Origin of the sequence: Mesorhizobium sp. M0815 (assembly GCF_040319995.1) — a bacterium.
Classification (GTDB): domain Bacteria; phylum Pseudomonadota; class Alphaproteobacteria; order Rhizobiales; family Rhizobiaceae; genus Mesorhizobium.
Map to the genome: position 1 here is coordinate 1 of NZ_JAMYOU010000001.1, position 57,671 is coordinate 57,671.

General features: G+C 61.2%; 48 protein-coding genes and 1 pseudogene (1 of these 49 running past the window's edge). 18 read left to right on the forward strand and 31 right to left on the reverse strand.

The window, feature by feature from the left end; all coding sequences use genetic code 11:
* Nucleotides 1-386: 386 nt before the first annotated feature.
* The 5 genes from NKI01_RS00005 to NKI01_RS00025 form a co-directional block, all read right to left on the reverse strand.
* On the reverse strand, nucleotides 387-1,424 hold the full coding sequence (locus NKI01_RS00005; RefSeq protein ID WP_023717678.1) for a phosphatidylglycerol lysyltransferase domain-containing protein: 1,038 nt from the start codon (nucleotides 1,422-1,424) through the stop codon (nucleotides 387-389).
* A 264-nt stretch (nucleotides 1,425-1,688) separates the two neighbouring features.
* A complete protein-coding gene (locus NKI01_RS00010; RefSeq protein WP_023717679.1) occupies nucleotides 1,689-2,411 on the reverse strand; it encodes an LPS glycosyltransferase in 723 nt (240 codons plus the stop codon).
* Nucleotides 2,412-2,500: 89 nt separating this feature from the next.
* The gene (locus tag NKI01_RS00015; RefSeq protein ID WP_352961447.1) at nucleotides 2,501-3,292 is read right to left on the reverse strand and encodes a glycosyltransferase family 2 protein; all 792 of its coding nucleotides are present in this window, start codon (nucleotides 3,290-3,292) and stop codon (nucleotides 2,501-2,503) included.
* A 113-nt stretch (nucleotides 3,293-3,405) separates the two neighbouring features.
* Entirely contained in the window at nucleotides 3,406-4,575 is a 1,170-nt protein-coding gene (locus NKI01_RS00020; RefSeq protein ID WP_051409615.1) for a glycosyltransferase family 4 protein, read from the reverse strand.
* Between the two features lie 98 nt (nucleotides 4,576-4,673).
* Nucleotides 4,674-5,315 carry a sulfotransferase family protein gene (locus tag NKI01_RS00025; RefSeq protein WP_023717682.1) on the reverse strand — a complete coding sequence of 214 codons (642 nt, stop codon included), beginning with the start codon at nucleotides 5,313-5,315 and terminating at the stop codon, nucleotides 4,674-4,676.
* 509 nt (nucleotides 5,316-5,824) lie between these two features.
* Here NKI01_RS00025 and NKI01_RS00030 point away from each other — a divergent pair.
* Entirely contained in the window at nucleotides 5,825-6,739 is a 915-nt protein-coding gene (locus NKI01_RS00030; RefSeq protein WP_023717683.1) for a sulfotransferase family protein, read from the forward strand.
* A gap of 18 nt (nucleotides 6,740-6,757) precedes the next feature.
* Here NKI01_RS00030 and NKI01_RS00035 read toward each other — a convergent pair whose 3' ends face one another.
* The 8 genes from NKI01_RS00035 to NKI01_RS00070 all read right to left on the reverse strand — a co-directional run bounded on the left by NKI01_RS00035 (nucleotide 6,758) and on the right by NKI01_RS00070 (nucleotide 17,034).
* Nucleotides 6,758-7,453 carry a sulfotransferase family protein gene (locus tag NKI01_RS00035; RefSeq protein ID WP_023717684.1) on the reverse strand — a complete coding sequence of 232 codons (696 nt, stop codon included), beginning with the start codon at nucleotides 7,451-7,453 and terminating at the stop codon, nucleotides 6,758-6,760.
* A 72-nt stretch (nucleotides 7,454-7,525) separates the two neighbouring features.
* Nucleotides 7,526-9,268 carry an asparagine synthase (glutamine-hydrolyzing) gene (gene asnB / locus NKI01_RS00040; RefSeq protein ID WP_352961450.1) on the reverse strand — a complete coding sequence of 581 codons (1,743 nt, stop codon included), beginning with the start codon at nucleotides 9,266-9,268 and terminating at the stop codon, nucleotides 7,526-7,528.
* 349 nt (nucleotides 9,269-9,617) lie between these two features.
* Nucleotides 9,618-10,472, reverse strand: a complete 855-nt coding sequence (locus NKI01_RS00045) for a sulfotransferase domain-containing protein (RefSeq protein ID WP_353040565.1) — start codon at nucleotides 10,470-10,472, stop codon at nucleotides 9,618-9,620.
* A 2-nt stretch (nucleotides 10,473-10,474) separates the two neighbouring features.
* A complete protein-coding gene (locus tag NKI01_RS00050) occupies nucleotides 10,475-11,509 on the reverse strand; it encodes a hypothetical protein (RefSeq protein WP_352855923.1) in 1,035 nt (344 codons plus the stop codon).
* A 183-nt stretch (nucleotides 11,510-11,692) separates the two neighbouring features.
* Nucleotides 11,693-12,865: a glycosyltransferase family 9 protein gene (locus tag NKI01_RS00055; RefSeq protein WP_352494620.1), complete on the reverse strand. Its 1,173-nt coding sequence runs from the start codon at nucleotides 12,863-12,865 to the stop codon at nucleotides 11,693-11,695.
* Nucleotides 12,855-13,889 carry a glycosyltransferase family 9 protein gene (locus NKI01_RS00060; RefSeq protein WP_352494619.1) on the reverse strand — a complete coding sequence of 345 codons (1,035 nt, stop codon included), beginning with the start codon at nucleotides 13,887-13,889 and terminating at the stop codon, nucleotides 12,855-12,857. The genes NKI01_RS00055 and NKI01_RS00060 overlap by 11 nt, the downstream gene beginning before the upstream one ends.
* Before the next feature lie 161 nt (nucleotides 13,890-14,050).
* Nucleotides 14,051-15,163, reverse strand: coding sequence for a glycosyltransferase family 9 protein (locus tag NKI01_RS00065; RefSeq protein WP_156948029.1), 1,113 nt, complete (start codon nucleotides 15,161-15,163; stop codon nucleotides 14,051-14,053).
* 65 nt (nucleotides 15,164-15,228) lie between these two features.
* Complete coding sequence (locus NKI01_RS00070; protein WP_051409617.1) at nucleotides 15,229-17,034, reverse strand: ABC transporter ATP-binding protein; 1,806 nt, start codon at nucleotides 17,032-17,034, stop codon at nucleotides 15,229-15,231.
* Nucleotides 17,035-17,559: 525 nt separating this feature from the next.
* On the opposite strand from NKI01_RS00070, the gene NKI01_RS00075 reads away from it, so the two are divergent.
* From NKI01_RS00075 to NKI01_RS00085, 3 genes are all read left to right on the forward strand, one after another.
* A complete protein-coding gene (locus tag NKI01_RS00075) occupies nucleotides 17,560-19,398 on the forward strand; it encodes a carbamoyltransferase family protein (protein WP_352494617.1) in 1,839 nt (612 codons plus the stop codon).
* A 282-nt stretch (nucleotides 19,399-19,680) separates the two neighbouring features.
* Entirely contained in the window at nucleotides 19,681-20,493 is an 813-nt protein-coding gene (locus NKI01_RS00080) for an SGNH/GDSL hydrolase family protein (RefSeq protein ID WP_352908373.1), read from the forward strand.
* Between the two features lie 679 nt (nucleotides 20,494-21,172).
* The gene (locus tag NKI01_RS00085; protein ID WP_352816243.1) at nucleotides 21,173-22,018 is read left to right on the forward strand and encodes a GSCFA domain-containing protein; all 846 of its coding nucleotides are present in this window, start codon (nucleotides 21,173-21,175) and stop codon (nucleotides 22,016-22,018) included.
* Between the two features lie 83 nt (nucleotides 22,019-22,101).
* Here the strand turns inward: NKI01_RS00085 and NKI01_RS00090 are convergent, their stop codons facing one another.
* From NKI01_RS00090 to NKI01_RS00110, 5 genes are all read right to left on the reverse strand, one after another.
* Nucleotides 22,102-22,839: a TylF/MycF/NovP-related O-methyltransferase gene (locus NKI01_RS00090; protein WP_051409619.1), complete on the reverse strand. Its 738-nt coding sequence runs from the start codon at nucleotides 22,837-22,839 to the stop codon at nucleotides 22,102-22,104.
* Between the two features lie 678 nt (nucleotides 22,840-23,517).
* Nucleotides 23,518-23,772 carry a DUF6894 family protein gene (locus NKI01_RS30840; protein ID WP_023717696.1) on the reverse strand — a complete coding sequence of 85 codons (255 nt, stop codon included), beginning with the start codon at nucleotides 23,770-23,772 and terminating at the stop codon, nucleotides 23,518-23,520.
* Nucleotides 23,773-23,809: 37 nt separating this feature from the next.
* Nucleotides 23,810-24,034 (reverse strand): hypothetical protein, encoded by a 225-nt coding sequence (locus NKI01_RS00100; protein WP_023717697.1) that lies wholly within the window; start codon nucleotides 24,032-24,034, stop codon nucleotides 23,810-23,812.
* A gap of 266 nt (nucleotides 24,035-24,300) precedes the next feature.
* Nucleotides 24,301-24,462 carry a hypothetical protein gene (locus tag NKI01_RS00105; protein WP_023717698.1) on the reverse strand — a complete coding sequence of 54 codons (162 nt, stop codon included), beginning with the start codon at nucleotides 24,460-24,462 and terminating at the stop codon, nucleotides 24,301-24,303.
* Between the two features lie 435 nt (nucleotides 24,463-24,897).
* Complete coding sequence (locus NKI01_RS00110; protein WP_352961455.1) at nucleotides 24,898-25,206, reverse strand: hypothetical protein; 309 nt, start codon at nucleotides 25,204-25,206, stop codon at nucleotides 24,898-24,900.
* On the opposite strand from NKI01_RS00110, the gene NKI01_RS00115 reads away from it, so the two are divergent.
* Entirely contained in the window at nucleotides 25,206-26,609 is a 1,404-nt protein-coding gene (locus NKI01_RS00115) for a methyltransferase family protein (RefSeq protein ID WP_352961458.1), read from the forward strand. The genes NKI01_RS00110 and NKI01_RS00115 overlap by 1 nt on opposite strands.
* A 36-nt stretch (nucleotides 26,610-26,645) precedes the next feature.
* Here NKI01_RS00115 and NKI01_RS30845 read toward each other — a convergent pair whose 3' ends face one another.
* Entirely contained in the window at nucleotides 26,646-27,137 is a 492-nt protein-coding gene (locus NKI01_RS30845) for a DUF982 domain-containing protein (protein WP_502899415.1), read from the reverse strand.
* Nucleotides 27,138-27,167: 30 nt separating this feature from the next.
* Here NKI01_RS30845 and NKI01_RS00125 point away from each other — a divergent pair, with 30 nt between their 5' ends.
* From NKI01_RS00125 to NKI01_RS00145, 5 genes are all read left to right on the forward strand, one after another.
* Nucleotides 27,168-28,229: a glycosyltransferase family 4 protein gene (locus NKI01_RS00125; RefSeq protein ID WP_352961461.1), complete on the forward strand. Its 1,062-nt coding sequence runs from the start codon at nucleotides 27,168-27,170 to the stop codon at nucleotides 28,227-28,229.
* A 48-nt stretch (nucleotides 28,230-28,277) separates the two neighbouring features.
* Entirely contained in the window at nucleotides 28,278-30,440 is a 2,163-nt protein-coding gene (locus tag NKI01_RS00130; protein ID WP_352494610.1) for an amylo-alpha-1,6-glucosidase, read from the forward strand.
* A 175-nt stretch (nucleotides 30,441-30,615) separates the two neighbouring features.
* Nucleotides 30,616-32,397, forward strand: a complete 1,782-nt coding sequence (locus NKI01_RS00135; RefSeq protein ID WP_352482652.1) for an alpha,alpha-trehalose-phosphate synthase (UDP-forming) — start codon at nucleotides 30,616-30,618, stop codon at nucleotides 32,395-32,397.
* On the forward strand, nucleotides 32,394-33,236 hold the full coding sequence (gene otsB, locus NKI01_RS00140) for a trehalose-phosphatase (protein WP_023717704.1): 843 nt from the start codon (nucleotides 32,394-32,396) through the stop codon (nucleotides 33,234-33,236). Before NKI01_RS00135 ends, otsB begins: the two co-directional genes overlap by 4 nt.
* A 128-nt stretch (nucleotides 33,237-33,364) precedes the next feature.
* Nucleotides 33,365-34,822: an NCS1 family nucleobase:cation symporter-1 gene (locus NKI01_RS00145; protein WP_352961464.1), complete on the forward strand. Its 1,458-nt coding sequence runs from the start codon at nucleotides 33,365-33,367 to the stop codon at nucleotides 34,820-34,822.
* Between the two features lie 30 nt (nucleotides 34,823-34,852).
* Here NKI01_RS00145 and NKI01_RS00150 read toward each other — a convergent pair whose 3' ends face one another.
* The 5 genes from NKI01_RS00150 to tpiA all read right to left on the reverse strand — a co-directional run bounded on the left by NKI01_RS00150 (nucleotide 34,853) and on the right by tpiA (nucleotide 39,878).
* Entirely contained in the window at nucleotides 34,853-35,392 is a 540-nt protein-coding gene (locus NKI01_RS00150) for a DUF1697 domain-containing protein (protein ID WP_023717705.1), read from the reverse strand.
* A gap of 11 nt (nucleotides 35,393-35,403) precedes the next feature.
* Complete coding sequence (pyrG, locus tag NKI01_RS00155) at nucleotides 35,404-37,032, reverse strand: CTP synthase (protein ID WP_352448839.1); 1,629 nt, start codon at nucleotides 37,030-37,032, stop codon at nucleotides 35,404-35,406.
* 147 nt (nucleotides 37,033-37,179) lie between these two features.
* Nucleotides 37,180-38,301 (reverse strand): L,D-transpeptidase, encoded by a 1,122-nt coding sequence (locus NKI01_RS00160; RefSeq protein WP_352844067.1) that lies wholly within the window; start codon nucleotides 38,299-38,301, stop codon nucleotides 37,180-37,182.
* Between the two features lie 199 nt (nucleotides 38,302-38,500).
* Complete coding sequence (secG, locus tag NKI01_RS00165; RefSeq protein ID WP_352494606.1) at nucleotides 38,501-38,947, reverse strand: preprotein translocase subunit SecG; 447 nt, start codon at nucleotides 38,945-38,947, stop codon at nucleotides 38,501-38,503.
* A gap of 163 nt (nucleotides 38,948-39,110) precedes the next feature.
* On the reverse strand, nucleotides 39,111-39,878 hold the full coding sequence (tpiA, locus tag NKI01_RS00170) for a triose-phosphate isomerase (RefSeq protein ID WP_352961470.1): 768 nt from the start codon (nucleotides 39,876-39,878) through the stop codon (nucleotides 39,111-39,113).
* 142 nt (nucleotides 39,879-40,020) lie between these two features.
* Between tpiA and NKI01_RS00175 the strand changes: the two genes are divergently transcribed.
* Genes NKI01_RS00175 through NKI01_RS00195 form a run of 5 tightly spaced genes read left to right on the forward strand, consistent with a single transcriptional unit; the run spans nucleotide 40,021 to nucleotide 45,451 of the window.
* Nucleotides 40,021-41,913, forward strand: coding sequence for a SurA N-terminal domain-containing protein (locus NKI01_RS00175; protein WP_352961473.1), 1,893 nt, complete (start codon nucleotides 40,021-40,023; stop codon nucleotides 41,911-41,913).
* Complete coding sequence (gene trpD, locus NKI01_RS00180) at nucleotides 41,910-42,920, forward strand: anthranilate phosphoribosyltransferase (protein WP_352482657.1); 1,011 nt, start codon at nucleotides 41,910-41,912, stop codon at nucleotides 42,918-42,920. Before NKI01_RS00175 ends, trpD begins: the two co-directional genes overlap by 4 nt.
* A gap of 4 nt (nucleotides 42,921-42,924) precedes the next feature.
* Entirely contained in the window at nucleotides 42,925-43,737 is an 813-nt protein-coding gene (gene trpC, locus NKI01_RS00185) for an indole-3-glycerol phosphate synthase TrpC (RefSeq protein WP_023717711.1), read from the forward strand.
* Between the two features lie 2 nt (nucleotides 43,738-43,739).
* On the forward strand, nucleotides 43,740-44,246 hold the full coding sequence (gene moaC, locus NKI01_RS00190; protein WP_023717712.1) for a cyclic pyranopterin monophosphate synthase MoaC: 507 nt from the start codon (nucleotides 43,740-43,742) through the stop codon (nucleotides 44,244-44,246).
* Nucleotides 44,246-45,451 (forward strand): molybdopterin molybdotransferase MoeA, encoded by a 1,206-nt coding sequence (locus tag NKI01_RS00195; RefSeq protein ID WP_352961477.1) that lies wholly within the window; start codon nucleotides 44,246-44,248, stop codon nucleotides 45,449-45,451. Before moaC ends, NKI01_RS00195 begins: the two co-directional genes overlap by 1 nt.
* Before the next feature lie 7 nt (nucleotides 45,452-45,458).
* On the opposite strand, the gene NKI01_RS00200 is transcribed toward NKI01_RS00195, so the two are convergent.
* Together NKI01_RS00200 and kynU are read right to left on the reverse strand one after the other, a co-directional pair.
* Nucleotides 45,459-46,289, reverse strand: coding sequence for a hormone-sensitive lipase (locus NKI01_RS00200; protein ID WP_352961480.1), 831 nt, complete (start codon nucleotides 46,287-46,289; stop codon nucleotides 45,459-45,461).
* A gap of 98 nt (nucleotides 46,290-46,387) precedes the next feature.
* A complete protein-coding gene (gene kynU / locus NKI01_RS00205) occupies nucleotides 46,388-47,635 on the reverse strand; it encodes a kynureninase (protein ID WP_352961483.1) in 1,248 nt (415 codons plus the stop codon).
* Between the two features lie 471 nt (nucleotides 47,636-48,106).
* Between kynU and lexA the strand changes: the two genes are divergently transcribed.
* Nucleotides 48,107-48,838, forward strand: a complete 732-nt coding sequence (gene lexA / locus NKI01_RS00210) for a transcriptional repressor LexA (protein ID WP_084642503.1) — start codon at nucleotides 48,107-48,109, stop codon at nucleotides 48,836-48,838.
* On the opposite strand, the pseudogene NKI01_RS00215 reads toward lexA, so the two are convergent.
* Nucleotides 48,832-51,295: pseudogene (locus NKI01_RS00215) on the reverse strand (ComEC/Rec2 family competence protein). The gene lexA and the pseudogene NKI01_RS00215 sit on opposite strands and share 7 nt — an antisense overlap.
* A 96-nt stretch (nucleotides 51,296-51,391) precedes the next feature.
* Between NKI01_RS00215 and gltX the strand changes: the two are divergent.
* Complete coding sequence (gene gltX, locus NKI01_RS00220; protein WP_023717717.1) at nucleotides 51,392-52,813, forward strand: glutamate--tRNA ligase; 1,422 nt, start codon at nucleotides 51,392-51,394, stop codon at nucleotides 52,811-52,813.
* A gap of 178 nt (nucleotides 52,814-52,991) precedes the next feature.
* On the forward strand, nucleotides 52,992-54,320 hold the full coding sequence (gltA, locus tag NKI01_RS00225; RefSeq protein ID WP_023717718.1) for a citrate synthase: 1,329 nt from the start codon (nucleotides 52,992-52,994) through the stop codon (nucleotides 54,318-54,320).
* Nucleotides 54,321-54,415: 95 nt separating this feature from the next.
* Here the strand turns inward: gltA and lpxB are convergent, their stop codons facing one another.
* The 4 genes in view from lpxB to fabZ are tightly spaced (at most 13 nt apart) and all read right to left on the reverse strand, a layout consistent with a single transcriptional unit that may run on beyond the window.
* A complete protein-coding gene (gene lpxB / locus NKI01_RS00230) occupies nucleotides 54,416-55,582 on the reverse strand; it encodes a lipid-A-disaccharide synthase (protein ID WP_352716615.1) in 1,167 nt (388 codons plus the stop codon).
* Nucleotides 55,572-56,474 carry an LpxI family protein gene (locus NKI01_RS00235; RefSeq protein ID WP_352961487.1) on the reverse strand — a complete coding sequence of 301 codons (903 nt, stop codon included), beginning with the start codon at nucleotides 56,472-56,474 and terminating at the stop codon, nucleotides 55,572-55,574. Before NKI01_RS00235 ends, lpxB begins: the two co-directional genes overlap by 11 nt.
* Before the next feature lie 6 nt (nucleotides 56,475-56,480).
* Nucleotides 56,481-57,314 carry an acyl-ACP--UDP-N-acetylglucosamine O-acyltransferase gene (gene lpxA / locus NKI01_RS00240; protein ID WP_023717721.1) on the reverse strand — a complete coding sequence of 278 codons (834 nt, stop codon included), beginning with the start codon at nucleotides 57,312-57,314 and terminating at the stop codon, nucleotides 56,481-56,483.
* Nucleotides 57,315-57,327: 13 nt separating this feature from the next.
* Nucleotides 57,328-57,671: the 3' portion of a 3-hydroxyacyl-ACP dehydratase FabZ gene (fabZ, locus tag NKI01_RS00245; protein ID WP_023717722.1), read on the reverse strand. Its footprint extends 121 nt past the window's final position; the window shows 344 of its 465 coding nt (coding positions 122-465); the start codon falls outside the window, past its right edge — the gene reads right to left on this strand; the stop codon is at nucleotides 57,328-57,330.

Here is a 57,671-nt window from a genome sequence, read left to right on the forward strand (position 1 = left end):
CCGCTAAACACGGGGGCTGCGCGGCGGACACGCCGACGTCACAGCTACTGCCACGCCATTTTTGCAGAACTTGACGCACACAACTTTTGATCATCGTCGCTTTGTTCTTCATAGGCTTCAGATACTCAAGGCCAGGCCAAGGTACCCTCGTTATTCCTGGCGGTACGCTGCAGCAACCGTGAATCCGACCCCTTGGCGCTGATGCGGAGCCGTTCTCGGGCTACCAAAAGTGCCCCGGCGGGACTGGGGACGACAGCAAGAACCGTCCGGCGCTTCGCGGCCGGTCTTTTGCATCCCGCCGCGGCCTTCCTTTCCCACCTAAACAACCAAGCCTGGCCGGTGTGAGGTCGACATACTGGGAGACGACGAGCCCCATCCACCAGGCACTAGACGGCCCTGATCAGCCGGAGCAGAGAAAGCGCCTCGAAAAAGGTCCCCTTGCGAAAGGCGAGATAGGTCGGCTCTTCGACACCGTGGAACCGGCGCTTGAAGGCCGCCTGCCCCTGCAGGTTGAAGCGGGTGCGATTGACCCACGGCGATTCATAGGCGCGCTGGAAAGCGCACCGCCAGAAATCGCTTTCGACAAAACCGCTGGGTCCGATTTCGACCAGCGGCGACAGGCCGAGGGTAACGACGGAAACACCTTCGTTGCGAAAGCGGTCGACCGCAAATTTGGTCAGGCCGATCTCGGCATGCGCCGAGGCATCGATGTGCTTGCGCTTGAACGAGGTGGTGTAGCCGATGACCTTGCCGTCACTGAACAGCGGATCGAAATCCAGCAAGGCCACGAGCTCTCCATCCGGACCGTGCAGGACGAAGCGGCGCATGTCGATGCCAAGGTGATCGGCAAAGGGCCTGTTGAGAAACCTCATCTCCCAGCGCTTGACGATGCGGTCTGCCCGCCAGTTCTGGGAGAGCCTGGCAATCTCGTCGAGGAAGACGGTCCCGTTGTCCTCCGCAAAGGAAAACCCCTTCCTCAAGAGCCAACGTTCGGAATAGCGCACTGTCTCATTGCGCCTTCCGGAAAAGTCGTGGCCGGGCAGGACAAGCCTGGTGTCGACGCCAAGGCGGTTGACCTGATAGCCAAGCCCGGCAAGCACGCGCGCCGTCTGTTCGCCGATCTGCACGAACCACGGGCTGCCTGCAACCTCGACGAAACGTTTGATATAGTCGCGCCGATCGGCCGGGGCAGCCATTGGGTCACCGAGCGCGAAATGATGTCGCGTTTTGCTGCCGTAAGCGATGTAGCCCTGGGCATCGCCGAAGTAATGAAGCCCCTTCTGCACGGCGGCCGAATAGGCAAGGGAAAAATCACCATGGCGACGGACCAGCGCCAGGCGCTCGACATGGTTCAGCTGCAGCCGCGGTATTTTAGGCCCGCGGTTTTCCAAAAAACGATCGAGGCGTCTTCGCAATGACGGCATGGTCGACTTTCGCGTGCCGGCTAGGCCGATGAAAGAGCTGACGGACCCCAGACCGATCATATTGCCGCGAGCTGATCCTTACCTGGTGCGGCATCTTATCCGGCCGGAACCGCCAGATTTAGGCACAATCCGCCCCCGGTCCCGCCCCAAGGCGGCACCACGCATTGTTGTCGACGCCCAGCGTCTGACGGCTGGTTGCTGCGCTCTTCGCGACACGAAATCGATTCCACTTCGGAAGCGCTCACCTGCCAAACACGATGGCGCTTATCGAACTGCGCTCTGAGAAGATTGTGCTTGATCTGAAGCCAGGAATTCGTCGCGTTCTGCTATCCACAAATCGGCATAGTCGACATTCTGCCACTCGGCAAACCACGGGCCGCCGCTCGTATAGTGGACCGCCTTAGGTGTGCCGACAGCAGGCTTTTCGTTCCAGCCTTCGAGCCAATTCCACTCTACCGGCAATGAGCCCAGATCTTCGTCGGCAACCCACTGCATTCGGTGAAGATAGGCGCCACTTTCCTGGTTCACGACCTCTGGCGTGAGCGATTTGACCGAGGGATGCGCGCAATTGAACAGCATCAACGACGACCAGTTTTTCCGAGGATAGGATGTCTGGACCACGCCATCCATCTTGGTCGTGGCCTTCGGCGTATAGTCATGCTGGACGCAATAGACCGCCTTTTCCGAGTCCGTATATTTCAGCAGGCCTGCGACGTCACCGAGCCACAGGAAATCGCAATCGCAAAACAGGGCCCAACCCGTGTAGCCGGCGAGAAAGGGCGTCAGAAAGCGCGTGTAGGTGAACTCCGTTGAGGCGAGCGGGTCTTTTTCCCGCCAGTACAGCCCGCGGCTACGCATCTCGTCCTGCTTGATCGGAATGACGGAGACAGGCGCCGACGCATGTTTGAGCAGCGAGTGGCGCGCGACGTCGTACGCGATCGGCTCACGGCTGTCCCATCCGATAAATACCCTAAACGCATCAGTCATATTCACTACCCTGGCTTTCGATTTAAACGGTCGTACACTAACTAGTTGGCGATGGCTCGGCAACAATGGCGGTCGCCCAAGCCGGTTTCTCACAGATTTGTCCTGGCCTCGGTCTTGCTGGTTCGGGTGGAATTGGCCTCGCTCCCCAATGCCACACGCGCCCATTTCTGATAGGTGTAGCTGGCGGAATAAGCGGCAACCATCGCCCCAGTGGAACCGTCCAGAAATCCCAGCCGGAAAACATAGCTGCGCATATAAGCCCAGACAGAGCGCAAAACCGCCTTGCCTATCGAGCTTTTTTTGCCCTCGGCAAGCAGCCGCGCGGCGGACGCTTCGGCGTACCGGCCAATCTTGTCGTGGGCATCCGCCAGGTCGGCGATGGAGTCGTGCTCGATCGGCTGGGACAATCGCCCGACCTTCCCGTTCACCACTACTTTCTCGTGCACGGTATCGTCGCTGAAGCGCCCGGAGCGGTGACGAAATAGCCTGAGCACCAGATCGGGTGACCAGCCGCCATGGCGGACAATATGCCCGCAAAAGCGCGATCTTCTCGGTATTTCGAAGCCGTCATAGCCTTTTGGGTCGGCGATTGCGGCCCTGATTTCCGCACCGAGCGGCGCCTCCACCCACTCATCGGCATCCAGCGAAAGGATCCAATCCCCCGTTGCCGCGGCAAGCGCACGGTTTTTTTGCGCGCCGAAACCGGGCCAATCAAGGGTCATCAAAACCTTGGCTCCGAGATCACCGGCAATGTCCTTGGTTCTGTCGCTGCTGTCATTGTCTAGAACGACGATTTCGTCGGCAAAATCCACCGAACGAAGGCAGCGCGCGATGGACGCCTCCTCATTGCGGGTGATGATAACGACCGAGAGCACCGGCACGGTCAGAAGGTTCCGGCATCAAAGCTGCCGCTGTCATTCGAATGTATCTGCAGCATCGGCTCCCGGCCTGTTAGCGCACTGAGGGTACTAACCTAATCCAACAAAGTCGAAAATCATTTCAGATCAAGGCTTTCATACAGCGCCATCATTCGCTTTATCATGACGTTGAAATCATAATGCTCGGCCGCCGCTCTCACCCGGGTCGCGGTCTCACATCGTGACGACAACTGCAGCGCGTGCGCGAGCCCTGCAGCGAGGTCGCTTTCGCTGGCCGCGTCGCAAACAAGCGTCGGCTCGAACCGCTCGACAAGCTCGCGCGCTCCGCAGCCGGTGCTTACCACAGCGGGCAAGCCGCTGGCCATGGCCTCGATCACCACTGTGCCGAAAGGATCATAGATGGAAGGCAGCACGGCAATATCGGCCGCGCCGTACCACGGCAACATGTCCTTTTGCGGCCCCAGCATCTTGAGCCTTGCGCCGAGACCCAGCCTGTCACCAGCCTGCCTGAAGGCGTTGGCGCGCGAATCGTGGCCGACGACCCACAATTCCGGCTCGCCATCGAGCCTGGCGACAGCCCTCATCAGTGCAAGAAGCCCCTTTCGCGCAAAGCCCGAGCCGACAAACAGGACGACCGACCTGTTATCGTCGACGTCGAGCCGCGCGCGGACCGCGGTCCGATGCTGTTGGCGCAGTTGCGGATTGAAGCGGTCGAGGTCCACGCCGTTGGGGATATGGTGCACATTTTCCGCCGGATAATCGTAGTGACGGACAATGTCGTCTGCGACCATTTTCGAAATCGCAATGACAGCTTTGAGCCGTGGGCTGGCATAGGTTGCGCGCTCGAGGCGCAGCGTCTGGCGGTGAAAAGGGCTCAGCGCCATTGCCGCCCTGCCAAGCCGCGTCTGGAAACGCCGCCGCTCGGCAAGATAGGCGGCATGAACGCCCTCCCCGGCCCGGAAGACATCGCAGCACGGGAGGCGATCGTTGCTCTGCACCAGCGCCCGTGGCATCTCGGCGATCTTGCGGCAGGCGGCTTGAGCAAAGGACGTCGCCCGCAGCGAACGCGGAAAGCGGCGGCCGGCGCAATGGATGAACTCTATCCCTTCATTACGCGGCCAGTCGCCGGAGAGCACGGCCACCGGCCGCTGACGCGCCGCGAACGCGGCCATGATGTTTTCCAGCATGATCTCGCCTCCACCGAAAGGCGCATAACGCTGGCGCACGAACAGGATCGGCACTGTCGGTTCGGCTTGGACCTGCCGATCATGCTGAGACAGAGCCATTTGACCTCGCTACGCCGTGAAGATTTGCACATGATCGACTGGAGTGTCGTTTTCCTGAGGTAGACTGTGCGCCGCCGAGCAGAAGCCGCGCATTGCCGTCAGTAGCCGAAAGCCTCAAAATCCTCGGCATAGAGGCTAGAGACGATCCCGCGCGATCTCTTATCATAGTAATCGTCGGCCTTGCTCGTCGCATCCGTTCGGCTTTGGCTGCGGTGGATGGTGTTGCTGATTTGCCTGCCGCCACTGATCCGATCCCACACCTTTTGGAAGTCCTCGGCGAAATTTTCGACACGACCGATAAAATCAAACTCGGACGTGGGCATGACAAGCGACGATGTCTGCGGAGCCCAATGGAGGTCCGCATACAGCCAGCCATCTTCCAGGAGATCACAAAATTCACAGAAAGTCGGGATATTGCCGCGCTTACCGATGTTTTTCTTTCCCGTCGCGACCTTATCCAAATAGGCCGACAGCACGCGGCTGTAGGGATTCCGCACAAACGTGAACGCGAACACGTTCGAAATCGAATCAACCTGATCGACGGTCAATTGCGACGGACGCAACAGGGTGTCGCTCTGCAGCAATTGTTTCTTCGCGCCGGCGAGCTGGAACTTTTCGCGAAATTTAAGCTGGGCCAAGTTTATTGTGACCGTAGAGTTGGCCGACTTCGCAATGCGATTGTAGAAAAATCCGTGATCGGGATCAAACAATCCTTGCCGATCGGCGGTCAGTATCGTCAATTTGCCGCCATACGGGTATCGCTTGTAAAACGGAGAAGCCGGTATGGTCCTTTTGGCGACCGTTCGGCCAACCTTTGTTTTGATTTTCCGAAATCGTTTCAGCACATTCGAGCTCGATCCGTGAGTGGTTTCGTCCCCCGTTTACCGTGCCCACCGCGGCGTATAGCGTAAGTCTGTCGACGCTGCCAAGTTAGAGATTGAATGTAAAAAATTTGGCGGAACATTTGCGTTGTCTAACGCCTTCCCACCCCCGGAAAAACATCGCAGCACAAAAGGCGATCATTGTCCTGCACCAGGGCCGGAAGCGTTGGTCGTGCTGTGACAAGCCCGTGCGACGCGCGATGCCTCTATCCACCTCAATTGAGCTTTCGAACTTGGCGGGAGTTTCTTCGCGGTCTATTAAGCGCCGTAAGCCAGCCTTGGATAGGGCAATGCGGTAAAGACAGTCTGCCTGCTTACAGGCCTATGCCACGACAGGTAGACTGATTTCAAGGCGAGGGTTTTTGCCGATGACGACCAGCCATGTTTCGCCCGATAATGTCGTGCCGGGCAAACCCCAGCTCGGCGCATTCCGTCGCCTCGAGCGCTCGTTGCGGCCACGGCTGCAAAGCCTTCGCGACGTAGTCAGGGAGCCGTTTCTTGCCTGGGCGCATCCGGAAGCCCTCGCCTTCTACCGCAGGGCCGTGGCAACCGCATACCTGCCGGACGACTTGATCGACGTGGTCCCGCAACTCAAGATCCTGTACCTGGCAACGCCGAAGGCGGCCAGCAGCCGCATTCGAAGCAACCTTGCAGCCATGATCGGCAACGACACCGTGTCGGGGTGGCGCAGCGACCAGAACTGGAAGGTCCACAACCGAAAGGCGTCACGGTTGCAGGCGCCTCGCCATGGCATCGTGCAGTTCCACCACATGGCGACAAGTGCTGAAGCCTTGCGATTTACCTTCGTTCGCAATCCCTACACCAGGCTGTTGTCGTGCTGGGCCGACCAATATCGCGACCGTCCCCTTGTGCCTGGCTATGGCAGGGTCGAGGTCTATCTGGCCCACCGCGAACGGGCCGATCCGGCGCTGCCTGTCGGCGCTGACAAGAGCCTGTCCTTTGCAGATTTCGTCGCCTTTGCCTGCAAGACGTCCACATGGCGCATCGACAAACATTGGCAGAGGCAAAGCGACATTGTCGAAGTTCCAGGAGTTGCGTTCGACCTCATCGGCAAGACCGAGACTTTCGCAAAGGATTTCGAACGGGTTCTCGATCATGTCGGTGCAGGCGACGATATGCGGCGCGCGGCGATGCCGCCCCTGCACACCTCCTCGCGTCGCAGGCTTGCCGACTACTTCACGCCAGAACTGGCGGATTCCATCTATCGCGCATATGAGCGCGACTTCGATCAGTTTGGCTATCCGCGCGCGCTTCCAGAGTGAAAATATCGGGCGTATCGCTCAAAGGTACCCGAAAGCCTGCATCAGGGGCTTCCCACGGCCCTCGGTAAGCTCCGCCAATTCCTGCTGACCAAGGTCGGTCTTCCATCGTCCGCGCCCGTCATAGATCGGCTGATTGACCTGCTGGTTGCGGAGTGCAGTATGTTGCTTCTCAAGTTCGACTTCGGCCGGCTTGAACCATTGCTGCGGCTTCCTGTGATAGTCGAGCAGGTCCGGGCTGAAGGGCAGGTTGAGAAAGCCGCAGATGCGCTCGACGATCTTGGCCGGATCCTCGACCAGATCCTCGTAGCGATAGATCAGTACATCCGGCTGTCCTTGTTCGGCGAGAACGAGCGCATTGTCGCCGATCCAGCGGTCGAGCGCCTCCCTTGGATCGCCAAGACGCTTGGCCAATGACGCCACGACGTCGCGCCCGTCCCGCACCGGCATCACGAAACGCGCCCCGGGCACGAGGCGGCGAATACGGCCGACGCGACGGATATGCCGCGGCGTTTTTTCAAGCAGCAAGGTCTTTCCGGCACCGCGCGCCGCGCGCTTCAGCTTCCAATAGCGAAACATCGCCAGCGGCGTCCATTTGAAGAAGACATTGGTTTCCTGGAACGGCAGGTAGACGTCGGGATGGGCTGCGAGGATCGTCGCGATCAACGTCGTGCCGCTATGACCGCAGCCGCATATGAATCCGGTCCGCATCACCATGTCGGCAGTGCTCCCATGGCCCGACCCCGCTCCGTCACGGCAAAAAAGAAATGCTGGCAGCCTTGAGGGTGGCTATGCGGAGGCATTCGAAAACTTGGCGCCTTTCAGGAAACCGGACAATACCGCCTCCTGATAGCTTTCCTCGGATTGCGAAGCCACGGCCGTTCGCTTCCAGCTTTGTGGAAGACCAAATCCCTGCTTCTTACGTTTGAGCGTGCTTGCCGGCAAAACATTGCGATATGCGTATTTAAGCCCGCCCTTAAGCTGGCCATCCTTGTAAAGAAACGACTCCGGCAGGCTGAACGCATATTCGATCATCGTTCGCGACAGGAACGGGATACGCGCTTCGAGCGAAACCGACATGCTCAACCGATCGACCTTGGTCAGGATATTGTTGGGCAGACTGGTATGAAAATCGAGATATTGCAGGCTGCGCAACGGTCCGAGTTCCGGCTTCCACCACGCCCTGAGATGGGCGAGTTCATCATAGTCAGCAGCGATGGCAAGGCGTTCGCGATAGACGTCGCGCTGCCATCTCGTTCTGCCGGAGCCAATGGCGATGGAGAGCTCGACCGGGTCACGCGTGGTGATCAGGCGCAAATTGCGGTCCTTCAGGCGCCACCCGCTCTGTGAACCGAACGGGACGAAACGTTGCTTCCTGCGAATGCCGCTAAACCGCTTGTATGAGCGATAGCCGCCGAAAAGCTCGTCCCCGCCATCGCCCGTCAGCACGACGGTCCTGTCGCGGCTGGCAAATTCGCAGACACGAAACGCCGGGATGGCGGCCTTGTCGGAAAGCGGCTCGTCATACCATTCCCGCGTGCGGTCGAAGACGTCATCGAGCTCTGTCGGCTGCAGGATCCGGATCGCGTGTTCGGCGCCGAACAGCGCCGCGACCTTGGCCGCCTGCGCGCTCTCGTCAAATCTCGGATCTTCGAAGCCGATCGAAAACGCCTTTGCCGTGGGGTTCACCGCAACGGCATGCGACAGGACAACCGCCGAGTCTATGCCGCCACTGAGAAAATAGCCGACCGGCACATCGCTCACCATGTGAGCGGCAACGCTCGCCTGCATGCGGTCCCGCAGCCCGTCGGCCAGGCGGTCGTCATTGTCCGAGCGGAGTTCGGTAGGCATGGTCCAGTAACGCCCGACATCGACGCGGCCGGTTTCCAGATCGAATGTCAGCCGACTTGCGGCCGGAAGTTTGAAGATATTGCGGTAAAGGCTTTTGGGCGCTGGAATATAGCGGCATGCGAGATAGTCCAGGACAGCCGTCTCGTCGATCGGCGGCAGATCGTCGCCGAGCCAGGTCTGCAGCGCTTTCAGTTCCGACGCCCAGGCAAATCGGCGTCCCGAATGGAAGTAGAAGAACGGCTTCATGCCCGGCCGGTCGCGGATCGCATGCAGCTTGCGGCGTTCCCCGTCATGGATCACGGCCGCATACATGCCGTCCAGCTTCTCGCAGAGCCCTTCGAGCCCCCACACCCGATAGCCATGCAGCACAACTTCGGAATCGGACTGCGAGGCGAATACGCAGCCTTTGGCAATCAGATCGGCGCGGAGCTCGCGATAGTTGTAGATCTCACCATTGACCGTGATCGCGAACTTCCCGTCGGCGCTGACCATGGGCTGATTGCCTGCCGCCGAGAGGTCGATAATGCTGAGGCGCCGAAACCCGTGATAGAGATCGCTGGTGACACGTGCGCCGCCATAATTCGGGCCGCGGTGCACAAGCGTGTCGCGGGCCTGGTCGGCACGATGGATATCGTCGGGCGAAAAGCCCTCGGCACGATAGACGCCGAACAATCCGCACATCATTGGCTCCGCAGGAAGATCTTCGGTTCGAAAGCTTTTTGCCGGCTCCGCCAGCCGGGCCAGACCAGTATAGGAAACTGCCTGGATGCTCAACCGCCCTGCTGATTTGTACGGTCAGGCTCGAGCGGCCTCGAGCAGGCGCCTCATGTTCTTCTCCGCCTCGTCCATCACCTCGGCCCAGGGCCGTAGGCGGCCGTGATCTGGGGATCGGCCCGGGCCGAGCGCGCGGGCCGATAGAACTCGCATGATGGATCGCTGTGGCCAGCCAGACCTGCTTCTCGGCCTTCTCGAACCGGAGAGCAGAACCTAGATGGCAAAAAAGGCATCGGCATATGAGGCAAAATCGTAGCTATCGGCGTCGTGCCGCTATGTCCGCATCCGCAGACAAACCGATGCATCGGATCAATTCACACCTGCCCCTGTCGCCGATATAAGATATGCCATGCCGCAGGAAGGCCTCATCGAGCCGCTTCCAGTAATCGAGCCGCGCAAGTACATTGTCGCAGAAGGCTACATCATCTACGCTGAGGTAGTCCAAATAACCACCGACCTTACCTTTTCGAACCTTGAAACTTTCCGGGTCGTCAGGATTGCGTGGTCGCAATTTTCCGCCATAGCGCGCACCCAGTTCTCCTGAGATTTCAGATTGCTGCATTCGTTTGAACGACCTACTGACGACCACATCAGCAAGGTTGGACTCGTCGAAGGACTTTCCCACAAAGTTTCCGACACTGCGCAAAGCGTCGTTTGTATCCCGCTGCATATCTTCATAGCGCAGAAGCGCAATTTTTCGCATGTAACTTGCGGCTGCGAACCACTGCAGATTGAAAAGGGCAATCTTCTCGACGCCGTGTTTGGGGCTCCTTACACATTCGCCTATCGGACCTGCTCCCAGCTGATGGCGTTTGCAAACCTGAAAATATCCAGACACCACAGTGTCGCGGGGGTCTCGCGTCAGAAATAGGATCCGCTGCCGTTTGTAGCGTGATTTGTCGGTGCTGATCTGTGCAATGTCACGCAGCTCCTTGTGGTCGGAACCATCATGCGTGTAAGCCGCATTGACGCCCAGATCGTCAAGCATTACGCGCAGCCACGTCCGCCCGGACTTGGGAAACGAGACGACAAGGAGTGGCGGCCTTTTTGCAAAGAAGTTGGACAACAATCTCAACTTAGGCCTCCGATTGCGAGCACTTTGATTGCGCAAAATCAGCGGTTGTAAATATCGATCAAAGCATTGGCGATCCGTTGCGAAGCTGGCATCTTTGGATCAATCGACAGATTGGCATTGAGGAAGTCCCGGCTTTGCTCAAAATAGGTCGGTCTTGACCTGACCGCAGCAAGGATATCGTCGACGAGTTGATGCTCCGACCATGTTGGTTTGAAAGCGCCCATAGGACTGTCGAACTCGACCATCGGCGAAACCAGCGGAAAGAGCACCACCGGAATGCCGCAGGCGATCGCTTCGTAAACCGTGGTGCTTGGGCGAGTTACTAGCGCCAGGGCGTCCGGGAGCAGTTGTGCGAAGTCTACGGGCGATTTGTTCGGCATGTCGACTTTTGCGAACATCGTGGGATGGACACTAACGACATGGGCAAGGCCGAGTTTCGCACATGCGGCTGCCACCGCTTCAATCGATTGGCGGTCTGCGAGGTCTTCGATCTCCCCCTTGAAGTTCACCAGCACGAAAAGCCCTTCATCGTGCCTGGCGCCCGCGTTTTCGACGGCACGCTCAATTACCGGGGAGCCGACAATGTAGGTCGGTTGTCGTCGTTGCTGCAGCGCTGCCGGTCCCATCGACAGGATGTAGTCAGCTCTCACAAATCGATGCGGCTGCAGCAGTCTCGCACCTCCGATGAGGCCGACCACACGGACCATTCCGAAGTTGATAGAATCTATGAACCGCCTAAAAAATTGCGGTGCATAGTCATTTCCAGTCACCAGCATGTCGCAGGGTCTGATCGTCCGCTTGAGCTCAGCAAAGCTGATATGCGACATTCCCCGGGCGGTTAGTTCAGGGCGTGCGACGCCGCCGCGTTTCAATCCGTCAATATGCGCGAATACGCATTGAATGCCGCCGTCGACCAGAAGTTGAGCCGCATCAGCCAGCAGGCGAACATTGTTGCGATTGTGTGGGACGAAGTAGACCGTCCTCGTCTCTGCCCTGCCGCGAGCGTAGATACGCCCCCGCCTGAACAGGTTTCCTGGATGCACAAGCCTGTACACCGCGAGGAGCCGCTGCACAAAGTCTTCGCTGATAAGAGAAGCCGACTTGTTCCCCGACCTACCCAAAGATATGCATCGCCCTCCAAGTCTTGAACCAGCCGCCAGCCGGCAGTTTACAGCGTTCTCGCCGTAAAAAAAGGCCCTTGACCACTTGGCTGCTGTGGCCTTCCTAGTGCATTCGCGATGCCAGGCGTGGCGGAGTCAACTAGAGGCGATGAGTGAGCACATGTGGTGTCGCGCCTCGTCCATCACGTCGGCCCAGGGCCGTTCGCGCTTTGAGACCAGCACGGCCGAAGGATAGTAGGGCGTGCGGTCGCCCTCCACTGGCCACGAACGTTTGAAGCCGTCACCAAGGATGAAGACCGACGGGACGCCGAGGGCGCCCGCCAGGTGGGCCCCGGTGTTGCTGATGGTTACGACGGCGTCCATCGCTGCAACCTGCGCGGCGAACATGTCCATGTCGACAAGCTGATCCACGGTAGGGTCGTGCAACACACGTGTCGGGTCGCCATCGGTCAAGATTTTCAGGTCTGACTCGGTCCGGCCATATTGGAGCGAAACGAACCGAAGGTCCTGTCGGCCAAGCAGGGGACGCCACGCCGCCAGCGGCGGCAGGTCCTTGCCGGGATTGGAGCTGCCCCATGCGACGCCGACCAGCGGCCGGCCGTCCTCGCTGTAGCGGGCGCGAAGTTCAGCGACCCGCGCCGGATCCGGTTTAAGCGGGACGAAATGCTCCCGGATCGTCGCCTCATTGGTTTCGAACACAGCAGTCAGATGCTGGACGCCGGCAAAGGCCTGCGCCTCGGCGTAGGCGGCCTTGTTCCCGGGACCGACAGCCCGCACATCGGCAATGGGAAATGTCCGCTGAAACAACGGCACCAACCGATGCTCGACGAGCACGATCAATCGTGCGGCGCGGGCGAGCGCGCGGCCGACGGAACTCGCATGATGGATCGCGGTGGCCAGCCCCTGCTTCTCGGTCTCCATCAGGTCGACGAGCAGTACCTGGCCCGAGACATCCTGGCCGAGCCACTCACGCTCGACACGGCCTTCAACGATATGGCGCCGGGCGATCTTGAGTTCGGCCGCCGGGCCGTAAGCGCCCATCCGCATCAGCGCCTTGCCGAGCTCGTCGAGCAGATGTACCTCGCCCCTCGACTTCGCGATCGATGCTAGCGCCAGGGCTTTCGGCAGCGCGGCCGACCAATCGCGCGCCTCGATGCTTCGCCGATAATCCGCCATCTGATCGGCAATATCGCCGTCACGCCAGCGAAGGAAAAGCTGCCGCCGATGACTGCGGAACCAAACCTTGTATTTGTAGCCGGCAAGCGCGATAGCGCGGCGGAACCGGAGAAGAAATCGGCTATCGGCCATCAGCAACTCCACTGATGATTTGCCTGATCCGTCCACCTGCTTCCTGCATTGCGGACGCCCATGCCTGGCCGCCTTTTCTGACCAGTCGAACGCTTGGATATGTGGCCACGGTCTCGCCGAAGGCGGGCCACGACAGCCGAAACCCGTCGTCGAGCATGACGACCGTTGGGACGCCAAGCGCCCCCGCCAGATTGGCGCCGGTATTGCTGATCGTCACCACGGCATCGAGCGCAGCGATTTGCGCGGCAAAGCGGTCCATATCCGACAACTGGTCGACGGAAGCGTCATGGATGATGCGTCCCGGCACCCAGTGCTCGAACTCGGAGAGCGCCGGCCCGACATCGCCATATTGCAGGCTGACGAAACGTCCCGGCAGGCTGCCGAGCAACGCCCGCCAATCGTCCAGGGCCGGCAGGTCCTTGGCCTTGTTCAGGCTTCCCCAGGCAAAGCCGATCAGAGGACCGGGGCCGCGATCGAGGTAGGTGCTGCGCAACTCGGCGACCAATCGGCGGTCCGGCTCCAACGGGACGAAGGGCGCGCGTGCTGCCGGTTCATCCGGCCAGAAGTGCTTCGCCAGTGTCTCGAAGCAGGCGAAGACATCGGCGTCCACCGCCGCCACCTCCCCCTGTTCCTCCAGCCTGAGATCGAGCGCAGGATATGTTCGGCGATAGAGTGGCACCAGTCGCGGCTCGACCGAGACGATGCATCGCTCGGCAGCCGCGACCACCGGGCCAAGCAACGACGCGAACTGAAGGAAAATCGCAAGGTCGCCTTCGCGGCGCTCGACGGCAAGCCTGCGACCCGCAAGATCACTGCCATCCCATTCGGGCCTGCCTGGCATTTGCTTGCTCGACGCAATCAACTGCCAGGCACGGTTTCCGCCGCCGAGACGTCTGAGCCCACGCCCGGCTTTCTTGACAAGCCCGCGATCGCCAAGCTGCTCACCGAGCAGGCCGAGTGCCAGCGCATGGTCCCGGGCCGCCTTCCAGTCGCTTCGCTCGACGCTCTCCGCCATCAGCCTCATATGCCGTTCGACGCTTTCGTCGGCATGACGCGAGGGCCGTTTAAGAAGTTCCTTTGCTCGATCAAAAAGCGTCTGTAGCCGCTTGCCCGCGCCTGCTTGCGGGCGCAGGTCCGCAGCTTTTGCTTTTTGAAGGACGGATCGTCTGTTCGGCACGGCGATCCTCAACAGGCAGCGTCGGAATGCGTCGTCAAGATCGACGAGAGTCTTTGACCAACCTCGTCGAGCACCACCGACCACGCGCGCCCTTCCTTACGAATGACGACGCCCTTCGGATACCAAGGCGTTCGATCGCCGATGACTGGCCACGCCGTCTGAAAATTGTCGTCGATCAGGAAAATAGTCGGAATACCAAGTGCTCCGGATAGATGAGCCGCCGTGTTGCTGATCGTCACGACGGCATCGAGCGCTGCGACCTGTGCAGCGAACCGGTCCATATCGACCATCTGGTCAACGCTGTCGTCATAGATAAGACGCGCGTCATTGCCATTGCGCAGGCGCCGCAGCGCCGGCTTGATCTGTCCGTACTGAAGCGAAACGAATGTCGCTTGTGTCTGGGCGATGAACCGTGCCCATTCGGGGAAGTCAGGCACGTCCTTGGTGTGGGATTTGCTACCCCAGGAGAGGCCGACCAGCGGCAGATCCGTGATCGAGCGATAATGCTTGCGGAATGTCTCGACGAGCCCAGGATCTGCTCGCAGCGGCACGAAGTCGGCGGCAAGTTTCTCGGCATCGCGTCCGAACACCCAGGCGAGATCTTCGAAGGTCGCATGTTTGTCGCCGATCACATCCTGCTGCGCCGGGACCACGGTCGCCTTCGGGAACGTTCGCTGCAGAATTGATATGAGCCGCGGCTCTGCCCGAATTGTTGCACTTTGCGCATAGGCAGCGGCGGCGCCGGCCAGTCGCGCGTGGCGGATAACCCGGCCAAGGCTGCGCGGGTCATCCTCCACAAGATCGATCAGCAGTGTATCCGAACCGAGGTTCTCCCCGGTCCACTCGTTGGCATTTTTCCCCTTCCGCAGCCGGCGAGCGGTAAGCCGTAGCTCGGCCGCCCGGGCGAAGTTGCCCAGCCGTTCGAAGGCCTGTCCTGCCTTCTGCATCAGCTCGGCGTTGCGGGAACGGTCAGCCATGATGGCCATTTCATTGATACTTGCTTCAAGGCCTGTCCAGTCCCTGCGCGCGATCAGCGCGTCGGCCTTGGCCTGCAGCTCAAGAACGGAATGAGGCTTGGAGCCGGCAAACAATGTCCGCGCGGCCTTTGTGTATCGGCGCAATCGCAGGCCTATCCCAGCAATCACATACCTGACATAGGAACCGTGATAAAAACTGGTCATCGCCGTCAGCGCAAAACGCTTTGCCGCAGCTGCTTGCTGCCCTCGACGATCGGGCCGGACGCCTCCAGGTGAAAGATCGAGCGATAAATTTCGCTGCGCCTGGCAAGCTCGTCATGAGTCCCGGCGTCCGCCAGAATGCCAGCGTCAAACACCAGGATGCGATCGGCTGCCTTGATGGTTGAAAGCCTGTGCGCAATGCAGATCACCGTGCGCTCGAATGCATCGTCGAAAGCAGCCTCCATGACCGCCCGTTCGTTTTCGCCGTCAAGCGCGGACGTTGCTTCATCATAGACGATTACCGGAGCATTCTTGAGCAGCGCGCGCGCGATGGCGACGCGTTGTTTCTGCCCGCCCGACAGGTTGGTGCCACTCGGCCCGACAAGAGTGTCGAGCCCGTTTTCAAGGCTGGAGGAAAAGCTGGTGACCCGGGCGAGGTCCGCCGCGGACTCGATTTCCTGATCGGTGGCGCCCGGGCGTCCGTCGCGGATGTTGTCGCGGATCGAGCCTTCGAACAGGAAGACATCCTGTGACACCAGTGCGATATTGTCGCGAACGTCGGCGAGGCCGATCTTGGAAATGTCCTTTCCGTCGATGAGGATCCGGCCCTTGTCCGGCTCAATGAGGCGCAGGATCAGATTGACGATGGTGGTCTTGCCGGCGCCGGAGCGGCCGACGATCGCCAGCTTCTCACGGGGCCGTACCTCGAAGGAAACGCCGTGCAGCGCCGGGCTGTTGCCTTCGTAGGAGAAGGCCACATCTTCAAAACGGATACCGCCCTCGACATCGGTGAGGCGCTCGCCGGCGGTTGCGAGTTGTCGCTGCTCGGGCGTATCGATCAAATCATACATCTGCTCAACCGCCACCATCTGCTTCTGGATATCGACATTGACGCGGGCCAGCCGCTTGGCGGGCTCATAGGCAAGCAGAAAGGCGGTTATGAAGGCCATGAACTCGCCCGGGGTCTTGCCGTTGCCGAGGGTCTGCCAACTGGCATAAATGACGAACAGCCCGATGATCACGCCGCCGCCGGTCTCCATCAACGGACTCATCAACGCTGACGTCCGGTTTATCTGGATGCCGCGCCTTTCCATCTTGCCGACGGCCTTTGCGAAGCTGGCGACCGCCTTGTCTTCGAGCTGAAAGGACTTGATGGTCCGGATACCTTCGACGGCTTCCGTGCCGATCGACTGGACCAGTGCAGCCAACTCCGTCTCGCCCCTTGCCAGCGCCTTGAGCTTCCTGGTTATGGCGCCCACCGACAGGAACAGCAGCGGCAGAACCGCCACGGATATCAGCGACATCATCGGATCCTGCTTGACCATGACGCTTGCCAGGCCAATCAGCGTCAGCACATCGGAGACGGTGCTGCTCGTGAGCGTCAGAATAACGGATGACCCGGCGCGCGCGTTGAACATGATCTTGGAGACGAATTTCGCCGGATGCTGATTGGCGAAACGACCGATGTCGAAACGCACCATTCGAGAAAACTGGCGGTTTTGCAGGTCCGAGACGATAGCCCGGCGAATCTTTCCCGTCGTGATGGTCTGGCAATAGGCGGCTATGCCCTTAACCAGGAAAATGCCGATGATTACGGCGCTGATACCCCATGCGGCGGCAGCGTTGCGTTCCACATAGATGCTATTGACCATGGTGCTCATGATCCAAGCCGACGCGGCGGTCGTCGCCGCAACGGCGATCGAACACAGCAAACCGGCGAGATACAGCGTTTTGTGCGGCGGCAGGTTCTCGATGATCAGACGCTTAACCAGCGGGTATGCCAGCACCGCCGAAATTCGTCTCTTTGCGCTCATTCCATTTCCCGATGCGATGTGCGTTGGTACCGGAGGGCCTCTGCTCTCTGCCGACCCGCACGATTTCGGGACGCCGCTTGAGCATCCGCGATAGTTCATATCCTATTCCATGTCTGTGGCTTCGTTCGGAGCCGCAGTCAATGCCGAACCCGACTCATTGAATGGCGACCGTCAAGGCTGCCGCACGGGCTCAATCGGCTCGGTGATACGCCGCGTCCTTGACAAGCTTTGTTCCTTCGGCTCAATCGTTTGCCAATAGCTTGGGTGCATTCTCGTGGTGGGCGAAAATAGTGTCTGACATTCACAACGTGCCCTCCAAGAGGGCTGCGACCAATGGTTGGTTTTCCGACTTGGTGTGTGCATCGACGTTCTTTGGGGTGGTATTTCCCGTCGGATTTGCACGCCGGTTGGTCAGAGTGATCTGCCGACGGCTCCAAAGAACGCATTCCAATGATACATTTTGGATTGAACGAAGAACCAAGAACGATTTGAACTCGATGACCAATCAGTTTTGAAGACAATATTATGACCAATATATTGGGCATATCGGCTTTCTACCACGACAGCGCGGCCTCCCTCGTCGTCGACGGCGCCATCATTTCGGCGGCCCAGGAGGAGCGGTTCACCCGTCGAAAAGCCGACGAACGCTTCCCCTCAAACGCCATTCGGTCCGTTTTGCAGACCGGCGGTGTCTTGCTGAAGGATGTGGACTACGTCGTATTCTATGAAAAGCCGCTGCTAAAATTTTCGCGTCTGCTTGAAACCTATCTCGACGCCGCTCCTAGCGGATTCGATTCATTCCGAAAGGCGATGCCCGCTTGGCTGACGGGAAAATTATTTCAGAAGAGGATCATTTTCGACGAACTCCGCAGAATCGACCGCGGCTTCAAGGATCCATCCCGGATCCTTTTTTCCGAACACCACGTGAGCCACGCGGCCAGCGCGTTTTTCCCGTCGCCCTTTAACGAAGCTGTGGTTTTGACTCTCGACGGCGTTGGCGAGAAAGCAACCACGACAGTTGCGATCGGCAGGGGCGCAACTCTCGATGTCGTGCGGGAATTGCGGTTTCCGCATTCGCTCGGGCTTCTATACGCAGCGTTCTGTTATTATCTCGGCTTCAAGATAAACAGTGGCGAATACAAGGTGATGGGGCTGGCCCCCTATGGTGTGCCTCGGTTCAAATCGCTGATCCTGGAAAAGCTGGTCGACCTGAAGGAGGACGGAACCTTCCGTCTCGACCAAAGCTATTTCGCGTATGCCACTGGACTGAAAATGACGAACGCACGGTTCGCCAGCCTCTTCGGACAGCCGGTAAGGCGCCCTGATACCGATCCGTTAACTGATTTTCACATGGACGTTGCCGCGTCCATCCAAGGCGTCGCCGATGAGATCGTTCTTCGGCTGACCCGCAGCTTGGCACGAGATTTTGCAATTCCCAATCTGTGCATGGCCGGCGGTGTGGCGCTTAACTGCGTGGCGAACGGCAAAGTGCTCAGAGATGGTGCCTTCAAGAGAATCTGGGTTCAGCCCGCAGCCGGCGATGCCGGAGGCTCGCTTGGGGCCGCACTCGCCGCCTGGCATCTTAAACTCGGCGGTGAGCGGGTTATAGCCAAGCAAGATTCCATGAAAGGGAGTTATCTCGGTCCGGAATTCGGTCAGAGCGAGATCGAAGCGCAACTCAGCCGAGCCAAAGCCGTTTTCGAAGTCATGCCAACCGACCAACTGATCGATGCCACGGCTGCGGCGCTGGCCGACGGCAAGGCGGTGGGGTGGTTCCAGGGCAGGATGGAATTCGGACCACGGGCGCTTGGCAACAGATCCATCCTTGCAGATCCGCGGTCGGACCATATGCAGAAGACGCTCAATCTCAAGGTCAAGTTTCGCGAGAGTTTTCGTCCGTTCGCCCCCTCAGTCCTGTCGGCACATGTGTCGGACTGGTTCGATCTGGAGGGTGAATCGCCTTATATGCTCCTCGTTGCTCCGGTTAAGCAGAGCCGTCACCGCGCGATGACTGCATCCGAGGCCGCTATGTTCGGAATAGACAAGCTGAACGTCCGTCGGTCCGAGATTCCTGCCGTCACGCATGTCGACTATTCGGCCAGGATTCAGACGGTGCACGTCGAGACCAACCCGCTATACCACGCGTTGATCACCCGGTTTGAAGCGCTTACCGGCTGTCCTGTCTTGGTGAACACCAGTTTCAATGTGCGCAGCGAGCCGATCGTATGTTCCCCGACGGATGCTTTTCGCTGCTTCATGGGAACGGATCTGGACGTGCTGGTGGCTGGTAACTGCGTTCTCCATAAGCCGAAGCAGGATTCCGCCCTCGCAATGGACTACCGCGGTGAGTTTGAGCCCGATTGAGCACGCGCACGAAAGGCGTTGCTACATGGTGTCGAGATGAACGTGGTTAAAAAGCAACTTTGGAGAGCGCGGCGCACTTTGCGCAAAGGCCTCATTATGCTTCTAGGCGATAGGGCGCTGCTCCAGATCGGTTTCCCAGGCTTGATTGCCAAATGGGCTGGTTGCCCGACACCTTTGGTTCGGCCAAACCCCTATACCCTATATGAGCTGAATCCTGTGTGGCACTCGGGCAACGGCAGATCGAGACACAATAGCCTGGGCTTCCGGGGCCCGGAAACCGCCATGCCGAAGCCGGAGCAATGTCTAAGAGTTGTCTGTATGGGAGAATCGTCTACTTATTGTACCGGAATAGAAGACGATAGCCGTACTTATCCGCACCGGCTGGGCGAATACCTGAGGGATCTGAAACCGGGAGTCGAAATTGACATCGTCAACGCAGGAGTTGGCGGATATACCTCGGTCGAGAACGTTTTGAGACTTCTTTTCCACGTAGCACCATTGTCACCTAATCTTATCGTATACTACTATACCCACAATGATGTTCATCCTCGCCGACTGGAAGGACTGTCTCGAGACTACAACCAGTATTCCTGCTCCTGGTTCGAGCCACCGTCAGGTGGCGGGCTTTCGGGTTGGTTCAAAAGACGGCAAAATCTGGCGACCGCGTATGTCGGGAACATTGTTCGACGTCGAGGCGATGGACGTCGAAATTCGAAGCACATTGCGCACAATCCACCAGACGCGTTTCGTGCGAACTTTAGTGCACTGGTCGTCCTCGCAAAGGCAGCCGGAGCCTCGGTTCTCTTCGTAAACCCCAATTATCGGCAGGAAGACCCAATCGATCCCGCTGCAAACGCGGTTTGGGAACACAGACGCATTGTGGAAGACATAGCCAAGCGAACCGGCGCCTCGGTCGTTGATCTCCATGGATCGTTGCCTTACCTTTGCCAACGCAGCGAGACTTTGGATAGAAATTATTACGACGAGGTGCATTTCACCGAGAAGGGAGCGGATTCTGCTGCCAGGATTGTTGCCAACGCGATTATGGAACAGGGTCTTCTGAACTTTTCCAAAGAGAAACCTCTAATATACTGACGTATACGAGAGAAAAACTATGAATGTTTTTCATGAATAGTATATTTTTTTGGACATCCGCTGCTTTGCTGGTTGTAGCCGCAATAGCATTGGTGCGGATGGTCATAAAAAAACGAGGAAAAGCTGACGAGGAAGCTGAGCCGGAGGACAATTACCCTCTCTGGTAGGCCCTAATCCCTCGGTCTGCCTTGGGTTACGCCAGACGTGCGCGAGAGAGATCCCCCGGTCCCAAGGGCGCGGCTCATGTTGCGTTGCCGATCCACCAAAGGCGATTTCTGCACAACTGTCGGGGTCAGCGGACAGCCCGACAGACGCCTCAATGAAGCGTGAAGCGGGACCAGACTGCGCCGCGACAACATGCGCCAAAAGAACCGCATCTGAGGTCTGACGTCGTTCGAATAGTCAATCTTGAATCCTTCTGATTGCAGCTAGCCGCGAAGCGGACTACATGTCCGGCATTGCGGTTGGGGCCAGCTGTGACCACTATGGAGCGACTGTGCCATTTCTGGAGCGAGTTAAACGAAGGTACCTTCGGATACGCAATCGACTCGGATACGCCAAACCTGTCCGTCTGATGGCGTCGGATAAATTGAACGCGAAGTATGGCGACTTTGTAAGCTCTGGCGCCATTACTATACGCAAAACCCCCGTATTAACTTCTGACGACATATTCTTCACGATGGGGAGTTGCTTTGCGCAGGAAATTCGACGCGCGTTGACAAACAGACGCATCGCATGCGTCCCGTCCTACGGAAATATCAGCTTCGACCCCGCGGAGGCCATTGTAGATGAGCTGCCTCGGCAGGAACATATGAACTTCTACAACACTTTCACTGTTCGCCTCCAGCTCGAGCAAATGCTTGGCGTGTGGGATCAGGCAGACGACGACTGGTGGCAGGTCAAGAAACGCGTCCCTTGGGGCTCGGCCAGCTTTCAGGACCCGTATCGGCGCGGTATTTTCGCCAAATCTCCGGAAGTTCTCAAAGAGGTGATCGGGAGCGTAAACCGGGAGATGCGGGCTGGCTTCGATGCCGCCACGGCATTCATATTCACCTTTGGAATGACCGAGGTCTTCATCAACAAGGCCAGTGGCAAAGCAGCAGCGCAGAAGCCGCTCTATCTCGGCGGCGGCGGAATGCAGGAAACAACGCTTCACGTCAGCAGCTTTCAGGAAAACTACGCCAACGTGATGGCTGCCGTGGACATGGTCCGTGAACGCAAACCCGATGCGCCGATAATTCTCACGGTCTCACCGGTTGCATTGGCGCGCACATTTCAGGACGCGGATGTCGTCACCGCGAGCACTGAAGGCAAGTCCGTTCTTCGCGCCGTGCTTGGTCAAGTCTGCCGGGAACGGGACAATGTCCATTATCTTCCCTCGTTCGAGCTTGTCACCTATGGAGGCCTCGCTCGTAGCTACAGAGAGGACTTGCGGCACGTAAAGAACTCAGTCGTCGACGAGATCGTTGAGCAGTTCTTCAATGCCTATTTTGCTCCGTCTCAGGTGCCATCAAGCGAGAATTGATACCCGTGCCCTGCCGATTTCCATCATGGCTTTCGGCGACGTCCTCGCTTCATCCGATGGAGAGCCGCCGCAACCATTCAGGACTAGCTTGCCTTTACGACAATCGCCTGCCCCGTTGGAAGTTCGATAATGCCTTCCGGGCGGTTTTCGAAGAATTGGTCAAAGGCCTTTCGGGCTCCAGGACAGAGCGCGGAGCCGTAGTCATCGCATATGATGATGCCATGTGCGCACACCCGATCGTAGAAGAAGGCAAGCGCGTCACGCGTCGGCTCGTATAGATCGACGTCAATATGGACCAGGGCGAAACGCCGGTCGGCTACGCTGGGAAAAGTTTCCGGTATCCATCCCACATGAAAAGTTGTGTTGCCGAAGTCCGAAATATTCTCTCTGGCTACCCTCTCGTCAGTGCTGAGATCGCCGGACTTCCACGGCGTTTGGCCGTTTCGCTTGCGATCCTCTGCGGTCGGTTCCGAGAGGCCGGCGAACGAGTCGAAAAGGTGATAGTGCCGTGGCCGAAGATCGCTCATCAGCATGAATATCGTCGACCGGCCTTGCCTTACGCCGCATTCGGCCACATCGCCGTCGATCCGCTCGATCGATCGTAGGCAGCTTTGCAGGACAAAAGCTCGCGGATCTGGAATCCCGCGGATGTTTTTGACCCGCTGCAGTGCCTTGCGGAAAAATGGCTGGTCCTTCCAGACCATATGGCTGGAATAGACATAGAAGCCGTATCTGTCCGCCTTCTTCTGTGCGATCTTATACCAAGCCACGCCTCGGCGTTTGTTTGAAAAAACAGCAAGTGCCGCGTCTCTCAATTTCACCTGTATCCTCCAGCATTCGGTATGTGTTCTGATGACGGCAGAGAGAAACTCTGCCGTCATCAGACGCGAAATGACGTCGAGTTCCGACTGAAGGACATGGCCTTATCCCGCAACGAAGCGCTTCCGGTGCACGTAATAAGCCAAGATCGGGAATGGAACTCCCATGCACTGCGACTCAAGATCACGGTCACGTACCAGGCCGGTCCGGAAATTGGTCGATTGCCAGCGGAAGTTAGCACACTGCCCGGCTTAATCTGCGCGCCGCAACGATGGCGCGGCACCTCCTCATCACATATTTGCGCACAGCAGGGCAATGCCCGCAGCAGATGTGCGTCGAAAGTGTCAGGCGCCCTCGTCGCGCCTGGAGCGTCAGAGAGCCCAACTCGGCGACCAGGGAGATCAGGCCGTCGCGATCGCGGATCAGTCTCGCCGCGCTCGCCTTGGTCAGTCCCCTGCCCTCGAGATCCTGGAATGCTACGGTAGCCCTGGGCCGACAAACGGGAGCATAAATAGTTCCCCTGTCGGCAAGGCAAGCCATGTTTGTTCTTGCTTTGTGCCGGCAGCTATGCTACTAATTTGCTTATGGTGCTGATTTGCGCCAACGACCGCCTTGCCCGCGACATGCGGTTTTTCAGCCAGGCTCGACAAAGCTCGCCCGCATTGCGGGCCTTTGGCCAATCACGGTCGAGTGCCAGCCTTTTCGGCAGCTTCCGAGAAGGGAAATCGGAATAGCAGCTTCCGGTTCTCGTCGCAGATTTCGAAGGAAAGACCTGTCAGGACCGGGCTGCCGCTGAGCAGGCCCTCGGCCAGGATTTCCTTGGCCGAAGCCATGGCGTTATCCTGAGCCGCGGACAAACCGTCCAACTCCTGACCCTCGAAATCTTCCGTCAAGCGGCCGTCATTGTTTCGGAAGTGAAAAAAATATCTCGGCATGCCGGTTCCGGTTGGTCGGTTTATCTAATTTTAGCCTTCATGCGTCAGGTCGATCGAACAGCACCCCCAGCCCATGTTCGAACGCACATGCCGCAATCATGTCGTCCAAGGCTTTTCCGGAGACCGGGCAATTCGGCATGACAGCCCTGATGGCGATCTCAGCCGCTGCGGTAGAAACCTCATCGTGGCGCCTCTTCCTGGTCTCGATATATTGCTCGATCAGAATTTTCAGGCGCCGCGCTGCAATCTCGTCAACGACCATGGTTCTCCCTCGATTCGGCACAATGTCCGTCTTCCGGGGTCCGTCTTGCGGGTGAACGGTCCGCCGCCATTGGGTAGCAGCGGACCACTCGGCTGGGTGAGCCAACGGCCCGAGGCGGGGGTGTCTCGGACCGCCACCACAATAGCTTCGAGAGGCCACACGTTCCACAGGACGCTGCCGTTGGTAATTTTCGTACACTGAACATTGCCGCGGGCAGTCCGGGACTGTGGGATTTTTTGGCTAAGCCGCCGTCGCCGGATGCCGGATCAGCTCCGGCTTTGATAGCTGTAGATGCCGGCGCCGATCGCGACCGCTCCTACGGTTATCAGGATCGATGGCAGCCCCATCGACGTGGCGATGATCCCCCAGACGATGGCGACGGCAATTGCGCCGGCCGTTCCCAACACCAGTCTAAGCCGTTTCGACATTATCTGTTTCCCCCGAAAAGCGCATCTTTGGTCTTTTTCTGATCGAAATACCGCAATGCGGCACCATTGTCTGCGCTTTGTCCAACGTTTTTACGCCGCCCCTGAGCCCGACCGCTGAGGCGTAAGCGATCCGTATGCGGCCTTGTTGCAAACACCCGCTCGACAATGAGGAAGCTTGGGCGAAAGCCCGAGAAGCGAGGCGTCAGAAAGCGAGGTATCTATGCAAAATTTTCGGAATTTACTCCGGTTCACAATCATGGGCATGGCGGCCACGACAACCGCAATAGTCATCACAGGCCTTACCCCCGAGACAACCGAAGCGACTTTGATTTGCCATAGGGTGGTCTGCCAGAAGGCGAGCAATGAACGCAGTGCTTTCGGCACCAAATATCAGCGCAAGTGCACCTGCGAAAATGTAAGCGAGGGCGCTAACAACTATCCCTCCCCGCGCAACGCAAACAAGGGGCCCATCGGCGGTTCGAGCGGCACCAGCAGCTCAAGCGGCAGCAGTGGTTCGAGCGGCACCAGCAGCTCAAGCGGCAGCAGTGGTTCGAGCGGCACCAGCAGCTCAAGCGGCAGCAGTGGTTCGAGTGGCAGCAGTGGTTCGAGTGGCAGCAGCGGCTCGAGCGGCACCAGTGGTTCAAGCGGCAGCGGTGGTTCAAGCGGCAGCAGCGGGTCGAGCGGCACCAGTGGTTCAAGCGGCAGCAGCGGGTCGAGCGGCAGCAGTGGTTCAAGCGGCGGCAATGACGGAACAAGCAGCGGCGGATCCAACGGCAGCGGTGGAGTGTAGCAGCTGCTCAAGTGGCTCCAGCGGCGGCGGGTGGGCACACCACGTGACCCGTGCCGGCCGCCCACGACGATCAAACCCTCACGACAACGGGAGTAGTAGCTTGACGCTCCAACCGAAATCCGCGACCGCGCCCCTCACCGGCCTTGCAGGACTGCTTGGTCTTGCGCTGGCCGTCGGGGTGCTCGTCGACAGAAGCTGGCCTGTGCATTTGCAGGCCATGACTGTCATTGCAGCTACCGCGGCAGCGATGATCGCGGTCGACACGGCCTATTTCCAGACGTTTCGAAGGCGTTCAACGGGATTGCAGGCAAAGCCGATGCGAGCGCTTGAAGTCGAGCGCGTCATGCGCAAACTCATCGGCTTCATCGTCACGCTCACGACGATTGCCGCAGTCTACTGGATATTGCCGGAATACCGGCGTGAGTTTTACGCCCCCTACTGGGCAGCTCTCTACGACACCTTGCCGGCGCTGCTCGTCGCCGCGCCGCTTTATGTTGCTTATGTCGATCGCCGGCAAACCGATCCGGAAGATTCATATGCCGAAATCGGTGCATTCGTCCTCGGCGGCGCCGTGCCGCAAAGGACTGAGCAGATACGCCAGCATGTGCGGGGCTGGATCGTCAAAGGCTTCTTCCTGCCGCTGATGTTCGTCTATCTGTGCTCCGCGCTAGGTTCGATCCTGGCCGGACTGGAACAACCGTATCAATTCGACATCATGCGCTGGCACGCTTTTGCAATCGATCTCCTGTTCATGGTGGATGTCCTTGTCGCGGTCGTCGGCTACATTTTCACGCTGCGCGTCCTCGACAACCATATCCGCACCGTCGAGCCCACTGTGTTCGGCTGGCTGGTTTGTCTTGCCTGTTATGAACCCATGAATGCCGCCACCCGTGCCTACCTGAATTACGAAACGGGCGTCAACTGGACGGCGGTGATGCCCACACCGGCGCTCCAGGTTTTCTGGGGATCGGCGATCGTCTTCTGCGTCTTGATTTTTGTCTGGTCCACCGTGAGCTTTGGCCTGAGATTTTCCAATCTCACCAACCGCGGAATCATCACCTGCGGACCGTATCGCTGGATCAAGCACCCCGCCTATGTTTCGAAAAACCTCTCCTGGTGGCTGGTCTCCGTCCCTTTCCTCACCGCCACGGGACCCGCTGAAGCGCTGCGGCACTCCGCCATCCTGCTCGGGCTCAACGCCGTCTATGCACTTCGCGCCATCACCGAGGAACGCCATCTGTCACGCGACCCCGATTATGCCGCCTATTGCGATTACATCGCCGAGAACGGTGCTGTAGCCCAGTTCAAACGACTGTTCGCGAAAGCGAGTCGGTCGCCGATCGGGCGTTCCGGCTGAATGATATCTTGTTTTGAGGGTTAGCGGCAGCTGGCGCTATCGTCGCAGCGCATCCGCGCGATGCCGATCCTCGCCGCTCACCGGCAACGGCCTATCGCCCTCGAGCAGGCGGGTGATCCGGGCGAAGCCGGCAAAAGCCTTTCTCGCTTCCTCGGCCGACATCCGGCCGGCCATGGCCGCAGCACAGCAATTCACCGCACATTGGTAAACCGGCCCGCGCCGCCCGGCCGGCCATTTTCGCAGGAATGCCATCGCTTCGGCAACGCTGTCGATTTCCTCCACAGGCTGTCCCTGTCCGCGCAAAATCCGCACGGGCGAAAAGAATTGCAAGCGGTCCATCATTTCCTCCCCGTCGACCGGATGCGTGCGATCGAACCCCACTAAACTCGCGAACTGGCCCTTTGGTTCCCGGCAAAAGAGGCTTGCCATGAAAAATGTTGGCTGGACGGCAAGCTCCGGCAGTCCCCATTGCGCGACATCTTGCCGTTGTACGGGAACGTTAGCGCGACTGATGCATTTCGATCCCACGAGCAGTCTTTTTGAGGGAAATGCCAAAACATGAGATTAGCCCATGTGGCGCCGCTCCATGAATCCGTGCCACCCCGGTTCTATGGAGGGACGGAGCGCATCGTCTCCTATCTGACCGAAGGATTGGTCGAGCTTGGCCATGACGTGACACTGTTCGCCAGCGGCGATACCAAAACGTCGGCGAAATTGGTGGCGTGTCGCGAGCGTGCGCTGCGTCTCGATCCGCGCCCCCACAAATCCGAAACCGCGGCACATCTCTCTATGCTTGCCGAGGTGAGGAACCGTGCGCAGCAGTTCGACGTCATCCACTTCCATCTCAGCCACTTCCTGCATTTTCCTTTCTTCGAACACATGCCCGACCGGACGGTGACAACACCGCATGGCAGGCTCGACTATGTCGATCTGGCGCCGGCCTACGAACGTTTTCCGCGCTTTCCGATGATCTCGATTTCCCGCAGCCAGAGAGCCGGACTCGCCAAGGCCAATTGGCTGGCGACCATCCATCACGGGCTGCCGATCGATATCTACGAGCCGACTTTCGAGACGGATGCGGACGAGCCGTATCTGGCCTTCCTGGGCCGGCTGTCGCGCGACAAGCGCCCCGATCGTGCCATCGAGATCGCCTTGCGCTCCGGGCTGAAACTGAAGCTTGCGGCAAAGATTGGCGATGACGACCGCGCGTTTTTCCACGACACGGTCGAGCCGCTGATCGACGGCGACCGTGTCGATTATATCGGCGAGATCGAAGAGGACAGAAAGGCGGAATTCCTCGGCAAGGCGGCCGGCCTGCTGTTTCCGATCGATTGGCCGGAGCCGTTCGGCCTTGCCGCGATAGAGGCGATGGCCTGCGGCACGCCGGTAATCGCCTGGAATTGCGGTGCCCTGCCGGAGATCATCGACCACGGCGTGACCGGTTTCCTTGTCGATAAAGTCGACGCTGCGGTCGCCTCGATACCGGAATTGCTACGCCTCGACAGGCGTCAGGTGAGAGCCGTATTCGAGAACCGTTTTTCTGCCACGAGAATGGCCCACGACTATGTGGCAGCCTATGCGCACCTGATCGGTGCTCCCGGTGAAGCGAGAGCGTCCTGATCGGCGTCATTGTGGAAGTTGAGAACGAAACGACAGAGTTTGTGACGAATGAATCAACTCGACGAGCGTAAGCTTGATCCCGCCGTAGCCCTTGCCTCTCTCGACGAGGTCGCGCCTCGGGAGCCGCACCGGCTGTTCGCCCTCAAGCAAGGCGACTGCTTCGCGGTGGCCGACGCCTATGGCGACATCCGCGGCGCCGGCGACGGCTTTTTCCGAGACGACACGCGTGTGCTTTCGGAATTTCGGTTGACGGTCGGTGGCCGGCAAATGTCGCTGCTCGGCGCATCGCTCAGCCAGGACAATGTGCTTTTCACCTCGAACCTGACCAATCTGCCGATTCAGAGTGTCGGTGGCCGGGATATTCCGCAGGGCGCGATCCACATAGAACGCGTCAGGCTGCTTTGGCAGGACCGGCTGTTCGAGCGCATCACCCTTTCCAACTACAGCCAGGAATCGTCGGCCATTCGGGTTTCCTTGCATTTCGCAGCAGATTTCCGTGACATGTTCGAGGTGCGCGGCTCGACCCGGCCCAAGCGCGGGATAGCCCATGCCGCCGAGACCAGTCCGACGTCCGTGGTGCTTCGATATGACGGGCTGGACCAGCTTGTGCGCCTGTCGGCGATCTCGTTCTCGCAAGCCCCGGACAATTTGACCACCAACCGTGCGGATTTCCTGATTGCGGTGACTAAGCGCAGCAGCGAGGTCCTCTATATCGAAGTCGGCCCGGAAGTGGCGGAGACACCCGACCGCGACCGTTTTCGGGCTGCCGCCGCCCGCGCTCGCTTCGGCATGCGCGCCAAACGCCGCCACGGCGCGACGGTGCACAGCTCTGGCCGCGTCTTCAACGACTGGATCGAGCGCGCGCGCGCGGACGTGGCGTTGCTGACCACCGAGCTTGCAACCGGACCTTACCCCTATGCCGGCATACCCTGGTTCTCGACGGCGTTTGGCCGCGACGGGGTGATCTCCGCACTGCAGATGCTGTGGTTGAATCCCGGGCTGGCGCGCGGCGTGCTCGCCTTTCTCGCCCAGCATCAGGCAACCGAAACGTCGCCGTTCAGCGATTCGCAGCCGGGCAAGATCATGCACGAGACCCGCAAGGGCGAGATGGCGGCACTGCGGGAGCTCCCGTTTGGCCGCTATTACGGCGGTGTCGACACCACGCCGCTCTACATTCATCTCGCTTGTGCCTATGCGGATCGTACCGGCGACATGGCGTTCATCGACAGCCTGTGGCCATCGCTCTGTGCTGCGGCCGAATGGACCGAAGAGATAAGCCGCGCGACCGGGTTCGTTACCTATCAGCGCGGCGCCGAGTCCGGCCTCGCCAACCAGGGCTGGAAAGACAGCTTCGATTCGGTCTTCCATGCCGATGGCCGCATGCCCAAGGGGCCGATCGCCCTGGTGGAGGTGCAAGGCTATGTCTTTGCCGCGTTCCGTGGGCTGGCAGCGCTCGCCCGCCGCCGTGGCGAGGACGACAAGGCCGATCATTGGGACGAACGCGCCGAAACCACGCGCACCGCGGTCGAACGCCATTTCTGGATGGACGATCTCAATTTCTACGCCATGGCGATCGACGGTGCCGGCGAGGTCTGCAAGGTACGGACGTCGAATGCCGGCCATCTCCTCTATGTCGGGCTGCCCGAGCCGGAACGGGCGCAGTTGGTCGCCGATCAGCTGCTCTCGGCGTCGTTCCACTCGGGTTGGGGCGTCAGGACGCTGGCCGACGATGCGATATTCTTCAATCCCATGTCTTACCACAACGGTTCGATCTGGCCGCACGACACTGCCATGTGCGGTGCCGGCCTGGCACGTTATGGCGTACGCGACAGCGTGGTGCGGCTGATGAGCGGCACGTTCGAGTCGGCTGTCCATTTCAACATGCGGCTGCCGGAACTGTTCTGCGGTTTTACCAGGTCGCCGGGCGAAGCGCCGATCGCCTATCCCGTCGCGTGCCTGCCGCAGGCCTGGTCGGCGGGATCGGCCTTCATGTTGATGCAGGCCTGCCTTGGCCTGGAAATCGATGGCTGGGACGGTGAAATCCGGGTCACCCGCCCGAGGCTGCCGATCGGCATCGACACGCTGACACTGCGGCATCTGGGTGTCGGCTCGGCGGTGGTCGACCTCACATTCCAGCGTGTCGGCGATCGGGTCGTCGCCTTTCTCGCCGATCGGTATGAGGGGATGGTACCGCTCATCGTGCGCACCTGACGCCGCCTCGCAGCGGCGCATCGAAAACGACGCGCGGCACCGCAATCGTCCGGAACCGATAGCCTCTTTGTGCGTTGCAAAAATGGGCGGCGTGGGAACTGTTGTTGTCGCACGGCAGCGAACCAGAAAAACCAATAAAAACGGCTATCGGCGGCCGGAGGCGAGATCACATTCCATGTCAGATTATACTGTAGACCTGCTCTGGGTTTTGCTGATTGCAAGTTTTGGCTTTTCCGCTTTTGCCATTCTCCTATCGATATCCCGCCAGCGCCGCGGCCGCGCAACGGCGGCCGCATACACGCCGAGCGAGGATGTCGCATCGGAAGCGGCACGCAAGGTGCTGCGCGAGTTCGAAAAGAACGGCCAGTCGGCCGACGCGGCGCTGGTCACATGGTCGCCCGACACATTGCGTAAGATCCTGGCCGACGACCTGCCGGACGCACAGGTCATCGTCGTGTCCAACCGCGAACCTTACATCCACAACATCAAGGATGACGGGGTCCAACTTCTGGTGCCGGCCAGCGGGCTGGTTTCGGCACTCGAGCCCATCACTCGCGCCTGTGCCGGAACCTGGATCGCCTATGGCGGCGGAACGGCAGACCGTCTCACGGTCGACAAGGACGACCGGGTGCAAGTGCCGCCAGGCAATCCGTCCTACACGCTGCGCAGGGTCTGGCTGACGGAGGAGGAATATCAGGGCTATTATCTGGGCTTCGCCAATGAGGGCCTATGGCCGCTTTGCCATATCGCCTTCACCCGCCCGATCTTTCGCGCCTCGGACTGGGACGCCTACGAGGCCGTCAACCGCAAGTTCGCCGATACGGTGGTTGCCGAAGCACGCAACGAGCGGCCGATCGTGCTGGTGCAGGACTACCACTTCGCGCTGCTGCCGCGCATGATCCGCCAGCGCCTGCCGGACGCCATCATCATCACCTTCTGGCACATCCCGTGGCCCAATTCGGAAGTGTTCAGCATCTGTCCGTGGCGTGAGCGGATCCTGGAGGGATTGCTCGGCAGTTCGATCATCGGCTTTCATACCCAGTTCCATGCCAACAACTTCACCGAAAGTGTCGACCGCTTTCTGGAGAGCCGCATAGAACGGGCCGACGCGGCGATCTCCTATGGCGGACAGACCACGTTGGTCCACGCCTATCCCATTTCCATAGAATGGCCGGCCCAATTGCTGGCAAGTTTGCCGTCTGTCGAGGAGTGCCGCGCCCGTGTCCGCGATAGATTCGGCCTGTCTGCGGAGACCAAACTATGCGTTGGCGTCGAGCGCCTCGACTACACGAAAGGCATTCTCGATCGCTTCCATGCCTTGGACGAATTGTTCACCAGATATCCCGAATGGATAGGCAAGGTGGTTTTCCTGCAGATCGCGGCGCCGAGCCGGGGGACATTGCCGGCCTACCAGCAACTCCATGACGAATGCCGCCGCTGTGCCGAGGAGCTCAACCGGCGCTATGGCAGCGAGACATACAGCCCTATCCTGATGGTCGCCGAACATCATCGGCAGGAGCAGGTCTACGAGGTCTATCGCGCCGCCGACATCTGCATGGTCACCAGCCTGCATGACGGCATGAACCTTGTCGCCAAGGAATTCGTCGCGGCGCGCGACGACGAACAGGGCGTGCTTTTGCTCAGCACCTTCGCCGGCGCCTCGCGCGAATTGCTGGAGGCACTGATCGTCAACCCCTACGACGCAGCCATGATGAGCGAGGCGCTGTTGCAGGCGCTGACGATGACGCCGGAAGAGCAGCGCGAGCGTTTGCGGCCGATGCGCGAGATGGTCCGCGACAATAATGTCTACCGCTGGGCCGGCAGCATGTTGCTGGATGCCGCGCGCCTGCGCAAACGCGGCGATCTCGACAGGGTGACCGGAACTGGCGAGCGCCCGCCGTCGAACACCAACAACGTCATCTCGATGTTCGAGCGGGCACGGAAGGCAGCGTCGTGAAAAGCTTTGAACAACCGCCGGCGCCGGACCTGCCGGAAGGGCAATGGGCGCTCTTCCTCGACATCGACGGAACCCTGCTGGAACACGCTGCCCATCCCGACGCGGTGTCGGTCGGCGAGGAATTGCGCAATCTGCTTGGGCACATCGAGCAGCGGCTGGATGGTGCGGTCGCCTTCATCACCGGCCGCTCGATCCCCGCTGTGGACAAGCTGTTCCACCCGCTGAAGCTGAGGATCGCCGGCCTCTATGGGCTGGAGCACCGGCTGACGCCGACGGGTCCGATCGATGCCGCCGACGCGCCTGCCGACATCGCCGCCCTTGCCGACGAGATCGAGGCCGAACTGGGCAGCGGCAAGGTCTATGTCGAGCGCAAGGGTCCGGTCCTTGCCGTCCATACAAGAGCAGCGCCGCAACTGCTTGCGCCGGCAATCCAGTTGATCGAACAGGCATTGGCCCGGCTTCCGAAGGGTTATCGGGTGCTTCCCGGAAACGCCGGCGTCGAGCTCATGCCTCTGGAAGCCGTCAAAGGTGCTGCCATCCGGCGTTTCATGGACATTCCGCCCTTTGTCGGCCGGCGGCCGATATTCCTCGGAGACGACACATCGGACGAACACGGTTTCGAGGCCATCAACGAAATTGGCGGCATCTCGATCCGCGTGAAGCCGAACGGACCGACGGCCGCAACCTATGTCCTCGATGGCGTGACCGGCGCAATAGCCTGGCTCGGGGCCAATTTCGAAGTCTCGCCGGTCTCCGGTGCTCGACCGGCCGACAACAAGGCAGAGACCGAATCAAGGGCGAAGCTCAATATCGCAGCCACGGCAGCGTCCGGTCGATAAGCGCGTTTCTCATTGAATATCTTTAAGCCCAAAGCCGGCAGATCGTCTGCTTGCCGGTTCCCCTGCGTCAGGCTTAACCTGCGTGCCACGCGTGGAGGCGCGTGCGGTAACAAGGGGAGGACATCTCTATGACCATACAAGGCGCATCACCGGACCTGTACAATGAGGATCTCGCTCCGGCGAAGGTTCGAAACTGGGGACCGTTCTCGATCTTCAACGTCTGGACGTCGGACGTCCACAGCCTGTGGGGCTACTATCTCGCTGCCAGCCTGTTCCTGTTCTGCGGCGGCTTCGTCAACTTCATCATCGCCATCGGTATCGGTTCGCTGATCATCTATGCGTTGATGAACATGGTCGGCTATGCCGGCGTGAAGACCGGGGTGCCCTACCCGGTCCTGGCGCGCGCCTCCTTCGGCATCTGGGGCGCCAACATACCGGCGCTGGTGCGTGCCATCGTCGCCTGCTTCTGGTACGGCGCGCAGACGGCGGCGGCCTCCGGCGCGATCGTAGCCCTGCTGATCCGCTCGCAATGGTTCGCCGACTTCAACCAGAGCACACATTTCCTCGGCCACTCCGGGCTCGAGGTGATCTGCTTCGCCGTCATCTGGGCGCTGCAGCTCCTGATCATCCAGAGGGGCATGGAAACGGTGCGCCGCTTCCAGGATTGGGCCGGACCGGCGGTGTGGGTGATGATGCTGATCCTGGCGATCTATCTTTGCATCAAGGCAGGCACCTTCGCCTTCACCAGCGACATCCCGATGGATGTGCTGCTGGAAAAGACCAAGGACGCGGGCGTGCCGGGCACGCCGGGCTCCTGGACCTCGCTGTTTGCTGTAGCGGCGATCTGGGTGACCTATTTCTCAGCGCTCTACCTCAACTTCTGCGATTTCGCCCGTTATGCGCCGGACAAGGCATCGCTGCGCAAGGGCAACATCTGGGGCCTGCCGGTCAATCTCATCCTGTTCTCGCTGGTCGCCGGCGTCACCACGATCGCCGCCTTCGACGTCTATGGCGAGGTGCTGCTGCATCCTGACCAGATCTCGGCGAAATTCGACAGCTGGTTCCTGGCGGCGCTCGCGGCCCTGACCTTTGCCGTAGCGACGCTTGGCATCAATGTGGTGGCAAACTTCGTGTCGCCGGCCTTCGACTTCTCCAACGTCTTTCCACGTCAGATCGACTTCAAGAAGGGCGGCTACATCGCGGCGCTGATCGCGCTGGTGCTCTATCCCTTCGCGCCCTGGGAAGGCAGTGCCGCCTCCTTCGTCAACATCATTGGCGCGACGATGGGGCCGATCTTCGGCGTGATGATGGTCGACTACTACCTGATCCGGAAGGGCGAGGTCGATGTCGAGGCGCTCTACACGGAGAATGGCGAATTCCGCTTCCAGGGCGGCTGGCATGTCAATGCCTTCATCGCCGCCGGTATTGGCGCGGTCTTCTCGTCGATCCTGCCCAACTTCACCAGCCTGCTGCCGTCCTGGTGGGGCGTCTATGGCTGGTTTTTCGGCGTGGCAATTGCCGGCGTCATCTATTACGTGCTGCGTACGATGGCACTCGGCGCCTGGGCCAAGATGGCCAAGGCCTAAACGGATTCGGGGCGGCGCAAGCCGCCCCGTTCATTCTGCGACCATCTCGGCCAGGCGGCGCACGGTGTTCCAGTTGCGCGACGTGCCGATGCCGAGGCGTTTGTGGCTCACCGCCGCAAGCAGCCGCGAACTCGGCGTCTCGCGCGAAAAGACGATCCAGATGTCGCCGCCGACCGCCTGCAGCTTTTCATTCCTGCCGATATAGGCCTGCAGCGCAGAGACCGCATCGGGGGAAACAGGCGCCCGCATCACGCGCACCGCCACCTGGTCCGCGGCTTTAGCCGATTCGGCTGGGAACGGATTGCCGGCCGCCAGCCTCAGCCAGCCGTCGGCGCGGCGCACGATGATGTCGACATGGCGGCCAAAAGTCTTTGCGAACGCCGCCTCCAGCCGCTGCTCCAACGCCGCGAGTTCTGTCTCCTGCGCCTCGAAGACCAGATTGCCGGTCGCCACCAGTGTGCGCGGGTTGTTCAGGCCCAGGCCTTCGGCCATCGCCTTGAGATCGGACATGACGACCCGCCGCCCCTCGCCCAGGATGATGCTGTAGAGCAGCGCGACGTAAGTTCGCATCGGCGGCTAATCTAGACCAGCCGCGACTGCTCTACCGCCGCCTCGATGAAGCTGGCAAACAGCGGGTGCGGATCGAGCGGCCGGCTTTTCAACTCGGGATGATACTGCACGCCGATGAACCAGGGATGGTCGGGATATTCGACCGTTTCCGGCAGCACGCCATCCGGCGACATGCCGGCAAACACCAGGCCGCAATCCTCGAGCCGCTCCTTGTAGTCGACATTGACCTCATAGCGGTGGCGATGGCGTTCGGAAATCTGCGTATCGCCATAGATCTCGGCGATCTTCGATCCCTTGGCGAGGTCGGCCTGGTAGGCACCGAGCCGCATGGTGCCGCCGAGGTCGCCGGTTTCCCTGCGCTTTTCCAGCATGTTGCCCTTCAGCCATTCGGTCATCAAGCCGACGACCGGCTCCTCGGTTGGACCGAACTCGGTCGATGATGCGTGCTCGACGCCGGCCAGCGAACGAGCCGCCTCGATGCAGGCCATCTGCATGCCGAAGCAGATGCCGAAATATGGCACCTTGCGCTCGCGCGCGAACTTCGCCGCCAGGATCTTGCCCTCCGAGCCGCGCTCGCCAAAACCGCCGGGGACGAGAATGCCATGGACCTTTTCCAGCCACGGCGCCGGGTCTTCCTTCTCGAATATCTCGCTTTCGATCCAGTCGAGCTTGACCTTGACCCGGTTGGCGAGGCCGCCATGCGACAGCGCCTCGATCAGCGATTTGTAGGCATCCTTGAGGCCGGTATATTTGCCGACGACGGCGATAGTCACCTCGCCTTCCGGATTGTGGATGCGGTTGGACACCGCTTGCCATCGTTCCATGCGCGGCTTCGGCGCCGGATCGATGCCGAAGGCGGCCAGCACTTCCGAATCCAGCCCTTCATTGTGATAGGCCATCGGCACGTCGTAGATATGCGGCACGTCGAGCGCCTGGATGACGGCGCTTTCTCGCACGTTGCAGAACAGCGACAGTTTTCTGCGCTCTTCCTTGGGGATCGGCCGGTCGGCGCGGACCAGCAGGATATCAGGCGCAATGCCGATGCCGCGCAACTCCTTGACCGAATGCTGTGTCGGCTTGGTCTTCAGTTCGCCCGCCGTCGGAATGTAAGGCATCAAGGTCAGGTGGACGTAGACGGCGTTGTTGCGCGGCAGGTCGTTACCGAGCTGGCGGATCGCCTCCAGGAACGGCATCGCCTCGATGTCGCCGACGGTGCCACCGATCTCGCACAGCACGAAATCGTAGTCGTCATTGCCGTTGAGGACGAAGTTCTTGATCTCGTCGGTGACGTGCGGAATGACCTGCACGGTGGCGCCAAGATAGTCGCCGCGCCGCTCGCGCTCGATGATGTTCTTGTAGATGCGGCCGGTGGTGATGTTGTCCTGCTGGTTGGCCGAGCGGCCTGTGAAGCGCTCATAATGGCCAAGATCGAGATCGGTCTCGGCGCCGTCGTCGGTCACGAAGACTTCGCCGTGCTGGTAGGGCGACATCGTGCCGGGATCGACATTGAGATAGGGATCGAGCTTTTTGATGCGTGCGCGATAGCCCCGCGCCTGCAAGAGAGCCCCAAGGGCCGCTGCAGCAATGCCTTTTCCAAGTGAGGAAACCACGCCGCCTGTGATGAATACATATCGCGCCATGGGAGTCATCGCTTAACGCGGCCGAATTGATTCCGCCAGAGAAAAAACCGCCGCGAAGGCTTTTTCCCAAGAAGGCGCTCTGGTCATTGGCGTATCAAAACAAAAGGGCCGGCGAGGCCGGCCCTTTTGGCACGATCTGTCGAGGCGTCAGATGATGACGACCTTGGTGCCTACTTTCACCCGGCGATAGAGATCCATGACGTGCTCGTTGATCATGCGGAAGCAGCCATTGGAGGCGCTGGTTCCGATCGACTGCGGTGCAATGGTACCGTGGATGCGCAGATGGGTATCCTTCTTGCCATCGTAGAGATAGATGGCGCGCGCACCGAGCGGATTGTCGCCGCCGCCGGGCATACCGTCCTTGTACTGCCCATAATGCTTGGGTTCGCGCTTTTGCATATCCAGCGTCGGAATCCAGCGCGGCCATTCCTGCTTGTCGCCGACGGCAACCGTCCCCTTGAACTGCAGGCCTTCGCGGCCGACCGCAATGGCATAACGGCGGGCGGTTGACGATGATTCGACGAGGTAGAGACGGCGGGCGCTGGTATCGATGACGATGGTGCCGGGGTTGTAGCCGGTGAATTCGACCTCCTGCGGCACGAATTCCGGCTTGACCTTGAACTGGCGCTTGGCCTGCTTCCTTTCGAGCGCGGCGTCGAGCGCGCGCGTCTCAGGAAGCAGCGACATCGATGAAGACGATGTGCCGCCGAACAGTCCCGCGAACAGCCCGACGCTCTGCGGCTTCTGCCCGACCGGTTCGCTGCGCAATTCGCCATTGTTGCCGGTCAGCGCAACGTTCATGGCCTCGGCCGGGATCGGCTCGGCCGACTGGATCGGCGCGATGGGTGCGATCGGTTCGATGATGTTGACGGTCTTCTTCTTGGCCGGCTTGGCATTAGCCACCTTGACCGCCGCGACCGGCTGGCTCTCCTTGGCAAGGAATGCCTGCCGTTCCGCATCGGCCTTGGCTTTCGCCGCCTCGCGCATCGCCAGCTTCCTGGCTTCGAGTGCCTTGGCGCGAGCGGCTTCCTTGTCGGCTGCGATCTTGGCTTCGATCTTGCGGATCTGCGCAAGGTCGTCCGGCGTCGGATCTTTCTTCTTCTTGAGAAGCTTCAATTGCGCCGCATCGCTTTTGGCAGCGACGTTGACGACGTCAGTTGTTGTCGCGGCTTTATGAGCCGAATTTGCCGTCGGCATAGCCGCATAAGCGGGCGCACCTAGGCTGAGCACGGCACAAAGGCCGGCAAAAATGAAGCTGCGAAGCTGCATGGGGAAGATCCGATCGTTCAATGCTTGTTGCCCACGGCGTCGCCCGGCGCCCCCCAAGGACGCCGAAAATGCCGCGTGCAATGTATAATCGATTAGCCGGAAGCGCCTCAAGCGTAGGGCGCGGTCGAATCTTCGTGATCGTGCGGCATTTGCCGCGACTGTGTTCAAACGACAACAGATCGCGGCATCAGATGCCCGATTACTGGTTGGGGACTTGCGGCGTGGCCGGCGCGGTGGCGCCGTTTGTCGCTGGCGGCGTCGCCGGAGCTGTTGCCGGAGGCGTCGTTGCCGCGCCATTGCCGGACGGCGGGGTCGGCGCCGTGTTGCCTGAAGGCGGCGTCGTGGTGCCGGGCAATTGGTTGAGTACGCCCTTGCCTGCCCCGTCCGAGGTCGCCGGGACGCGATCGAGAATGTCGATCGGCTTCTCGCCATAGCGCGCGACGATCGACAGTGTCAGCGAAGTGACGAAGAAAGCCGCGGCCAGGATCGCTGTCGCCCGCGTCAGCGCATTGGCGGCGCCACGCGCGGTCATGAAGCCCGATCCGCCGCCGATGCCGAGACCGCCGCCTTCGGAGCGCTGCAGCAGCACCACGCCGACAAGCGCGAGCACGACCATGAGGTGGACGACGATCAGTACGGTTTCCATAATTTATCCTGGCAAGGCCTTGTGCGGCCGCTGATTTGGAGGCGGCTCAATACAATGCTTTGACGGCATTTCCAAGCCCGTGGCCGGAATATGGGAAGCAATGCGTCCTTTGCAACGATTCCGGCGCCGGCCGTCCGCTCAAATCCAGCAAGCAGTCCCGGTATCAAGCGATGTTTCGATAGGCTTCCGCGATGCCGAGGAAGTCCGCTGCCTTCAGGCTGGCGCCGCCGACCAGCGCGCCGTCGACATTCCTGACGCCGAGCAACTCGACGGCGTTGGACGGCTTGACCGAGCCGCCGTAGAGAATGCGCATCTTGGCCGCCGTATTGCCAAGCTTCCGCGCCAGTTCTTCACGGATATGCGCATGCGCCTCGGCGACGTCGGCGGCGGTCGGGGTCAAGCCGGTGCCGATCGCCCATACCGGCTCATAGGCAATGACGCTGTTGGACGCCGTGGCGTCTGGCGGTACCGAGCCCGCAACCTGGCGCGACAGCACGTCAAGCGTGGCTCCTGCTTCGCGTTCGGCTCTTGTCTCACCAATGCAGATGATAGCCACCAGCCCGGCGCGCCATGCGGCGGAGGCCTTGGCCTGCACTATGGCATCGTTCTCCTTGCGATCAGCACGGCATTCGGAATGGCCGACGATGACATGGCTGGCGCCTGCATCCTTCAGCATCTCCGCCGAAATACAGCCGGTATAGGCGCCGCTTTCCTCGGTGTGGCAATCCTCACCACCGGCCCGGACCGGCGTGCGCGACAGAATCTCGGCGGCGTGCGCAAGCAAGGTCGCCGGCACGCAGACCACCGCTTCGGTCTCGGCGTCGAGCCCGCTCATGAAGCCGTTGCCGATCATCCTGAGCTCGTTGAGCGAGGCGCTGGTCCCGTTCATTTTCCAGTTGCCGGCGACGAGCGGGCGGATTCCAGGCGTCATGGGATTTGTTTCTCCGGGCAATTTCCAGCTGGCTCTCACTATCAAAATCAGGCCACAAAGCAATCGACAGTGAGCAGGAAGGGCGCTATTGCGCTTGTTTCAGACTCGGCGCATGCGAAATGCGCAAAAATCGGAAGTACTCATGCTTGGTATGTTGAGAAGCGCGGCGGGGACCTGGGTCGCGAAACTGCTGCTGTCATTGTTGGTGTTGAGCTTCGCCGTCTGGGGCATCTCGGGGCGGCTGATGGGCGGTCTTGCCGGCCATGACGCCGTGATTACGGCCGGAGGCACCAAGGTCTCGATCAACGAATACCGCCTCGCCTACGATCGCCAGCTCAGCGTAATGTCGCAGCAATTCGGCCAGCGCATCAGCCGTGAGCAGGCGACGGCGCTCGGCATCGACAACCAGGTGCTGGCGCAACTCGTCTCGGGCGCCGTCCTCGACGAGCAGGCCCGCAAGCTCGGCCTTGGCCTGTCCAAGGACCGGCTGGCCGAACTGACCCGCGAAGACCCGGCGTTCAAAGGGCCTGGCGGAACCTTCGACAGGCGAACCTTCGAGTACCTGCTCCGGCAGATCGGCATGCGGCCGGAGGACTATCTGAAAAACCGCGCCCAGGTGGCGGTCCGCCAGCAGATCGTCGAGGCGGTTTCGGATGGCCTCAAAGCCCCGGATACATTCTTCAAGGCGGTCGGGCTCTATCGCGGCGAAGATCGCACAATCGACTACCTGACCTTGCCGAAATCGCTGGTCGAACCGATAGAAGCGCCGTCCGACAGCGTGCTTTCGGCCTATTTCGGGGAGAACAAGAAAACCTACGCCGCGCCCGAATACCGTAAGTTCTCCTATGTCAGGCTCGAACCGGAAGACATCATGGATTTGAGCGCAGTGACCGATCAACAGGTCAGCGACGACTACAACAAGAACAAGGCGCGCTACACCACGCCCGAGATGCGCACCATCGAGCAGCTTGTGTTCAAGACGCCTGATGCTGCCAAGGCGGCGCTCGATTCGCTCAGGACCGGCGCGACCTTCGACAAGATCGTCGCCGCCGAAGGCAAGACGCCGGCCGACACCCTGCTCGGCACGCTGGCCAAGGACAAGATCGCTGACAAGGCGGTTGCCGATGCTGCCTTCAAGCTCAACGCCAATGAAGTCAGCCCGGTCGTACAGGGCGCCTTTGGCCCCGTTCTGCTGCGCGTCACCGAGGTCAAGCCCGAAGTGGTGAAGCCGCTGGCCGAAGTGTCCGAGCAGATCCGCAAGGATCTGGCACTGGGCGAGGCAAGCCGCATCTTGCTGGACGTGCACGACAATTACGAGGATACGCGCGCCTCCGGCAGTTCGCTCGCTGAGGCAGCTGCCAAATTGAAGCTGAAGGTCGTTACCATCGACGCCATCGACCGCACCGGCCGAAGGCCGGATGAAAGCATCGTCAAAGACCTGCCGGAATCGCCGGCGCTCATCAAGGCGGTGTTCGAATCCGAACCCGGAACCGACAATGAAGGCCTCACCACCGCCGATAACGGCTTCGTCTTCTACGACGTAAGCGCGATCACGCCGGCCCGCGACCGCACGCTGGACGAAGTCCGCCAGAAGGTCGTGGCCGACTGGACCGCGGCGGAGACCACCAAACGGCTTACCGCAAAGGCACAAGAGCTCGAGAAGCGTCTCAAGGCCGGCGCCACGCTCGAGGTGATCGCCGGTGAGCTCAAGCTCGAAAAGCAGACCAAGCGCGGTGTCAAGCGCGATGCTGACGACGTCGATTTCGGCAAGGAAGGGGCCGCCGCGATGTTCGGCGTCGGCGAAGGCGGCACCGGGCTAATCCCCTCGCCCACGGGCGACGGACAGATCCTGTTCAAGGTTGCCGAGGTATTCGAGCCCGCCGGGGCCGACGCCAACTCAGTACCCCAGGACGCGCAGAAATCCTTCACCTCCGGTATGTCCGACGACCTGCTCGACCAGTTGGTGGCGCAGTTGCAGACGCAATATGACGTCCGCATCGATCAGACGGCCGTAACCCAAGCCCTGGCCAGATGAGCGCGCTGAAGATCCACATCGCCAAGGTCGCCGCCGGTAGCGCTCTTTCCTTCGAGGAGGCGCGCGAGGCCTTCGACATCATCATGTCCGGTGACGCCACCCCCGGCCAGATCGGCGGCTTCCTGATGGCATTGCGGGTGCGCGGTGAGACCGTCAGCGAGATCGCCGGCGCCGTCGCCACCATGCGCGCCAAGATGCTGCGCGTCGAAGCCCCCGAGGGCGCCATCGACATTGTCGGCACCGGCGGCGACAATTCGCACAGCGTCAACATTTCGACCGCATCCGCCTTCGTCATCGCCGGCAGCGGCGTGCCCGTCGCCAAGCACGGCAATCGCGGACTGTCCTCGCTGACCGGCGCCGCCGATGTTCTGATCGCGTTGGGCGTCAAGATCGACATCCCTCCGGAGACGATCGGCCGCTGCATCCACGAGGCCGGAGTTGGCTTCATGTTCGCGCCGGCGCACCACCCGGCGATGAAGCATGTCGGCCCGACCCGGGTCGAGCTCGGCACCCGCACCATCTTCAACCTGCTGGGTCCGCTTTCCAATCCGGCCAGTGTCAGACGGCAGATGGTCGGCGTGTTCCTGCCCGAATGGATCATGCCGGTGGCAGAAACGTTGAAGGAGCTTGGTGCCGACCATGCCTGGGTCGTCCATGGCGACGGTTATGACGAGATCACCACCACCGGCGAGACGCAGGTCGCCGAATTGGCCGGCGGCGAGATCCGCAGCTTTGTGCTGACCCCGGAAGCGGTCGGGCTGAAGCGTCACACCAAGGACGAGTTGCGCGGCGGCGACGCCGCCCACAATGCCCAGGCACTGCGCGACATGCTGGGCGGCGCCGCCGGCGCCTTTCGCGACACGGTGCTGATGAATGCCGGCGCCGGGCTGGTGGTGGCCGGCAAGGCGACGACACTTGCCGACGGCATGGTGACGGCGGCGCAGGCCATCGACAGCGGCCGCGCGCTGAAAGTGCTCGACAGGCTGGTCGAGATTTCGAACGGTTAGAACTATGTCCGACATCCTGCGCAAGATCGAGGCTTACAAGCGCGACGAGATCGCGGCGGCCAAGGCGCAAGTGCCGTTTGCCGAGATCAAGGCACGGGCAACGGACGCCGAAGCGCCGCGCGGCTTTCTTTCCGTCCTTGAAGCAAAGCGCCAATCCGGCAGGTTCGCGCTGATTGCCGAAATCAAGAAGGCTAGCCCATCCAAAGGCCTGATCCGCGCCGATTTCGATCCGCCGGCGCTGGCCAGGGCCTATGCGGAAGGCGGTGCCGCCTGTCTTTCGGTGCTGACCGACGCACCCTCTTTCCAGGGGGCGCCCGCGTTCCTCAGCGATGCGCGCGCTGCCGTCGAGTTGCCTGCCTTGCGCAAGGATTTCCTGTTCGATCCCTATCAGGTCTACGAGGCCAGGGCATGGGGCGCCGATGCCATACTGATCATCATGGCCAGCGTCGACGACGCGTTGGCAAGAGAACTCGAAGCGACAGCTTTCGGGCTCGGCATGGACGCGCTGGTCGAAGTGCATGACGAGGCTGAGATGGAACGCGCGCTGCAGCTGTCGTCGCGGCTGATCGGTATCAACAACCGCAATCTCCGGACCTTCGAAACCAGCCTCGAGACCTCGGAACGGCTGGTCGCGATGGTGCCCGCCGACCGCCTTCTGGTCAGCGAGAGCGGTATCTTTTCGCATGACGATTGCCGCCGGCTGGAGCGGAGCGGCATCGCCACTTTTCTGGTCGGTGAGAGCCTGATGCGTCAACAGGACGTGGCCGCTGCAACGCGCCTGCTTTTGACGGGCAAGGCGCCGGCAGAGGCGATCTGAGGATGGCGGCCGCCCTCACCCATCTTGGCGCGCGCGGCGAAGCCAACATGGTCGATGTCGGCGACAAGGCTGAGACGGTGCGCACGGCAGTCGCGGAGGGCTTCGTGTCGATGCGGCCCGAGACGCTGGACATGATCCTCGCCGGCGATGCCAAGAAGGGCGACGTGCTCGGTACCGCGCGTATCGCCGGCATCATGGCGGCCAAGAAGACGCATGAACTGATCCCGCTCTGCCATCCACTGCTGCTGACCAGGATATCTGTCGATATCGAGCCGGACGCAGCTTTGCCCGGCCTGAAGGTCACAGCATTGACCCGCGTCACCGGCAAAACCGGCGTTGAGATGGAGGCCCTGAGCGCCGTCTCGGTCGCTTGCCTGACCATCTACGACATGGCCAAGGCGGTCGACCGCGCCATGGTCATCTCCGGCATCAGGCTGGTTGAAAAGACCGGCGGCAAATCCGGCGACTACAAGATCACCGAAGATGGGGTCACCGAGGCAGGCCGCTGATGGCGCTGGTCCCAGTTGCTGAGGCGCTCGAGCGCCTGTTGGACGGCGCAGCTGCACTGCAGGGCGAACGCGTCGCGCTGCTGGATGCCGCCGACCGCGTGCTGGCGGAGCCGGTTGTGGCGCTCCGCACCCAGCCGCCGTTCAACGCCTCCGCCATGGACGGCTATGCCGTGCGGGCGGCTGATATCGCGTCCTTACCAGCAAAGCTTTCGGTGGTCGGCATGGCGCCGGCCGGAAGCGGCTTTGCCGGGACGGTGCAGCAGGGGCAGGCCGTCCGTATCTTCACCGGCGCGCCGCTTCCCGAAGGCGCCGACACCATCGTCATCCAGGAGAACGTCCGCGATCTCGGCCGCGGTGTCGTCGAAGTGACGGAGCCGACGGTGCAGGGGCGAAACATCCGCCGCCTCGGGCTCGATTTCGCCAAAGGCGACGTCCTGCTGCACAAAGGCCGCCTGCTCGACCCGGCGGCCTTGTCGCTGGCGGCATCGGCCAACCACCCCGAGGTCGGCGTGGTCAAAAGGCCGTTGGTCGCCATCATCGCCACCGGCGACGAATTGCTGCCGCCGGGCAGCGAGCTTGGCCCCGACCAGATCATCTCCTCCAACGCCTATGGTGTCGCCGCCGCCGCACAGTCGGTCGGTGCGCGAGTGCTCGACCTTGGCATCGCGCCGGACCGCAGGGAGGCGATCGCTGCGCTGGTGGAAAAGGCCGTGAAGGCTGGCGCGAACGTCATCGTCACGCTGGGCGGTGCCTCGGTCGGTGACCACGATTTCGTCCATGACGTGCTGACCGGGCAAGGCATGACTCTCGATTTCTGGAAGATCGCCATGCGGCCGGGCAAGCCGCTGATGTTCGGGCGGCTGGGCGACATTCGCTGCATCGGCTTGCCCGGCAATCCGGTGGCGAGCCTGGTCTGCACCCAGCTCTTCCTGAAGCCGCTGCTGGCGCGGCTCGGCGGCCGCGCCTTTCAGCAGGATATGCGTGAGGCACGGCTCGGCGCTGCCATGCCGGCCAACGATCTCAGGCAAGATTATGTGCGGGCTGTTGTCACAGACGACGCCGGTACGCTCGTGGCGACGCCGTTCGGCATCCAGGACTCCTCGATGCTGAAAATGCTGGCCGATGCCAACGGGCTGATCGTCCATGCGCCGTTCACGCCCGCCGCGGCGGCGGGCGCCGCCTGCGACGTGCTGATGCTACGCTGAACCTGCCTCACTCCGAGATCAAGGTCCGGGTCAGCGGATGGTCTGGATCGGCCAAACCGTCGATGATGTTGAAATGATGCCGGTCAGGCTCGACCACCGAACTGGTCGCGGCACCCAGGCCGATCCAGATATTGGCCAGCAACGCGCTCTGGCGCAGGAATTCGGCGCGCTCGCCGCCGCCGGCCCAGCAGGTCAGGCGGGCCTTGTCCATCGGGCGCAGCAGCACCGGGCTTTCGGCCTGCGCCTCGGCCTCATCGATCGCCAGCGTCTCGTTCATGCCGGTGCGCATGATCGGGCGCAAATCGTGCACACCCGAGATCGATACGATATGGCGAATGCGCCGGACAATTTCGGGCGCCAGCGGCGTCGTCGTCGTAACCATCCGGCTAACAAGATGGCCACCGGCCGAGTGTCCGGTCAGCATCAGCGGCCCTGCGACCATCCCCGCCGCCTTGCCGATCGCCGCGCCGACTTCCTTGACGATGCCGCCAATGCGCATCTGCGGACAGAGCGTGTAGGACGGCATCGCCACGGCATAGCCGCGATCAACAGCGCCAGCGGCAAGATGCGACCAGAAACTCTTGTCGAATGCCATCCAGTAGCCGCCATGGACGAACACCACGAGCCCCTTGGGCTTGGTGGCCGGCAGGAAAAGATCGAGCCGGTTGCGTGGGCCATCGCCATAGGCCATGTCGAGCCGCGCCCGGCCCTCGGTCGAAAGCACGTCGCGAAAAACCCGCGCGGGCTCGACCCAGGCCGCCGGCCAGCGATCGCTGCCGGCTATGTTGGCGCCATTGGCATAGGCGTTGTCCCAATCGGCAATGTGACGTTCGAACACCCTGCGCCCTCCCCTTGGCAATATGGCCTTGCCGCGTAGCCGTGAGCATCGCGCGGCGCGTCGTCGCCAGCCTCACGATGCCAGCTCTCGCATCAATCTCAAGTGACAGCCGCCTTGATGGCGAAGCGCGCATCCTTCCACGCACCGGTGCGCAGGATGTCCACAAGCACTTCGACGGCCTGCCAGACATCGGCATAGCCGACATAGAGCGGGGTGAAGCCTAAGCGCATGGTCGATGGCGCGCGAAAATCGCCGATCACGCCACGTTCGATCAGCGCGCGCATGATCTGGTAGCCATGCTCGTGCATGAATGAAATCTGGCTGCCGCGTTTTTCCCCGTCGCGCGTGCTTTCGAGCGTTAGCCCGTAAGTGCCGCACTTTGCCTCGACAAGCTCGATGAACAGATCGGCCAGCGCGATGCTCTTCTTGCGCACCGCCGTCATGTCGACATCGTTCCAGATGTCGAGCGCGCCCTTCAGCGTGCGCATCGACAGGACCGGCTGGGTGCCGCACAGAAACCGGCGGATGCCGGTGCCGGCCGCATAGCCTGGCTCGAAGGCGAAGGGCCGTGCATGGCCCCACCAGCCGGTGAGCGGCTGCTGGATGTCGGCAAGATGCCGCTCAGCCGCATAGATGAAGGCAGGCGCGCCCGGTCCGCCATTCAGATATTTGTAGGTGCAGCCAACGGCAAAATCGGCGTTTGCCGTGTCGAGCTCGACTGGCATCGCACCGGCGGTGTGGCAGAGATCCCAGACGATCATCGCCCCGGCTTCCTGGGCCCTGCGCGTCAGCGCCGGCACGTCGCGCAGTTCGCCCGACTTGTAGTTGACGTGGTTGACCAGCACCACGGCGGTGCGTTCGTCGATCAGCTCTTCGATGCTCGGCGCGTCGACCCCCGAGAGGCGCAGCAGCGTATCTTTTCGCGTCGAAACCACACCCTCAGCCATGTAGAGGTCTGTCGGAAAACTGTCGCCCTCGGCGACGATGACCTGCCGCTCCGGCCGCATGGCCATGGCGGCGTGCAGCAGCTTGTAGATGTTGACCGATGTCGTGTCGCAGACCACCGTCTGGCCGGCCGCGGCACCGATCAGGCGCCCGAGCTGGTCGCCAAGTTCGAGCGGCATGTTGAACCAGCCGGCCGTGTTCCAGGCGCGGATGAGATCATGCGCCCATTCTTCGGTCACTGCCTTGCTCAATTCATCGAAAGCGGCACGCGAAGCGGCCCCTAGCGAATTGCCGTCGAGATAGATCACTCCTTGCGGCAGCACAAAGCGGTCGCGCATCGCGCGCAGCGGATCTGCAGCATCCATCGCCCTTATGGCCACGAGATCGGGAATTCCTGTCATGATTTGTCTGCTCCCCAAGATTCACCGCAACGCCGGACACGCATCGACGGCATCCATCGGTCACGAGCGGTTCTCCATTACCTGGTATCGCGCAGCAAGGCTCCACCGGCGACAAGTTGCCTGACCATGCGGTGGAAACCAGGAGCCAAGCCAACCCAAGGTTGGCGTTTTGAGTTCGTTTCGTTCACGGTGCATTGACCAAACCGCACAGTCGATACGGCTTCAATTCCGTGCCCCTTTGCCGGCTGACGGCCGATACCAGTGCCGCCTTCTGGAAACCCAGAGGCCGCAAACGAAAGCAGAATCAAGGCGATGAGGCCCGCGGCGGTGAAAATGCAGCGTCCCGGTTTGGCGAGTGGTATCGTTACCCGAGCCCTAACACATTCATTAAACTTTAAACAGTTGCGGAACACAACTGGAACAGATAGTGTTTGTTCTGGGTTTGTTTTTCTGATTCTGTTGGGGGTCGCTATGCTGACACGCAAACAACACGAACTGCTTATGTTCATCCACGAAAGGCTGAAGGAAAGCGGTATCCCGCCCTCCTTCGACGAGATGAAGGAAGCGCTCGACCTGGCTTCCAAATCGGGAATCCACCGGCTGATTACGGCGCTGGAGGAGCGCGGCTTCATTCGCCGTTTGCCCAACAGGGCCCGTGCGCTGGAGGTGCTGCGCCTGCCCGATTCGATCGCCCCCGGCCTCAATGCGGCACGCAAGTTCTCGCCGAGTGTCATCCAGGGCAGTCTTGGGCAAGGTCCTCGGCAAGGCAAGCCGACATCGTCGCGCGTCCCTGCAGCCGGCAATGACGACGATGTCGTCGCCGCCGTGTCTATCCCGGTGATGGGCCGCATCGCCGCTGGTGTGCCGATCGATGCCATCCAGCACCAGACGCATTCGATCTCGGTGCCGCCGGACATGATCATGGGCGGCGAGCATTATGCGCTCGAGGTCAAAGGCGATTCGATGATCGAGGCTGGCATTTTCGACGGCGACACGGTGATCATCCGCAATGCCGATACGGCGAGCCCCGGTGAGATCGTGGTGGCACTGGTCGACGAGGAAGAAGCGACGCTGAAGCGGTTCCGCCGCAAGGGCGCCTCGATCGCCCTGGAAGCCGCCAATCCGGCCTACGAGACGCGCATCTTCGGACCAGACAGGGTCAAGGTGCAGGGCAAGCTCGTTGGGCTGATCCGCCGCTACTGAGCTGCGCCCTTGGCGCCGGCTTTTGGCTTGTCGGCTCTGCGGTATGGCGGCATGCCCCGCGCCGCGCGTGAAAATTTCCGCTGCACGTGCCAGGGCCGGTATGATTTTTCGACGGCGAAGCGGATTTCGGCGCGTGTTGCCGCTTGTGGATCGAAATAGACGGCCGCACTTCCCGCGCGCGCCAGTTGCCGTTTGGTGACGACGAGGACCAGCCGGTCGTAGTAGCAGGGATTATGGGCGGTGGCGTCGTCGATGACGATCAAGCTGGCAAAGGCGCAGGCTGGCCGTGCAGTATCGCGGTCATTGGCTAGCGCGATGATCGCGCCGGATGGATGCCTGGCAAGGCAGAGACCGTCCGTGCAAATGAACGGCATGCCCGGCGGTAAGTCGGCCGGATCGGCAATGTCGAATTGCGGATCGTTCTTTCCAGGTGTTTCCGGCGCGACGATAGCCTCTGATGTGAGCGCGCGTTTCCAGTTGTCGATGGTGAACTCATTCGGGCGTGCCCGGTTGACCGCGAGTTCACCGCTGCCGATCGGCAGCGCGACGAGCCGTGCGTCCTCCGAGATCAATACATCGGGTACGCGCGTCTGCGTTGTCGTTAGCAAGCCGGCGAGCGCAAAAGGAAGGGCCACGAGCCGCAACCAGGTCGTCGCCATGCTGGCAATGACGAGGGCGATCGTCACCAAAAGGACAGATCTCAGCGAAATCAGCCCGACCGCATCGATCGGCGAGCGCTCGGAGATCCACCCGGACAGGGCGATCATCGCCGTCAGCCCCTTGCCCATCACGTAGAGGAAAGGCCCATCCGCGCCGAACGGCATCGCCAGCGCACTGAGGACGGCGAAGGGCATGACGACCAGTGAGACGATAGGCATGATGGCCAGATTGGCGAACAGGCTGAGCGGCGCCACGCGCTGGAAATGCCATATGGCGAAAAGCGCCGTGGCGCTCCCTGCAATGATCGAGGTCATCGCCAGGCCGCCCATGCCCATCAGTACCTTTCTAGTGGCAAAGCGTAGCGGCGACCGCCGGGGCGGCGGCGTGGTGGCCCCGCCGGCGCGGTAATCGGACCAGCCTGCATAGGCGCCGACAAGGGCCGCCGTCGCGGCGAAGGACATCTGGAAGCTCGGACCGACCACCTCGTGCGGCGACACCAGAATGACCGCGATGGCCGAGATCGCCAGGTTGCGCATGGTGAGCGCGGCCCGGTCGAACAGCACGGCGATAAGCATCACCGCCAACATGATGAAGCTGCGTTCGGCCGCCACCACAATGCCGGAAAAGACGAGGTAGGCCGCAATCGAAAAAAGCGCGGCGGCCGCCGCGTATTTCTTGACCGGCCGTCGCGATGAGAAATCGGGAAACAGCGCAAAGGCGCCGCGCAGCAGCGCCATAATGGTGCCGGCGACCAACGCCATATGCAGCCCCGAGATGGAGATGATGTGGTAGATGCCGGTACGCCGCATCGCTTCGTTGATCTCCTCGGGAATGCCGGCGCGCACGCCGACGATCAGCGCAGCAGCAATCTCGCCCTCGGCGCCGCCGATGCGGCTGCGGATATGGTCGGCGATGGATTCGCGCGCGTCTTCGATCGCGGAAGAAAGCCGCGCGGCAAACGGCATGCTGCCCGACGACACGACTTTCGGATTGCCGAGAAAAAAGCCGCTGCCGCCGATACCGGCAAAATAGCTGTCGAAGGAGAAATCATAGCTGTCGGGCCGCACCGGCCCGGTCGGCGGCAGCAGCCGCACATAGCCGGCGATCTCGGAACCGGCGGTCAGCTCAGCCGGTATTTTCATCGCCGAAACGCGGACCCGTTCCGGCATGTAGCGCAGTGTCGGCCTGGCGGTTGAGATCACATCGATCGTCAGCCTGATGCGGCCGCTCGCCATGGGCTCGAACGATACGACGCGACCCGTGAGGCGCGTCGAGATTTCGGAACCGAGCATATGCGTTCCGACACGCCAGGTCTCGACCTTGGCGGCAAGCACGCCAAGCGCGCAGAGCAACGCCGCCATGAAGCACAGGCGGGTTCTGGGCCACGACCGCGAGGCGACGGCACAGAGGGCTGCCAAGGCGACGATTGCGATCGGCTGTGGAAAGGCCGGCTCCACCGCCAGCGCAAAATATACGATCCCCGCATGCGAGGAACACCGGCACCAGCAGGAAGGCGACCCCACGGTCGAGCTCCAGGCCGACCGCCGAGGTTACGCCGTTGCGGATACGGGACGGTGACGGGAGGCGGAAACGCCGGCGTAGGCGCACGATGGGCTCGGCCGCGGGCACGAGAACCGTTGCTGGGTCGCTCGCCGGCAGCGACGGGGCATCAAAGCGTGGAACCGGCAGCAATGCCGGTGCCGGCAGGACAGGCACGGGCGCGGCAAACAGCAAGCGTTCGCTGACGCCGCTGCCAACGTCCTCGCCCTCGCCCGCACCACGGCCTCGCACAGCCATCGGGTCTGCCCCTTGCGCCCTCGACCTCCTATGCTACATGAACGCGCAACGCGCGAAAGTCCGCAAACCCACTTCCTTCGCCTGCCTGAGAGTTCCATGCCCGACAAGGTCGTCACCCGTTTTGCCCCCTCGCCCACCGGCTATCTGCATATTGGCGGGGCGCGCACGGCGCTGTTCAACTGGCTGTATGCCAAGCACACAGCCGGCACGATGCTGCTGCGCATCGAGGACACCGACCGCGAGCGTTCCACCGATGCGGCAACCGCGGCCATCCTCGACGGGCTTTCCTGGCTTGGCCTGACATGGGACGGTGAGCCGGTGTCGCAGTTCGAGCGTGCGCCGCGCCATCGCGAGGTGGCCGAGGAACTCGTTCGCATGGGCAAGGCCTATTATTGTTACGCGACGCCTGCCGAGTTGGAGGCAATGCGCGAGAGCGCACGAGCCAAGGGGCTGCCTCCCCGCTATGACGGCCGCTGGCGCGACCGCGACCCCTCCGAGGCGCCGGCCGGCGCCAAGGGGGCGATCCGCATCAAGGCGCCGACAGACGGCGAGACGGTTGTGCATGACCGCGTCCAGGGCGACGTGCGCTTTCCCAACAAGGATCTCGACGATTTCATTATTCTGCGCTCGGACGGCAACCCGACCTACATGCATGCCGTCGTCGTCGACGATCACGACATGGGCGTCACCCACATCATCCGCGGCGACGACCATTTGACCAACGCCGCCCGCCAGACGGTGATCTACCATGCCATGGGGTGGGAGGTGCCGTCGATGTCGCATATCCCGCTGATCCACGGTGCCGACGGCGCCAAGCTGTCGAAACGGCACGGTGCGCTCGGCGTCGAGGCCTATCGCGCCATGGGCTACCTGCCGGAGGCGCTGCTCAATTATCTGGCGAGGCTTGGCTGGAGCCACGGCGACGATGAGATCATGTCGATCGCCAACATGATCGCATGGTTCGACATTGGCGACGTCAACAAGGGCGCCGCCCGTTTCGACTTCGCCAAGCTCGAGGCGCTGAACGGCGTGCACATGCGCCGCATGAACGACGCGGCGCTGCTCGACATCTTCATCGCCACTCTGCCCTATCTCGACGGCGGTCCGGCGATCGCAGCTAGCCTCGACGACAGACGCAAGGCGCAATTGCTTGCCGCTTTGCCAGGCCTGAAGGAGCGCGCCAAGACGCTGGTCGAACTTGTTGAAGGGGCTGCATTCCTGTTCGTCGAGCGGCCGATGCCGGTCGACGAGAAGGCGGCGGCGCTGCTCAGCGGTGAGGCGCGCGCGATCCTGCGGGGCGCTCATGCGGCACTGGCCACGATTTCGGACTGGTCTGCCGCCTCGGCGGAAGCCGCGATCCGCGACTATGCGCAGGCCGGCGGCCACAAACTCGGCGCCGTGGCCCAACCTCTGCGCGCCGCGCTCACCGGCAAAAGCACCTCGCCCGGCGTCTTCGATGTGCTGGCCGTGCTTGGCCGCGAGGAAGGCCTGGCGCGGATTGCCGATCAAATCGATTAGGAAACTGGCCCAAGAAGATTGGCATTGAAAGGTGTGTTTCGCAGTGCAACATTGGGTCTTGGCCTAATCTGGCGCGCAGATTCAATTGCGGGCGCAAATGTGCGTATTCCGATGCTTTTGACGTGTTGGGTTCAATGTTTTGCCGTTGCCGGCCTGAGGAAACAAAAAGGAGTTTGCTATGACCGAACCTGCGACAAAGATGGAATTTGGCGGCAAAACCCAGGCGTCGACGGCAAAACTGGAACTCGACGGCAAAACCCATGAATTCAAGATACGAAGTGGTTCGGTAGGACCTGATGTCATCGACATCGGTTCGCTCTACAGCACCACCGGCGTATTTACCTACGATCCCGGTTTTACGTCGACGGCGAGCTGCGAATCGGAAATCACCTTCATCGATGGCGATGCCGGTATTCTCTTGCACCGCGGCTACCCGATCGACCAGCTGGCCGAGCACGGCGACTTCCTCGAAGTCTGCTATCTCTTGCTCTACGGAGAACTACCGACCAAGGCGCAGAAGGACGATTTCGACTACCGGGTGACGCGCCACACCATGGTGCATGAGCAGATGTCGCGCTTCTTCACCGGCTTCCGCCGCGATGCGCATCCGATGGCGGTGATGTGCGGCGTGGTCGGCGCGCTGTCGGCCTTCTATCACGATTCCACCGATATCTCGGACCCTTATCAACGCATGGTCGCCTCGATGCGGCTGATCGCCAAGATGCCAACGATCGCGGCGATGGCGTATAAATACCACATCGGCCAGCCGTTCATTTATCCGAAGAACGAACTGAATTTCGCAGCCAACTTCCTGCATATGTGCTTCGCCGTGCCTTGCGAGGAATACAAGATCAATCCGGTGCTGGCGCGCGCGATGGAGCGCATCTTCATCCTGCACGCCGACCACGAGCAGAACGCCTCGACCTCGACCGTCCGCCTCGCCGGCTCGTCGGGCGCCAATCCCTTTGCCTGTATCGCTGCCGGCATCGCCTGCCTGTGGGGTCCTGCACATGGCGGAGCCAACGAGGCAGCCCTGAACATGTTGGGCGAGATCGGCCATGTCGATCACATCCCGGAATTCATTGCGCGCGCCAAGGATAAGAACGATCCGTTCCGATTGATGGGCTTTGGCCACCGCGTTTATAAGAACTACGATCCGCGCGCCAAGATCATGCAGAAGACCGCGCACGAAGTCCTGGGCGAGCTCGGCATCAAGGACGATCCGCTGCTCGACATCGCCATGGAGCTGGAAAAGATCGCGCTGACCGATTCCTATTTCATCGAGAAGAAGCTCTACCCCAACGTCGATTTCTATTCCGGCATCACGCTGAAGGCGCTGGGCTTCCCCACTACCATGTTCACCGTGCTGTTCGCGGTTGCCCGCACCGTCGGCTGGATCGCGCAGTGGAAGGAGATGATCGAGGACCCGCACCAGAAGATCGGCCGTCCGCGCCAGCTTTATACCGGTGCGCCGGAACGGGATTACGTGCCGATCGCGAAGCGGTGAAGGTAGCGAGTAGCGAGTAGCGAGTAGCGAGTAGTAGCTGAAGCAGCTTGGCTGTTACGGCCAGCACCATTTCCTATTCGCTACTCACTACTCGCTCACTTCCTCACCATGCCCATCACCACCCCCGCCGCCATCTCGCCTGACGGCTTGTCGGTTGCCATACGCCCGGCGATTTCGGCAAAACCGTCCTTCTGCCAGGCGCGGTAGGCGGTATCGGAGAATAGCGCCTCCAGCTGGCGCGCCAGATAATGCGGACGCACATATTGGTTGTAGTGTTCCGGCACGACCGGCCGGTCGGCGATGAGATTGGGCAAGGCTGCGCTCCAAACTTTGATCAGTCCCTGCGCCATGCGCATGACCGGATCGAGCCGGTAGCAGGAGATCATCGGCACGCCCGCCAGTGCCAGTTCCAGCGATACCGTCCCCGACGCGATCAGCGCCGCATCGGCCTTGCCGAAGGTCTGCCATTTGCGTTCGGCATCAAGGATGATCTCCGGCTTCTCGTTCCAGCTCGCGACCGAGGTCCTGACCAGGTCGGCGACGTGCGGCACCGTCGGCAACAGCAAGCGCAAGCGGTGCCCGCGCGCCCGCAGGATCGATACCGTTTCGCCGAACGGCCCGACCAGGCGCCGCACCTCGCCGCGACGCGAACCGGGCAATACAAGCAACGTTTTCACACGGTCGGCGGAGAGGTCACGCGGCTGCGCCTGCGCCCTGGCGGCACTGACTATGCCCGGATCGTGTGCAAGGCGATGCCCGACATAGGTGCCGGGCGGCCCGCCCAGGCGAGCGAGTTCCTTCACCTCGAACGGCAGGATACAAAGAATGTGATCGACATATGGCTTCATTGCCGCCGCCCTGCCCGGCCGCCAAGCCCATACGCTCGGGCAGACATAGTGGACGATCGGGATCGTCGGATCGGCGGCGCGCACCTTCTTGGCGACGCGCAGCGAGAAATCCGGACTGTCGATGGTGATAAGGCAGTCGGGCTTTTCATCGACAATCGCGTTTGCCGTCTGGCCGATCCGCCGCATCAGGCGCGGCAGGTCGCGCAGGATAGCGCTAAGCCCCATCAGCGCGATCTCGCTGCCGTCGAACAATGGCGCCAAACCGAGCGCCTGCAAATGGCGGCCGCCGATGCCTACGAGCCGAACTTCGCGCCCGGTCATGCGCTTTAACGCCTGCACAAGGTCGGCGCCAAGCAGGTCGCCGGACTCCTCGCCGGCGACGACGGCTATCTTCAACGGCTGCTCATTCGCCATGCGCCGGCTCCGCAGCAGGCAGGCCGATCACGAACAGGCCGAGTGCATTGGCACGCCCGATGGTGGCAGGACCTTCGAGCACCAGCGAGCGGCCGGCTTCGACGGCAATGCCGGCCAGTCCGGCGGCATGCGCCGCCTCGACGGTCAGAGGGCCAATGGAGGGCAGATCGGCACGCAGTTCCTGACCGGGCTTGGCGCATTTGACCAAAACACCACGGCTCCTGCCAGCCAGCCTGCCGTGCCCGCGTAATTGTTTTGTCCGCTCGAGCAGCCCGTCTGTGCCCTCGACGCCTTCCAGCGCGATGGCGCGGCCACCAACCGCAACAGCCGCCTGGCCAATATCCAGCGCGCCGATAGCTTTTGCTGCAGCGTGCGCCGCCTCGATGTCGCGCCAGTCGGATTTGCGTGGCGCCATCTTGGTCAGCGGGCCTTCAGCGGCGACCAGTTCCGGCACGATCTCGTGAGCGCCGACAACCTTGATGCCGCTGCGCTCGATCCTGCGCACGAACAGTTTCAGCACCGTATCGTCCCCCCGGGTTACACCGACGAGAAGGCTGGGTAGCCAGGCGAGCAGGCCCAAATTGAGGCGCATGGCGCTCAGCCTGGGGCGGCGCGTAATATGTCCCGCGGTCACCAGATGCGTAACGTGATGCCGCTTGAGCATCGGCAGCAGCGAGCCGACGTCCTCCAGCCTCAAGCTTGCCTGCTCATAGGGCTCGAAATCGACTATGCGGTCGACCTCGCCCGCCGCCATGACGACGAAGGGAGGTTTGCCTTGCCGGGCGAGCGCTCGGGCAATTTCGACCGGGAGACTGCCGCCGCCGGCGATGATGCTGACCTTGGCATCTGGCGCGAGATCAAGGCCCTTTCCGGCAGCCTCAATCTTCGTCATCTGCCCTCAGTCTTCATCATCGGTATCGTCGCCGTCGCCACCTTTGAGCGACGGCACGGCATAGTGCCGCTTGCCGCGGCCAGCGATGAAATCGACGATCTTCATGGCCGTCGGCGACGAGGCGAATTCCGCCTTGGCGAACTCGATGTTTTCGCCGACGGTCCGAGAGCGATCGAAGATCGTGTTGTAGGCTTTGCGCAGCAAGTGGATCTCGGAACGCGGCAGGCCGGCGCGCTTCAGGCCAATGATGTTGAGGCCGCGAAGGCTGGCACGGTTGCCAACGGCGATGGCGTAGGGAATGACGTCGCCGACGATCGCCGAGCAACCGCCGAGAAAGGCGTTATCGCCGATGCGGACAAACTGATGAACCGCGGTAAGGCCGCCGATGTAGACATTGTCACCGACTTCGCAATGCCCGCCTAACGTCGCTTGATTGGCGAAGGTGGCGTTCCTGCCGACCACGCAGTCATGTGCAATGTGGGCATAGGCGAGGAAATTGCCGTTGTCGCCGATCGTCGTTTCGCCGCGGCTGGAATCGGTGCCGAGATGCATGGTGACGCCTTCGCGGATCGCGCAGTTCTCGCCGATCACCAGCGTGGTACGGCCGCCCTTGTGCTTGGTGTTCTGCGGCGGCCCGCCCAGTATCGCCATCGGATAGACCTTGGTCGATGCACCGATGGTGGTCGCGCCCATCACCGACACATGGCTGACCAGTTCGACACGGTCGCCGATCACGGCGTCGGGGCCGACGTAGCAGAAGGGTCCGATGCGGGCGCCTTCGCCGATTTGGGCGCCTGCCTCGATGACCGACGATGGATGGATGACTGTCTGGATTTTCATTAGCATTCGTTTGTCAGCCGCTTGCGACCATCATTGCCGAGATCTCGGCTTCCGCCGCCTTGGTGCCATCGACGAGGGCCTCGCAGGCGAATTTGAGAAGATTGCCGCGTTTCTTGATTTTCTTCACATGAATTTTCAATTGGTCGCCTGGAACGACCGGCTTGCGGAACTTGGCGTTGTCGATGGTCAGGAAATAAACCAGCGACGGCTTTTCCGTACCGAGGCTGCGGATGCAGATGGCGCCGGCCGTCTGCGCCATCGCCTCGATGATGAGCACGCCGGGCATGACCGGCTGGTCGGGGAAATGACCTTGGAAATGCGGCTCGTTTATGGTGACGTTCTTGATGCCGATGGCGG

Coding starts and splice junctions, on each gene's coding strand:
- NKI01_RS30840 (WP_023717696.1), bottom strand. CDS start 23,772: ATGCCGAGATATTTTTTTCACTTCCGAAACAATGACGGCCGCTTGACG.
- NKI01_RS00100 (WP_023717697.1), bottom strand. CDS start 24,034: ATGGTCGTTGACGAGATTGCAGCGCGGCGCCTGAAAATTCTGATCGAG.
- NKI01_RS00075 (WP_352494617.1), top strand. CDS start 17,560: ATGACCAATATATTGGGCATATCGGCTTTCTACCACGACAGCGCGGCC.
- pyrG (WP_352448839.1), bottom strand. CDS start 37,032: ATGGCGCGATATGTATTCATCACAGGCGGCGTGGTTTCCTCACTTGGA.
- NKI01_RS00085 (WP_352816243.1), top strand. CDS start 21,173: ATGGGGAGTTGCTTTGCGCAGGAAATTCGACGCGCGTTGACAAACAGA.
- NKI01_RS00145 (WP_352961464.1), top strand. CDS start 33,365: ATGACCATACAAGGCGCATCACCGGACCTGTACAATGAGGATCTCGCT.
- NKI01_RS00125 (WP_352961461.1), top strand. CDS start 27,168: ATGAGATTAGCCCATGTGGCGCCGCTCCATGAATCCGTGCCACCCCGG.
- NKI01_RS00035 (WP_023717684.1), bottom strand. CDS start 7,453: ATGGTGATGCGGACCGGATTCATATGCGGCTGCGGTCATAGCGGCACG.
- NKI01_RS00195 (WP_352961477.1), top strand. CDS start 44,246: ATGGCGCTGGTCCCAGTTGCTGAGGCGCTCGAGCGCCTGTTGGACGGC.
- NKI01_RS00030 (WP_023717683.1), top strand. CDS start 5,825: ATGACGACCAGCCATGTTTCGCCCGATAATGTCGTGCCGGGCAAACCC.
- NKI01_RS00010 (WP_023717679.1), bottom strand. CDS start 2,411: ATGACTGATGCGTTTAGGGTATTTATCGGATGGGACAGCCGTGAGCCG.
- NKI01_RS00150 (WP_023717705.1), bottom strand. CDS start 35,392: ATGCGAACTTACGTCGCGCTGCTCTACAGCATCATCCTGGGCGAGGGG.
- kynU (WP_352961483.1), bottom strand. CDS start 47,635: ATGACAGGAATTCCCGATCTCGTGGCCATAAGGGCGATGGATGCTGCA.
- NKI01_RS00130 (WP_352494610.1), top strand. CDS start 28,278: ATGAATCAACTCGACGAGCGTAAGCTTGATCCCGCCGTAGCCCTTGCC.
- NKI01_RS00235 (WP_352961487.1), bottom strand. CDS start 56,474: ATGACGAAGATTGAGGCTGCCGGAAAGGGCCTTGATCTCGCGCCAGAT.
- secG (WP_352494606.1), bottom strand. CDS start 38,947: ATGGAAACCGTACTGATCGTCGTCCACCTCATGGTCGTGCTCGCGCTT.
- NKI01_RS00005 (WP_023717678.1), bottom strand. CDS start 1,424: ATGCCGTCATTGCGAAGACGCCTCGATCGTTTTTTGGAAAACCGCGGG.
- gltA (WP_023717718.1), top strand. CDS start 52,992: ATGACCGAACCTGCGACAAAGATGGAATTTGGCGGCAAAACCCAGGCG.
- NKI01_RS00060 (WP_352494619.1), bottom strand. CDS start 13,889: ATGAGGCTGATGGCGGAGAGCGTCGAGCGAAGCGACTGGAAGGCGGCC.
- NKI01_RS00175 (WP_352961473.1), top strand. CDS start 40,021: ATGCTTGGTATGTTGAGAAGCGCGGCGGGGACCTGGGTCGCGAAACTG.
- tpiA (WP_352961470.1), bottom strand. CDS start 39,878: ATGACGCCTGGAATCCGCCCGCTCGTCGCCGGCAACTGGAAAATGAAC.
- NKI01_RS00080 (WP_352908373.1), top strand. CDS start 19,681: ATGCCGAAGCCGGAGCAATGTCTAAGAGTTGTCTGTATGGGAGAATCG.
- NKI01_RS00115 (WP_352961458.1), top strand. CDS start 25,206: ATGACGGAACAAGCAGCGGCGGATCCAACGGCAGCGGTGGAGTGTAGC.
- trpD (WP_352482657.1), top strand. CDS start 41,910: ATGAGCGCGCTGAAGATCCACATCGCCAAGGTCGCCGCCGGTAGCGCT.
- NKI01_RS00020 (WP_051409615.1), bottom strand. CDS start 4,575: ATGGCTCTGTCTCAGCATGATCGGCAGGTCCAAGCCGAACCGACAGTG.
- lpxB (WP_352716615.1), bottom strand. CDS start 55,582: ATGGCGAATGAGCAGCCGTTGAAGATAGCCGTCGTCGCCGGCGAGGAG.
- lexA (WP_084642503.1), top strand. CDS start 48,107: ATGCTGACACGCAAACAACACGAACTGCTTATGTTCATCCACGAAAGG.
- moaC (WP_023717712.1), top strand. CDS start 43,740: ATGGCGGCCGCCCTCACCCATCTTGGCGCGCGCGGCGAAGCCAACATG.
- NKI01_RS00055 (WP_352494620.1), bottom strand. CDS start 12,865: ATGGCCGATAGCCGATTTCTTCTCCGGTTCCGCCGCGCTATCGCGCTT.
- gltX (WP_023717717.1), top strand. CDS start 51,392: ATGCCCGACAAGGTCGTCACCCGTTTTGCCCCCTCGCCCACCGGCTAT.
- NKI01_RS00135 (WP_352482652.1), top strand. CDS start 30,616: ATGTCAGATTATACTGTAGACCTGCTCTGGGTTTTGCTGATTGCAAGT.
- NKI01_RS00070 (WP_051409617.1), bottom strand. CDS start 17,034: ATGAGCGCAAAGAGACGAATTTCGGCGGTGCTGGCATACCCGCTGGTT.
- NKI01_RS00160 (WP_352844067.1), bottom strand. CDS start 38,301: ATGCAGCTTCGCAGCTTCATTTTTGCCGGCCTTTGTGCCGTGCTCAGC.
- NKI01_RS00105 (WP_023717698.1), bottom strand. CDS start 24,462: ATGTCGAAACGGCTTAGACTGGTGTTGGGAACGGCCGGCGCAATTGCC.
- lpxA (WP_023717721.1), bottom strand. CDS start 57,314: ATGAAAATCCAGACAGTCATCCATCCATCGTCGGTCATCGAGGCAGGC.
- trpC (WP_023717711.1), top strand. CDS start 42,925: ATGTCCGACATCCTGCGCAAGATCGAGGCTTACAAGCGCGACGAGATC.
- asnB (WP_352961450.1), bottom strand. CDS start 9,268: ATGTGCGGATTGTTCGGCGTCTATCGTGCCGAGGGCTTTTCGCCCGAC.